A 57671-nucleotide genomic window follows, 5' to 3' on the forward strand; every position below is an offset into this window, starting at 1 on the left:
CCTACCTCTTGTCATTGGGGTGTCGCGGTTTAAGAACCTATAGGGCAAGCCGCAAAGGGGGAAAAGACCATGGCAAAAGTTGCGTTTCTGGGGTTGGGCGTCATGGGATACCCCATGGCCGGACATCTGAAAGCCGCAGGACACGAGGTCTGCGTCTATAACCGAACGGCTGCAAAGGCCGAAGCATGGGTCGAAGAACACGGCGGCACAATGGCCAGCACCCCGCGTGAGGCCGCGACAGGTGCCGACTTCGTGATGACCTGTGTCGGCAATGACGCCGACCTGCGCAGCGTCTGCACCGGCACGGACGGCGCCTTTGCCGGAATGGAAGAGGGCGCGGTGCTGGTCGATCACACGACCGTTTCCGCCAAGGTCACCCGCGAACTGGCCGCGATCGCCGCAGGGGGCGACATCGGCTATGTGGACGCGCCGATCTCGGGCGGGCAGGCGGGGGCCGAAAACGGCCAGCTGTCCGTCATGTGCGGCGGGGACGAGGCGACATACGCTAAGGCCGAGCCGATCATCGACGCCTACGCCAAGATCTGCCGCCGCATGGGCGACGTGGGCGCGGGCCAGATAACCAAGATGTGCAACCAGATCGCCATCGCCGGTCTGGTCCAAGGCCTGTCCGAGTCGCTGCACTTCGCCCAGGCCTCGGGCCTAGACGGCGAAAAGGTGGTGGAGGTAATCTCTCAGGGCGCCGCCGGATCATGGCAGATGGTGAACCGCCACAAGACCATGCTGGAAGATCATTACGACCACGGTTTTGCCGTCGACTGGATGCGCAAGGATCTGGGGATTTGTCTGGATACTGCGGATGAAATCGGCGCGTCGCTTCCCGTCACCGCGCTGGTCGATCAGTTCTACAAGGACGTCCAGAAGATGGGCGGCGGGCGTTGGGATACGTCATCGTTGCTCAAGCGTCTGACCAAGCCTGATTAAGCCACCAAAAAAGCCCTCGGTCTTGCGACCAAGAGCTTATTTTGGCTCCGGCGGTAGGGATCGAACCTACGACCAATTGATTAACAGTCAACTGCTCTACCGCTGAGCTACGCCGGAACACGAGGGGCCGTATAGCAATGTCGATTCCGCCCGTCCAGAGGGTTTTCGACATAAAATGGTTATTTTCGCGCGCCGCCCCTCAGACCAGCTGGAAGGTGGTGGAAAATGTCAGGTCTCCGTCATGCGCCACCACGTTTTTCGACGTCAGATCAATAAGATGCGCAAAGACGTTGCGGGCGGCGGCGGGCAGAAGCTGTGGTTGGATATCCGTATAGACCCGGTCGGCAAGGCCGCGGGCGTCGGCGGGGCCGACCTTCAGCGCGGTCAGGATGCCTGCCTCGCGCTCTTTCCGGTGCGCGACGAGCCAGCGCAGACGGGCGTGCGGATCCTCCAGCGGGGCGCCGTGGCCGGGATAGTAGGTGCGGGCAGGGCGGGACAGAAGAACATCGCAGCTTTGCATGAACTGGGTCAGGTCTCCTTCGGGCGGGGAAACGATCGAGGTTGACCAGCCCATGACATGATCCGCGCAGAAGACGGTGCCGAAATCGTCGCCGTCAAACGCCAGATCAAACGACATGTGGTTGCACAGGTGCCCCGGCGTCCAGACGGCCTGCATGCGCCATCCGTCGCCCTCGACCACCTCCAGATCGCTTAGCGTCACATCGGGCTGAAATTCAGGGTCCGCCCCTTCACCGCCGCCCATGCCGCCCTGCGCGGCCAGCGCCTGCATCACCGGCGATTGTCCGGCGGTTACCGGTCCATAGGCCAGAATCGGCGCGCCGGTGGCTTTTGCCAGATCGGAGGCCAGCGGCGAATGATCGGCGTGGGCGTGGGTGACAAAGATATGGCTGATCGCCTCTCCGGGTTTCAGCGCATCCAGAATCGCCTGCAGATGGGCGGGGTCGTGCGGGCCGGGATCGATCACCGCGATACCCGCGCCACGGCCCACCAGATAGGTATTCGTGCCGCGATAGGTGAAGGCGGATGGATTGTTGCACAGGATACGCCTGACTCCGGGGGCAAGTTCCTCGGCCAGTCCGGGGGTCGGGTTGAAATCGTCGGGCTGGTGCATGGGGTCATCCTGTGGTTGTCTTCTCCGAAAGGAGCAGGGGCACCCTAACGCATGAATTTCGACTGGCTCAAACGATATGTGCCGCGGGGGATCTATGGGCGCGCCGCGCTGATCCTGATCCTGCCCGTCGTGGTCGTGCAGCTTGTGGTGTCGGTCGTCTTTATCCAGCGCCATTTCGAAGGCGTGACGACCCAGATGACCCAATCGATGAGCGATGAGCTGATCCTGATCGCCGAAACCGACCCGGCAGATCGTCGGCAACTGGCCCGCGCCCTGAACATCGCCGTCGACACGGCCCAGCCCAAGGACAATAGCCGCGATGTCCGGCGGTGGTACGACCTGTCCGGACTGGCGGTCATTTCGACGCTGCGCGGCACGGTACCTGGGGTAGCGCGGGTGGAACTGCCTAACGATTACCTTGTGCGCGTCTATATGCAGGCGCCTGATGGCGTGCTGAGGTTAAGCTTTCCGCGATCCCGCGTCTCGGCCTCGAACCCGCACCAATTGCTTGTGAACATGGTGTTTTTCGGTGCCTTGATGACGCTGGTGGCCTATATCTACCTGCGCAATCAGTTGCGGCCCATCACGCGTCTCGCCACCGCGGCCGAAGCATTCGGCAAGGGGCAGGTAGTGCCCTACCGCCCCGGCGGCGCGACCGAGGTGCGGGCGGCGGGCGCGGCCTTTTTGGCCATGCGGAACCGGATCGAACGGCAGATCGAACAGCGCACGCTGATGCTGTCTGGGGTCAGCCATGACCTGCGGACGCCTTTGACCCGGTTAAAACTCGGCCTGTCGATGCTGGAAGACGACGACCGCGAACCGATGGAGCGGGACGTCGAAGAAATGCAGCGCATGATCGACGAATTTCTGGATTTCGCCCGGGGCGCGTCGGCAGAACAGGTCGAAAAACTGGACCCGATCGTCTTTGTCACCGACATCGTGAATGACGCCGCGCGGGGCGGGCAGGCGGTGACGCTGACATTGGCCGAAGGCGACGGATTGGTGCGGTTGCGGCCCGGTGCGATGAAACGAGCCATCGGCAACCTGATTTCAAACGCCGTAAGATACGGGTCGCGGGCCGAGGTGTCGGTCCTGCTGACCGAAAAATCTTTGCGGATCCGGGTCGAAGACGACGGGCCCGGCATCCCCGAAGACCGCCGGGAAGAAGCCATGCGCCCCTTCGCCCGGTTGGAACCCGCGCGCAATCAGAACCGCGTGTCTGGCGTCGGGCTGGGGCTGGCCATCGCGACGGATATCGCGCGGACCCATGGCGGTGTGCTGCGGCTGGGTCAGTCGGAACGGCTGGGCGGGTTGCAGGCGGATATCGTGATCGCGCGTTAGATGTCGTCCGGCAGGAGCTCTAACAGGGCCGACAGGTGATCGGCCTCTTCCGCCGGTTTGTCCGTGCGGATGCGCGAAATCCGGGGAAACCGCATGGCCACGCCGGATTTGTGCCGCTTGGACCTGTTGAGGCCTTCAAACGCGATCTCCAGCACCAGCCCGGGGGCCACGGCCCGGACCGGGCCAAAGCGGTCGGTTGTGTTCTGCCGGACAAATCGGTCAAGGTCCTTCAGCTCGGCATCCGTGAACCCGAAATACGCTTTGCCCACGGGCACAAGGCCATCATCTGACCACACGCCAAACCCGAAGTCCGAGTAATAGCCGGACCGTTTCCCATGCCCGCGCTGCGCCGTCATCAGCACCGCATCGATGATCATCGGGTCGCGTTTCCACTTGTACCAATGCCCGCGCACGCGACCGGGGACATAGACGCTGTCCTTGCGCTTGATCATCACGCCTTCGATCACATCGTCCGGCGGATCGGCCCTGAGCGCGGCCAGATCATCCCATGTCTCAAAAGGCAAAGAGGGCGAGATGTCGAACCTTTCGGGCGGAAGTGTGTCAACCAAGCTTTCCAACCGAATTGTTCGATTAGTATAATTTTGATCGCGAATATCCTGACCTTGATCAATCAGAATATCGTATATACGCAGGGCCGCAGGATGTGACTTCAGCAGGGTCTTGGGCGCAGTCTTTCGGTTCAGCCGTTTCTGAAGATCCCCGAAGGGCGCAACCTGATCCCCGCGGCGCACCAGCAACTCGCCATCCAGCGCGCCGTCGAACTCCATCGCGTCGATCAGGTCGGGAAAGGCGGCAGAGATGTCTTCCCCCGTGCGGGAATACAGCCGACGAACACCGCCATCCGACACGGCCTGCACGCGGATGCCATCCCATTTCCATTCGGCCACGTAGTCATCAGGCGGCAGCGCCTTTAGCCCCTCAAGGTCGATCGGAGTCGAGAGCATGACAGGCCGAAACGGCGCGCGCGCGGCATTGACGGGCTTTTCGCCGCCCTCGGCCCATTCGAAAAGCGCCGTGTAAGGTGCGGACAAGCCGTGCCACAGTTCTTCGATCTCGCTTAGGGGGATGTCACCGAATTCGGCCAGCGCCGTGCGGGCCAATCGGGCGGACACACCGACGCGCAGACCACCGGTGGCGAGCTTGAGATAGGCGTAGCGTTCATTGCCATCCATCTGGTCCAGCCGCCCGGTGATCACGCCGGGCAGGGCGGCGCGGCCCGTGGTCTGCAATTCCTCCACCAACTCGGGCAGGGGCGGCGACACCGGGTCGGCCGGATCGGGCCAGATCAGCGCGATGGTTTCCGCCAGATCCCCGACAAAGTCATACGACTGCGCGAACAGCACCTCGTCCACGCGTTCCGTCACCAGCGACCTGAGCAGCGAGGGTGTGACCTTTTTCAAATCCAGATCGCCCGTGATCGCCGCCAATGCCAGCCCGCGTTCCGGATCAGGGCGCGCGGCGAAATAGTCTCGCAATAACCGCAGCTTGTCATTCCGGCCCGGCGTCATGGCCAGACGCAGCAGAAGATCGGCAAAGGGCGTCATTCTTCGACCTCGTCTTCGTAGCCGACCAGCCGCAGGGGTCGTCCGACCCTCTGGTTCAGCTCGCACCAGCGCATCAGCGCGTCTTCGCGGCCATGGGTGATCCAGGTCTCATCGGGGTTCAGCTCTTGCACCGTGCGGGTCAGATCGGGCCAATCCACGTGGTCCGAGATGATCAGCGGCAGTTCAACACCCCGCGCCTTGGCCCGGTTCCGCACCTGCATCCAGCCCGAGGCGAAGCCGATCACCGGTTCGGGAAACCGCCGCACCCAAGGGCCGTTGAACGCCCCCGGCGGGCCGACGATGATTTCGCCCGCATAGTCAGATTTCTTGCCCTTTTCAGCAGTCGCCGGCCGCAACTCTCCCAGATCGATGCCCTGCGCCTGATGATAGTCGCAAAGCTTCTCCAACGCCCCGTGGATATAGATCGGGCGATCCCATCCTGCCTGCCGGATCAGCGCGATCACCCGCTGCGCCTTGCCCAAAGCGTAAGCCCCGACCAGATGCGCGCGCTCTGGGAAACTCTCCAGAGAGGCCATGAGCTTGGCCATTTCGTCCACCGGATCGGGGTGACGAAAGACGGGCAGGGCAAAGGTCGCTTCGGTCACGAAGACATCGCAGGGCAGCGGCTCGTACGGCGCACAGGCGGGGTTGGGACGGCGGCAATAGTCACCCGACACGGTGATGCGCATCCCCTTATAGTCCAGCCCGATCTGCGCCGATCCCAGAACATGCCCGGCGGGGCGGAAGGTCACGCCGACGCCCGCAACTTCAACCCGGTCGTCGCCCGCAGGCTGACGGCTGCCGGTGAAATCCTCGCCATAGCGGATCGCCATGATGTCCAGCGTCTGCTGCGTTGCCATCACTGCGCCATGGCCCGACCGCGCGTGGTCTGCGTGGCCATGTGTGATCAGTGCCCGTGGCACCGGCGCGACAGGGTCGATGTAGAAATCGCCCGGCGGGCAATACAGGCCCTTGGGCGTCGGGTGCAGCATGTCGTCGTAACGCATCTGCGAGACATAGGCGGAATAGAAGGGATTGGTAGGCCCGGCAGGATTTGAACCCGCAACCAAAGCGTTATGAGCGCTCTGCTCTAACCGTTGAGCTACAGGCCCGCCTGCATGCTTGATAGCGGATGAGAGGACGGGGTCAAGCGGGCCGCGTTATTCATGCGCTGTCATTCCAGCGTGACGTAGTGATATCGCGGCGTGCCGTTGTCGTAATTCATACTGCTTTCCTTGCTGTTGTACCGCGACTTGGCGCTATATTTCGGATTTTCGATACCGAAGGTGATGTCGATGTCGTTGGTCGAGCAGCCCGGAAACTTGCCGTAGACATAGGTTTTCATCTTGTCGATCAACCCATAGGCCCGCTCTTTCGCCGCGCCCTGCAAGCTGGGGGCCACGTAATCGCGGGCATATTTGCCGTTGTTGTACGAAATTAACACGGGCCCTGTGTCATAGACGGTCTGGCAATCGTTGTATCCCACGACCGGGAACTTGGCTCCGTTTCGAAAAGATTCGTAAGCGAAGGTGGTCGGCGCCTTGTTCTGCGGCAAACGGCATTGAAAGCCCAAGTAAAAGCGGCACTGGATCGCGGGGCCGGTCGTGAGACTTGGCATCGGGGCCGCGTACAGCACCTCTAACGGCGCTTCGGTGCGGTCATTGCAGACCCACGCGGTATTGCCACAGGCCGCGCCGTCGTTGCGTTTCCGACATTCTTCCGCAGCGCGCGTTTCGACCATGGCCGTTGTCGGACCAATCGCCCAGCCATAGGCCGTGGCGGACCCGCCCGCCGAATGATGCGCCATGCAGCCTTTACCCAGGCCGACCATTTTGACGGCGCAATCCGCACCACCGCGGGATTTGCATTCATTCAAGGCGCGGTCGCGGGCGCCATCTTCGGTCGGGTAATCATGCGCAAAGCCCATGCCGCCATCTGACGTTGACACCGCCAGCGCGGCGTATTGCGCGGGCTCGGACGAAGACGCGGGGGCCGCCGCGGCCCCGGCCGTGTCGGAGGCGGGCTGTTGGGCCACAACCTCGCGCGCCTCTGCAATCACCTCTCGCCGTTGCTGGACCGTGGCCGGGTTCAAACCGATCTCTTCCGCCCGCTCCAGGTACCGCTGCGCCCGATCCGGGTCACGGGGCAGGTATTTCCCGTCCGAAAAATGCCGCGCCAGAAAGCCGCCGGCCTCCGCATAGCCCGCGTCGAGGGCGTTCTCCATCATCGTGATGCCCAAGGTCTGATCCTGCGCCACACCATCGTCGCCCTTGATCAGACGGCTGCCATAGTTCGACACGGCAATCGGATACCCGGCCAGCGCGGCCTTTTGCTGATAAGCGCCGACCTCTTCCTTGGTCATGGACTTGAACGCATCGCAATTGGCGCGGAACCAGCCGGTGTTGTTCATCTGGATGGGATCACCCTGCCGGATCAGGTCCCTGACCTCTTGGATGGCCGCCTGATCCCCGGCACAGGCTTTATCGCCCAGGGCATTGGCCGCCACGCGCCGCGATTGCCACGGTTCCGGCAAAGGTTGCGAGACCGCCTCGATCGGCAGTATGGCCAGCAATCCGACAACGAACAGACGTTTCATCAGGCTAAGAGGCTTGGTCATTGGCGATGTCCCGATTGTGCCCCTTCAGACTAAAAGCAGCCCGCCGCGCCATGCAAGTCTACAGGGGCTTTACCCCATAGCGCGACAGCAGTGCGGCCCAGCCACGAAGACCGGAAGATGTAAAATGGATATATTTCAATTGACCTTGTCAGCCCGCCCCCCGACACTTCGATCACTTTGGATCACACCAACAGAGACTTGGGGACACATGACATTTGGAAAAACACTTTGCGCGGCGGCCGTGGTGCTATCGCTTGGCGCGACGACCGTTTCGGCAACCACGGCACCTGCACCGGCACCGTCCAGCAGCAACAACAACGCCCGCGACGTGGTCATCGGTGCAGCCGTGATCGGTCTGGTGATCTGGGCTTTGGGTGGGTTCGGGCCCAGCTCTAGCGTGGCAGGCTCCGTATCCTCGCAAGGCGGCACCTCAGGCGGGACGTCCGGGCCGGCCAAGGGCAAGGTTTTGGGGCGCTACTAAGCCTTACGACTTGCCGGGAACCAGCTGCCGCCAGACGCGCACCAGCGGGTCCCAGAGCATAATGCCCAGACGGTGGGTCGAGAGGGCACGCTCCTCGACCCCGTCAAGCCCGATCAGGATGCTGTCGTCGGGGTTTTCATGCGCGGCGATATAAAGCGTTCCGAACATCAAATCCCAGACCGCCAGCGTCTGGCCGAAATTCCTGTCGAAATGCGCCGGGTTGCGGCTGTGATGAACCTGATGCTGCGCAGGAGAGATCAAAAGACGCTCTAGCCACGGCCAATAGGTGACGCGGATATGGCTGTGGTGAAAGTTCGCCATGGCCAGGTTCGCAACCAAAGCAAAAGCATTGATCCCTGCGACCCCGATCACTGTGCTTTCCAGCGTCAGGGTGCCCAACACCAACCCCTGAATTCCCCCCGCAAAAACCGACACGGCCAAGGCCGACACGATCAGCGCGCCGGGATGCTGGCGGTAATAGGTAAAGGGCGTCATCACCTCGGCCGAGTGGTGGACAGCATGCAGCGGCCAGATCAGCCCGATCCGGTGAAACGCGCGGTGCACCCAATAGGCGGCAAAGTCATACGACAGGAACAAAAGCAGAGTCACAGCCACGCCGGGCAGCACCATCGCGGGGGGTGTTTCGCTAGCGATCAGACGGCCCACCCACAGCGCGATCACCGTCGTCAGTGTGACCCGTCCGATCATCCCGGTCAGCGTCATCAGACGTCCCAGAACGAACAGTTGCAGATCCACGCGGTGCGATTTGTGCGTCCATATTTCACGCGGCGCCAGCCAGCGCCAGAACCCCGGACGATCCTTACCCAACAGGTAGATCACCCAGGCGGTGGCCAGGCTGAACAGCAGGTATTCCGGCGCAACCAGAACGTCGCTGCCGAAAAAGCCTGCGTAAATGTTGAAAAGTTGGTCCCACATATCCCGATTTCCCGGCGTATTTGGTCCAGATCCGGCCCGTCCCGAGTTGCCATTCACTATACCTTGGTCTATCGCAACGGCAACCTAAGCGAGGGCCGACATGAGCGATAAGAAGAACGGGATCACCTATGCCGACGCGGGCGTGGATATCGACGCGGGCAACGATCTGGTCGAACGGATCAAACCGGCTGCGAAACGCACGCAACGCCCCGGAACGATGTCCGGCCTTGGCGGCTTTGGCGCGCTTTTCGACCTGAAGGCGGCAGGCTACGACGATCCCATTCTGGTCGCGGCAACTGACGGTGTCGGCACCAAGCTGCGCATCGCCATCGACACCGGCCTGGTGGACGGCGTCGGCATCGATCTGGTCGCCATGTGCGTCAACGATCTGGTGTGTCAGGGGGCAGAGCCTTTGTTCTTCCTCGATTATTTCGCCACTGGCAAGCTTTCGGTCGATCACGGCGCGCGTGTCGTCGAAGGCATCGCCGAGGGCTGCGTTCAATCCGGTTGCGCCCTGATCGGTGGGGAAACGGCTGAAATGCCCGGTATGTACCCCGAAGGCGATTTCGACCTTGCTGGCTTTGCCGTGGGCGCGATGAACCGTGGCGCGGACCTTCCGCGTGGGGTCAAGAAGGGTGATGTCCTGCTTGGCGTTGCGTCGAACGGCGTGCATTCCAACGGCTATTCGCTGGTGCGCAAGCTGGTCGAACACTCTGGCCTTGGCTGGGACAGCGAATGCCCTTGGGCCGACGGCACTCTGGGTCAGGCGCTGCTGGCGCCCACGACGCTTTATGTCAAAGGTGCCATCGCTGCGGTGAAGGACGATTGCGTCAACGCGCTGGCCCACATCACTGGCGGCGGCCTGACGGAAAACCTGCCGCGCGTGCTGCCCGACGATCTGGGTGCAGACATCGATCTGGACACGTGGGAGCTGCTGCCGATCTTCAAATGGCTGGCGGAACAAGGCGGCATGGATCAGGCCGAGATGCTAAAAACCTTCAACTGCGGCATCGGCATGATCGCCGTCGTGCCCGCGGACAAGGTCGAGGTTGCCACGCACCACTTCGCCGCCGCAGGTCACGACGTGACCCCCATCGGCAAGATCACAGAAGGGCAGGGCGTCCGCTATCGGGGCAGCCTTCTTTGACCTCTACGCCGCACAAGCGTGTCGCCATCCTGATTTCCGGCGGCGGGTCGAACATGGTCAAGCTGGTGGACAGCATGACCGGCGACCACCCTGCGCGACCGGTTCTGGTGCTGTCGAATAACGCTGACGCTGGCGGGCTGAAACACGCCGCTGACCGGGGCGTGCCCACGGCTGTCGTCGATCACCGCCCCTATAAGGGCGACCGCCCCGCGTTTGAGGCTGAGTTGATCCAGACCATCGACGCCGCGCAACCGGACATCATCTGCCTTGCGGGCTTTATGCGCATTTTGACCGACGGGTTCACCAGCCATTACGCGGGCCGGATGATCAACATCCATCCGTCGCTGCTGCCCAAGTACCGCGGTTTGCACACCCACGCTCGCGCGATCGAAGCCGGAGAGACAGAGGCTGGCTGCACCGTGCACGAAGTCACCGCCGAACTGGACGATGGCCCCATCCTAGGGCAGGCGCGCGTCCCGATCTTGGCCGATGATAGCCCCGACACTCTTGCCGCACGCGTTCTTGTGCAGGAACATCGCCTTTACCCGCACGCCCTGCGCCGCTTTGCGTCAGGCGACCGAAGCCGCGTGGATCTGACCGACGCCTAGGCCCGTGCGCCCGCCAACCCCTGGGACACTTCCCAACCGGAAAGGGATGTCCTATACGACAAAAATTCCGCGCGGGTGGCCGCGCCCTTTTTCAGGACGACCCTGACCCTATGAAAACGATTACGACGACCCAAGATCTTGCCGAATTCTGCGAAGAAGCTGCCAAGTACGATTATGTCACCGTCGACACCGAGTTCCTGAGGGAACGCACCTATTATTCCCAACTATGCCTGATCCAGCTGGCCATGCCCGGCGAAACGGACGACACCGCTGTTCTGGTGGATCCGCTGTCCGATGGTCTGTCGCTGGAACCACTGTACGAACTCTTCCGCGACACCAGCGTCGTCAAAGTCTTTCATGCCGCGCGGCAGGACCTTGAGATTTTTTATGTCGATGCAGGCGTGATCCCAAAGCCGCTGTTCGACACGCAGATCGCCGCAATGGTCTGCGGATTCGGTGAACAGGTCGGCTATGAAACGCTGGTCAAACGCATCGCGAAAGAGCAGTTGGACAAATCCAGCCGCTTTACCGACTGGTCGCGCCGCCCGCTGACCGATGCGCAAAAGAACTACGCGCTGGCCGATGTGACCCATCTGCGCAAGATCTACGAATACCTTGCCGACAAGCTGCGCAAACAAAAGCGCGAGGCTTGGGTCGAAGAGGAACTGGGCATCCTGACCTCTCCCGAGACCTACATCACCCGCCCTGAAGATGCCTGGCAGCGGATCCGCACCCGCACGTCATCGCCGAAATTTCTGGCCATCGTGCAAAAGCTGGCCGAATTCCGCGAACGCTATGCGCAAACCAACAACGTGCCCCGCAACCGTGTCTTCAAAGACGACGCGGTTAGCGAGCTGGCCTCGACCAAGCCCAAGGACATCAAAGACCTTGGCCGGTCGCGCCTGCTGCTACGCGAAGCCCGTAAGGGCGAAATTGCCGATGGTATTCTGGCAGCCGTCAAAGCCGGGCTGGAGATGAAGCCCGAAGATATGCCTCAGCCGGACCGTACCAACGACAAGCTGCAGGTAGACCCGGCGCTGGCCGATCTGCTGCGTGTGCTGCTGAAGGCCAAGGCCGACGGGGCAGGGGTTGCCCCCCGCCTGATCGCCGCCACGTCCGAACTGGACGCGCTGTCGGCAGGCAAGCGTGACATGCAGGCTCTGACCGGCTGGCGACGCGAAGTCTTTGGCAACGACGCCCTGCGACTATGTGACGGGCAGGTCGGTCTGGCCGCGCGCAAGGGCCGCGTCGAAATCGTTGAGCTATAACGAAAAAAACCCGGCGCTCTGACGCCGGGCTTTTCTTAATGTCAGTTGATCCGGCTGCAATTAGCGGCGCGTGACCATGGCGTTGTTGGCACCGACCACCTCGATCCGGCGTACCAGCAGCAGGTCCTGATCCGTCAACCGCGTCGCCGCCGTCACCGTACGCGATGCCTGCGTGCCCTGAGGGCCGCGCGGCTGTACGCCGACAAAGGCATAGCGCGCCATATCGTCCGGGATGTCATCGCCTTCGATCCGGCGCAGCGCGATGGAATGGGCACCCTGCATATCCGCAACAGCCGTCGCCCGAACGATCGCACCGTTGGGCAGACGCTCCACGCTCAGGCCAGTGATCGTGCCGATTGCGCCACGGTTATCGACCGGAGCGGCAGCAGCAAGAGCAGAGCGGCGGGGAATCAACGGGTTGCGATCACCGGCGTTCAAAGCACGGGATTCAGCGCGGCCAAACCAGTTGAACGGGTTCAAACGCGTGTCGGCAAGGCGTCCACAACTGGCCAGAACCATCGCCGCCATCAGCACCAGGGGGAGTGTTTTGCGCATGGACATCCTCTTTATCTTTCAAGTTGGGTACCCCATCCCGACGCGCTTGAAAAGCCGTTCCCGCATCTGGACATGGACACGGATGCCCCTTACCTCAGCCTCATCACGTCAGGAGAGACCATGGCCCAGCCTGCATTCGAAGAGATCGTCGAGGATTTTGAGTTTCTAGAGGATTGGGAAGACCGTTATCGCCATGTCATCGAATTGGGCAAGGCGATGGATCCGCTGGACCCCGCGCTTCAGGTGCCGGCCAACAAGGTCGACGGCTGCGCATCGCAGGTCTGGCTGTATCCGACCCTGTCCGATGGCGTGTTCCGCTTTGACGGGGAAAGCGACGCAATGATCGTGCGCGGCCTGATCGCGGTTCTGCGGGCGCTGTATAACGATCTGCCGGTAGGAGACGTCGGCAAGGTCGATGCGCAGGCGGAACTGGGGCGGCTGGGCTTGCAGGACCACCTATCGGCCCAACGGTCCAATGGTGTGCGCGCGATGATCGAGCGCATCCGTGAGGTTGCGGCGTAATCTTTTCGCCGAGCAAATCCGGTTTTTTAACTTGAGAAGGGCAGCGTCGTCCCGAGGGTGGCGCAATAGCGCCGCCCATGGGGGCGGGTCGGCGCTGCCCGGCGTGCAGCCGGGCGGTCGTTTTGAGATAGCACCGCAAAGGGGACGCGTTACCGCTCCACGTACTTCCGCAGGCTTGGCAGGAACACGTCGATCTCACCTTCGCGCGGCGATCCGGGAAAGAACCGCACCGCGTCGAAATCCAGCGCATCCGGCAGAAGCCAGCTAATCATCTCGGCCACGCGGTCGGCGTCGTCCTTGTCCATCAGGAACCTTTCCTGCGCCGTGACTAGGATGGCCAGCCGGTCCTGAATGGCGCGCATACCGCGAAACGCTTCCATCATCGGGACGGTCAGCGCCTTGTCGTCCCGCCAGCTTTGCCCGGCAAACAGCTCTTGCGTGACCCGCTGGCCCGCACCGCCACAGGAATAGATCGTGCACCCTGAAAACCCTTCGACGCGCAGCCAGCGATGGATTTTGCACTGGTGGCCCGAAAGGTTGGGGCAGGGCACGCCTGCCGGCTTGTCGATGGCGAAATGCGGGCCCTTGTCGATGGACAGGGCCAGACAACACAGCGCGGCACATTGGCCACAATCTTCTTTGAGCGAGGGCAGTTGCGTCATACCGCGGCTTCTAACGCGGTTGCCAGCTCTCCGTAACCCGTGAAGCGGCGCTCGAACGCCAGCCCCAGTTTTTCGGCGGCGGCCCGCGCCTTTTCGGTCAATGCCTCATCCTCGGTCTGCGCAAGGTACACAAGGCTTTGGTAGTGGCCGAAATACATATCCCGCAGCTCTGGATGGCGGTCCATCTTAAGGCCCTTCCAGATCAGCGTGTCGAACTGCCGGGTCAGAAAATCAGTGAGGTAAAAGGAAAACACCTCTTGTCGCGCAAGGAAATCATCGACCCCTTCGAAGAAGGCATAGCAATGCGGGCCACGGATCATCTGAACGCCCAGATCGGCGCAGACCTTTTCCAGATCGCCCCCAGTGCCACAATCGGCATAGGCTACGAAGACCTGATCATAATCGCCGCGCCGCTTGGTCACCGCGTCACGCACCGCCGCCGGGATCCGGTCGGGATGGTTGTGCAGGATGGCAGGCAGGCAATGCAGGTCCACATGGTCCCAACCATTGGCGCGGATCAGCGCAAGGATTTCCCGCGCCAATGCCCCACAGGCCAAAACCAAAAGGCGGCCACGTCCCGTAGCCGCCAATCCGTTTTCCGTCAGTTCCAGATCACTGGGCAGGTGCATCACAGCCCCCCGCGATGTGGGGGCTTAGCCGCCCACGCCCTGATTGTGTTTGCGCGCGACCATGGTTTTCGCGGTTTCAACCGCCACGGCCGCATCCCGGCAGTAAGCGTCCGCACCAATGGCCCGACCGAATTCTTCGTTCAGGGGCGCGCCGCCCACCAGCACGATGTAATCGTCGCGGATGCCTTTTTCGGCCATCGTGTCGATGACGACCTTCATATAGGGCATCGTCGTGGTCAGCAGGGCAGACATGCCAAGGATGTCGGGCGATTCCGTTTCCAGCGCTTCCAGATAAGCCTCAACCGCGTTGTTGATGCCCAGATCGATGACCTCGAAACCAGCGCCTTCCATCATCATCGCGACAAGGTTTTTGCCGATGTCGTGGATGTCACCTTTGACCGTGCCGATGACCATCTTGCCCATACGGGGCGCGCCGGTTTCGATCAGCAGCGGCTTCAGAATGGCCATGCCACCCTTCATCGCGTTCGCGGCCAAAAGCACCTCTGGCACGAACAGAATGCCATCGCGGAAGTCGTGGCCGACGATCGTCATGCCTCCGACCAGTGCCTTGGTGAGGATGTCATAAGGTGTCCATCCGCGTTCCAGCAGAATTCTAACACCTTCTTCGATCTCTTCCTTCATTCCATCGTAAAGATCGTCGAACATCTGATCGACAAGCTCTTCGTCATTAAGGTCTGAAAGGATGATGTCTTCTTCGTCCGACATGGGCCTACCTGAGTCTTGGGGCAGAAATATGTGTTAGCCTTGAAGCATTTGCCGACAGGCCGTGGGTCAATTTGCGACACAGGATCGCGATGTTCCGACCATAACCCGATATTCGCCGGACCTATATGCGAAAAATCCTCATCTAGATCATGGGGCAAACAGATGAACAGATCGTGAGCACTTGCCGATGTTCCGCCTTTGTTCTAATTCTGGCGCATGGTTTCGAAACGCGCGCTGACAGACGGACACAGTATCGATCCCGCCGCACGCCGCGGCCGGGGCGCGGCAAGCAATCAGGTCAGCCGTTTTGACAGTCAGGACCGGGTTCTGGAAAACGACGGCTGGGACATCGCCGAAGAGATTACCCAGATCAGGACCGAGGTGCGGCAGGAACAGGCCCGCAGCCTGATCACCTATAATACCAGCCCCGATCTGCCCTTTGATCGGTCCATTAACGTCTACCGGGGCTGCGAACATGGCTGCGTCTATTGCTTTGCGCGGCCCACCCATGCGTATCTGGGCCTGTCCCCGGGGCTGGATTTCGAAACCCGCCTGACCGCGCGTGTGAACGCGGCCCAAGTGCTGGAAAAAGAACTGCGCAATCCCCGCTACAAGGTCGCCCCCATCGCGATGGGCACCAACACCGACCCCTATCAGCCAGTGGAACATCAGGCCGAACTGACGCGCAACTGTCTGAAAGTGCTGGCCGACTACAACCATCCCGTCGCGATCGTCACCAAGGGCACCGGCATTCTGCGCGATCTGGATATCCTTGCGCCCATGGCCGCGCAGGGCCTCGCCTCGGTCGGCATCTCGGTCACAACGCTGAACCCGGAAATTTCCCGCAAGATGGAGCCGCGTGTGCCGTCCCCCGCCAAACGGCTCGACGTGATCCGCCGCCTCAGCGATGCGGGCGTGCCGGTGCGGGTCATGGTCTCTCCGGTCGTGCCCGGCCTGACCGACCCGGAGGTCGAGGCGATTCTGCATGCTGCCCATGACGCCGGCGCCACCTCGGCCAGCTGGATTATGCTGCGCCTGCCGCTAGAGGTCGCGCCGCTGGTCGAGGCTTGGGCCAAAGAGCATTTCCCCGACCGCGCCGACAAGATCCTGAACCGCCTGCGCGAAATGCACGGCGGCCAGCTTTATTCCGCGCAATGGGGCAAACGGATGAGAGGAGAGGGCGTCTATGCTCAGATGGTCGCCGCGCGTTTCGACAACACCGCCCGCCGCCTTGGCCTGAACCATCCCACACCGGCGCTGCGAACAGACCTGTTCCGCCACCCGCCGCGCCCGGGTGACCAGCTTAGCCTGTTCGGCTGATCTTCATCTTTCCAAAAATACTACCGCCGGAGGCATCCCGAACGGGCCGTCCCACCAACGGCAGGACAAAATTACACCGACAACCGCGTGCCTTGCGTCCCACGCTCCCGGTAGGGCGTCGTCTGATATTGCGCGCGGTAGCATTTGGAAAAATGCGACGGCGACGAAAATCCACAGGCCAGCGCCACGTTAATAACGCTCATATTGGTCTGCATCAGCAGGTTGCGCGCCTTTTGCAACCGCAGCTCCATGTAATACCGTTTGGGCGACCGGTTCAGATACCGCCGGAACAGACGTTCCAGCTGACGGGTCGACATGCCCACATCCTGCGCCAGAACCGCGGGGGAAATCGGCTCTTCGATGTTCTGCTCCATCATCTGGATGACCTGGCTCAGCTTGGGGTGCCGCACGCCGATCCGCGTCGGCACCGACAGGCGCTGCGTGTCCTGATCCGTGCGGATGGAGGAATAGATAAGCTGATCCGCCACCGAATTGGCCAGATCCTCTCCGTGTCGGTCGGCAATTAGCTTTAGCATCAGGTCAATGGATGACGTGCCGCCCGCCGTGGTCATGCGCAGACCATCGACGACAAAGACCGACTTGGTCAGGTTAACCTCTTCATATTCCTCGGCGAAACTGTCGTGGTTTTCCCAGTGAATCGTGGCGCGTTTGCCGTCCAGCAACCCGGCCTCAGCCAGCACGTAGGCAGCGGTGCAAAGCCCGCCGATCCGCAGACCTTTGCGCGCCTCGCGACGCAGCCAGTTCAACAGCGGCTTGGTCGTGGCCTTCTGCACGTCCAGCCCCGCACAGACCAGCACGGTGTCTTCGCGCGACAGCTCGCCCAGTTTTTCATCAGACGCAAAGACCGAGCCCGCCGAACAGGACACGTTGTCCCCTTGTTCCGACTGCACTTCCCACGTGTACAGCTGCTTTCCCGCCATGCGGTTGGCAATTCGCAGGCATTCCAAAGCGGATGAGAAGGACAAAAGCGAAAAATTGTCCAACAAAACAAAGACAAAATGCGACGGCTTTTCAGTCATGGTAATCCCTAAGACCCGACACTGCGATGTCGCAAACGGGCGATGGCAAAAACCCTGTCAGAACGGAATGTCGCACACAAGAGCGTTTCGCGCCAAATAGGCAACAGGATCGGATTGGCGGTAGCCCCTTGAAGAATCCCTGTTTATAACCCCCGGACCGAACCATCCGGCGGAGGAAACGATATGGCAGGCTGGAACAAAAACGACTGGCGCAACAAGCCTCGGGTGCAGATGCCCGATTATCCCGATCAGGACGCCCTGCATCAGGTCGAGGCGAAATTGTCGAAATATCCGCCTCTCGTCTTTGCGGGCGAAGCGCGCCGGCTGAAACAGGCGCTTGGCAAGGCCGGGCGGGGTGAGTCGTTCGTCCTGCAGGGCGGTGACTGTGCCGAAGCCTTTGACCAGTTCAGCGCAGACAGCATCCGCGACACCTTCAAGGTGATGCTGCAGATGGCGATGGTTCTGACCTTCGGCGCCAAGGTGCCCGTGGTCAAAATCGGCCGTATGGCAGGCCAGTTTGCGAAACCCCGGTCCGCCCCGACCGAGGTGGTGGATGGCGTCGAACTGCCCAGCTACCGTGGCGATATCATCAACGATCTGGACTTCACGCCCGAAGCGCGGATCCCCGATCCGACCAAGATGCTGCAGGCCTACACGCAGGCGGCGGCCACGCTAAACCTGCTGCGCGCCTTTTCGACCGGCGGCTATGCCGACGTGAACGAAGTGCACCGCTGGACCCTTGGCTTTACCGAGTCGGACGAGGCCGAGCGGTTCCGCGATATGGCCAACCGCATCACCGACACGCTGGACTTTATCCAAGCGGCAGGCGTCAGCTCTGACCGCCAGCACGCGCTGCGTCAGGTGGATTTCTACACCAGCCACGAAGCGCTGCTACTGGAGTACGAAGAGGCGCTCTGCCGTGTCGACTCGACCTCTGGTCAGTATCTGGCGGGGTCCGGCCACATGATCTGGATCGGCGACCGCACCCGTCAGCCCGACGGCGCGCATGTCGAATTCTGCCGCGGTGTGCAGAACCCGATTGGCCTGAAGTGTGGCCCGTCCATGACCTCGGACGATCTGAAGGTTCTGATGAAAAAGCTGAACCCGGAAAACGAGATGGGTCGTCTGACCCTGATCGCGCGCTTCGGGGCAGGGAAGGTCAACGACAACCTGCCGCGCCTGATCGAAACGGTAAAAGCCGAAGGGGCCAATGTGGTCTGGGTCTGCGATCCGATGCATGGCAACACGATCAAATCGGACACCGGCTATAAAACCCGGCCCTTCGATTCCGTTCTGCAAGAGGTGAAGGAATTCTTTGCCGCCCATCAGGCCGCAGGCACCATCCCCGGCGGCGTGCATTTCGAAATGACCGGACAGGACGTCACCGAATGCGTTGGCGGTTTGAAAGAAGTCACCGACGAAGACCTCAAGGACCGCTACCACACCGCCTGCGATCCGCGTCTGAACGCGTCGCAATCGCTGGAACTGGCCTTCCTTGTGGCTGAAGAACTGACCTCGATGCGGTCTGATCGTCTGGCCGAAGCCGGGTAATCAAAACCATCCGTTCTGAATAAACAAAGCGGCGCAACCCTCTGGTGCGCCACTTTTTCTTTGGACAGGACTATTTCAGAACGATTAGTTGCTATCGTCGGAATGCACCAACCGAAGGTAGGGACGCGGCGCGGCTTCGAACGGATCGGCGGCTTCTGCCATGCCGGTGGCGACGGGCGTTTCCTTGACCTCGTCCGGCAGGAAGGCATCGCCCAGCAGGCGGTTGATCTTGACCTCTGAAATCTCGAACCGGCGAGGGGCGCGACCGATATCGCCCTTGGTCACCACGCAGCCGAGCACGCGGGAAATGTCACCCAGATCGCTTTTCAGTGGCAGCAGTATCATCCGCGCCTCTAGCGGGGGTTTGCCGATGCCACGTTCGCCCACCAAAGAGATTTCGGCCGTAGCAGGGGCGTTGAACACCTCTTCCAGCGTGTCGCTGATACGGTTGCGGGAATCGGTAGCAAAGAAGGCAGTCAGCGGCATGCCGCGCACTTCCATCCCCAGAAGTTCTGTCAGATGCGACCCCGCGATCCGCAGGCGCCCCAGACCGGGCGCGATGCGTTCTGCGACAAAAGCAAATTCCAACGCGCGTTCGATTCCGCGCGGATCGATGTCCGACCGGCGTGGCACCAGACGGCCAGCGCGGATCGCCTGCCAGTAGGCTTCTACCTCTCGCAGAGGCTGAAACCGGCTAGAGCTGGCGAATTGTGTCATATTGACGACCGTGCGGTCTGAATTGTGATCCGTAGGCATTAGGGCAGTCCTGTTCTGTCTTTCCGGCGGTTATGCCTTCCCGTCCTGCCCCCGCAGACGTGTGGTGGAAGTGGCATCCCGCCCCGCTGAGAGAAGAATGCCATGATCCCGCCTTAATTGGTCAAAATTCTGAACGAATAGTTAACGGCGCGCGCTTTAGGCGAAATTTGCCTGCTCTGACGCGGCGTCACCGGCTGGAAATCGGGCCTTGGGCACGATAGATCCTGCCAAAACCGAAAGAAGGGGCCGGGCAAATGCATCATTCCATGACAGGGTTCGCGTCATCGCAGGGCCAGCACGGACCCCACACCTGGACGTGGGATATCCGGTCGGTGAACGCCAAGGGACTGGACATCAAAGTTCGAACGCCTGACTGGATTCCCAATCTGGAACAGGCGCTGAAGGCGCAGTTGGCCAAACGCGTCGCCCGCGGCAACGTGACCGTGAACCTGCGCATCCAGCGGAGCGAGGCATCGGGCGGTCTGGCCCTGAACGAAGCGGCGACCGAACAGGCGCTGCTGGCGCTGGCCCAGATCGAAGACCGCGCGATGTTCCATGGCATCACGCTTGCGCCCTCCAAAGCTGCCGACCTGCTGTCGATCCGGGGCGTACTGGAAGCCGACGTGCAGCAGGACGACACCGAGGCGCTGTCGAACCATCTGGCGCAGGATTTCACCGCCGTGGCCGAGGCCTTTGTTCAGATGCGCCAGACCGAAGGGCAGGCGCTGATCGGTATCCTAAGCGATCATTTCGATCAGATCGAAGCGCTGGTGGATCAAGCCGCCACGCAGCTAGAGGCCCGCACCGACGCGGTGAAAGAGGCGTTGAACCAGCAGCTGGCCCGCGTATTGGACGCCGATCTGGCCATTGACCCTCAGCGCGTCGCGCAGGAATTGGCGCTGATCGCGGTCAAAGGCGACGTGACCGAAGAAATCGACCGGCTGCGCGCGCACATCAAGGCCGCCCGCGACCTTATCGCCAGTGACGCGCCCGCAGGCCGCAAGCTGGATTTCTTGGCGCAGGAATTCAACCGCGAGGCCAACACCCTGTGTTCCAAGTCCCAGAACGTAGAGCTGACGGCGACGGGGCTGGAACTGAAGGCGGTGATCGAACAGATGCGCGAACAGGTGCAGAATCTGGAGTGATTTATCTACGCCGATCGTAGGTCCCGCCCGGCGGAAACGCCGGGCAGCGCCCGACCCGCCCCCATGGGCGGGCGCTTTTGCGCCCACCCTCGGGTCAGGCGCTGCCCTCTGCGAAGACCTTTCACCAAAAGCCTACAGACCAACCCCGCGCTTGCAGCCTCTGGCGTTATTTGCCAATCAGTCCGCAACCAGCGGAGACAAGAGGGATCCCATGCCAGCCAAAACAGCCGATCGTCGGGGTCTACTGATCATTCTGTCATCGCCATCAGGTGCCGGAAAATCCACCTTAGCCAAGCGGTTACGCGAATGGGACAGCTCGATCCGTTTTTCCGTATCGGCCACGACGCGCGAACCTCGCCCCGGTGAGGTTGACGGCAAGGATTACCACTTCCTGACCGAAGAGGCGTTCAAATCCAGCGTGGAAGAAGGCGAAATGCTGGAACACGCGCGGGTGTTTGGCAATTACTACGGCTCTCCTCGGGCCGCCGTTCAGGATGCGATCGATGCAGGCCAAGACGTGCTGTTCGACATCGACTGGCAGGGCGCGCAGCAGATCAGCAACTCTCCTCTGAACCAGCACACGCTGTCGATTTTCCTGCTGCCGCCCTCGATCACAGAATTGCACCGCCGCCTGCAGGATCGCGGGCAGGACGGGGCCGATGTGATCGCCGACCGGATGCGCAAAAGCTGGGACGAGATAAGCCATTGGGACGCTTATGATTTCGTCCTTGTGAACGACAATCTGGACGACACCGAACAAAAGCTGCGCGCCATCCTGACCGCCGCACGACTGCGCCGTACGCAGCAACCCAGCATCACCAGCCACGTCCGCCAACTGCAAACAGAATTCGAGGCCACACAATGATTTACGCATTAGACGGCATTACCCCGACACTCCCCGAAGACGACGATTTCTGGATCGCGCCCGACGCCAACGTGATCGGCAAAGTGGTACTGGAAAGCGGCGCGTCGATCTGGTTCGGCGCCACCCTGCGCGGCGATAACGAGGTCATCCACATTGGCCGCGGATCGAACGTGCAGGAAAACACCGTCATGCACACCGATATGGGCTGTCCGCTGACCGTGGGCGAAAACTGCACCATCGGGCACAAGGCCATGCTGCACGGCTGTACCATCGGCGACAATTCCCTGATCGGGATGGGAGCGACGATCCTGAACAACGCGGTCATCGGCAAGAACTGCCTGATCGGGGCAGGGGCTTTGGTGACCGAAGGCAAGGTGATCCCTGATAATTCCATGGTGCTGGGCAGCCCCGCCAAGGTGGTGAAGGAACTGGGCGAGGATTGGGTCGCCAAGCTGAAAACCTCTGCCCAGTTCTACCAGCAGAACATGCGCCGGTTCCGCAGCGGGTTGAAACCCGTCTGATCCATAAGGCAATAGCCCATGACCGAAGCCTTCCTGACCCAGCTTTTGCAGGCGATCCCGCTGGCCTCGGTCCTGATTGGGCGGGGCGAACGGATACTTGCCGCCAACAACGACGCAAAGGCGCTGTTTGATCAGGCCATCGTGGGCCGCCACTTCATCACAGCAATCCGTCAGCCCAATGTATTGGACGCAGTGGACGCGTGCCTGTCGGACCATCAGACCCGCCGCACCCGCTATCTGACCAGCGAGGCGGGAAAAGACCTGACCTATGCCGTCACCGCGTCCTACGTCGATCTGGGCGCAGGAGAGGGCGTGCTGGTCTGCTTTGACGACGTGACCCATGTTGAACAGGCAGGCCAGATCCGCCGAGATTTCGTGGCCAACGTCAGTCACGAACTGCGCACGCCTTTGACCGCGCTGATCGGCTTTATCGAAACGCTGCAGGGCCCGGCCAAAGACGACCCCGCCGCGCGGGATCGGTTCCTGTCGATCATGCAGCGGGAATCGCACCGGATGGAGCGTCTGGTCCGCGATCTGCTGTCCCTGAGCCGGGTCGAGGGCGAAGAACGTATGCGCCCCACCGCGCGCGTCGATGTCGCGACGCTGATCGGGTCGATCCTGCGCACCCTAGCGCCTTTGGCCGAAGAGGCGGGCGTTCGGTTCGATCAGCACGGTCCTGCGGATAATGTTTTCGTGCCCGGGGACGAAGACCAGCTGCGCCAGATTTTCACCAACCTCATTGAGAACGCGATCAAATACGGCGGGCAGGGCGGTCTGGTCGAGGTGATCGTGACGGTCGCCGACGACATCCCGGCACTGCGCGGCCGGGGCGTGTCGATCACGGTCAAGGATTCGGGGCCGGGCATCGCGGATGTGCATATCCCGCGACTCACCGAGAGATTCTATCGCGTCGATTCGCACCGATCGCGCGAAATGGGCGGCACGGGCCTTGGATTGGCCATCGTGAAGCATATCGTGAACCGCCATCGCGGAAGATTGCGGATCGAAAGCACTTTGGGCGAAGGCAGCCGATTTACCGTGTCACTTCCGGCGGAATGACCCCGGCCAAAATTGTAAACGTCATGTAAACAAGGGCTTGTCTGGTCCTTTTTTCATGTGGTTTGGCCAGATGTGCCTGTGGACAAATGCTGATGGTTGTCTAGCTGACGTGGCGACAGTCCAGCGTGTCATGAAACTGTTACACAACGTTCACAAAAGGATTAAACGCGGCCCGTAGGAGGTCGGCCAAGGTCACCGGAACTGGTGGCCATGAGACATAACCAGGAGCTGACATGTCCTTCATGAAACTGACCGCCTCTGCCATGGCGATCGCTGCCGTTTCCGCAACCGCCGCAACTGCCCGTGACCAGGTGCAGGTTGCCGGGTCTTCCACCGTTCTTCCCTATGCTTCGATCGTGGCCGAAGCCTTCGGCGAAAACTTCGACTTCCCGACCCCGGTCGTTGAATCCGGCGGCTCCTCGGCTGGCCTCAAGCGGTTCTGCGAAGGTGTTGGCGAAAACACCATCGACGTGGCCAACGCATCGCGCGCCATCCGTGAAAAAGAAGTCAAAGCCTGTGCCGAAAACGGCGTGACCGACATCATCGAAGTCCGCATCGGCTATGACGGCATCGTCTTTGCATCGCAGCTGGACGGCCCGGCCTACGACGCGTTCGAGCCCGCAGACATCTACAACGCACTGGCCCCGAAGGTCGTGGTTGACGGCGAACTGGTCGACAACCCGCACACCATGTGGTCCGACTTCAACGCTGACCTGCCTGCCGAAGAAATTCTGGCCTTCATCCCCGGCACCAAGCACGGCACCCGTGAAGTGTTCGAAGAAAAAGTTCTGGCCGCTGGCTGTGAAGCAACCGGCGCGCATCAGGCCATGCTGGACGCAGGCATGTCCGAAGATGACGCAGAAGACGCCTGTATCGCAGTGCGCACCGACGGTCGTTCGGTCGACATCGACGGCGACTACACCGAAACGCTGGCCTCCATCGACAGCAATGCGAACGGCATCGGCATCTTCGGTCTGGCCTTCTACGAGAACAACACCGACAAGCTGAAAGTCGCGACCATGTCCGGCGTTGAGCCCTCGACCGAGACGATCTCGACCGGCGAATACCCCGTGTCCCGTCCGCTGTTCTTCTACGTCAAAAAAGCCCACATCGGCGTCATCCCGGGCCTGAAAGAATACGCAGAGTTCTTCGTGTCCGACGACATGGCAGGCCCCGACGGCCCGCTGTCCGAATACGGCCTGGTCTCCGACCCTGCGCTGTCGGAAACCCAGTCGGCTGTTGCTGACGAACAGACCATGGGCTCGAACATGTAATTCGGCCTTGGGACGGTCCTTCGGGGCCGTCCCCCCCCTTTATCCTTACCGCCCCTGTGGCGGTTCATTTGTTCCAGAATATCAGGACTCTATCCCATGCCGGCAATCTGGATTTTGTGCATCGTATTGGGCGTTGCCGTTGTTGGATACGGTCTTGGGCGCAGCCGCGCCATGGCCTCGGCCGGGGGTGACGCACGTCACCTTCATTCTCTACCCGCCTACTATGGCTATAATGCCGCGCTGAGCGTGCTGGTGCCCGCCCTTGGCCTTCTGGTCGTCTGGCTGATCCTTCAGCCGATGGTGATCCAGAACGCGGTGTCCGGCGCCATCCCAAGCACCGAATACGCCGATACCGGCGCGCTGAACCTAATCATGTCGGACGTGCGCCGCGTGGCAGAAGGCCTCGACATGGCCGTCGCCCAAGGCGCGATGAGCGCAGAGCAGGCCGCGTCGCTGGATGGGGCAGGCGATCTGCGTGACACCCTGGCGGGCGTCGGTGTGGCGCTTGGGTCAGAGGTCGAAGGCTACGTTCTGAACGCCGCGCAGGATTACCGCAGCCTGAACGCGACCGGGACGCTGATCCGCACGGTTCTGGTGATCCTTCTGGCCATCGCGGGCCTTGGCTTTGCCGTGATGCGCACCAACAAGGATTTCCGCGCCCGGAACGTGGTGGAGAAGGTGGTTCTTGCGCTGCTGATCTTTGCGGCCTCGATCGCGATCCTGACCACCATCGGCATCGTGCTGAGCCTTGTGTTCAACACGTTAGAATTCTTCAAGCTCTATCCCTGGACCGATTTCTTCTTTGGTCTGACATGGGCCCCATCCTTCGGCGGCGGGTCGGAACTGGGGATCATCCCGCTGTTCTGGGGCACCTTCTACATCTCGATCATCGCGCTGGCCGTGGCTGTGCCGATTGGCCTCTTTGCCGCGATCTACCTGTCGGAATACGCCTCCGCGCCCGTACGGTCCTTTGCCAAGCCGATGCTCGAAGTGCTGGCCGGGATCCCGACCATCGTCTACGGCCTCTTTGCCCTGCTGACGGTCGGCCCGGCGCTGGTGTCTGTCTTTGGCCCCGACGGAACAGGCTGGATGGGCGGCAGCCGCGCCGTGATGACCGCCGGTCTGGTGATGGGCATCATGCTGATCCCCTTTGTGTCGTCGCTGTCCGATGACATCATCAACTCGGTCCCTCAGGCGATGCGCGACGGGTCTTTGGGGCTGGGCGCGACGAAATCCGAAACCATCAAGCAGGTGGTTTTGCCAGCCGCCCTTCCGGGCATCGTCGGCGCCATCCTTCTGGCCGCCAGCCGCGCCATCGGCGAAACCATGATCGTGGTGCTGGGGGCAGGGGCCGCGGCCCGCTTGTCGATGAACCCCTTTGAGGCGATGACCACCGTCACCGCCAAGATCGTCAGCCAGCTGACAGGTGATGCGGACTTTGCCTCGCCCGAGGCGCTGGTGGCCTTTGCCTTGGGCATGACGCTGTTCGTCATCACTCTTGGCCTGAACGTCTTTGCACTGTGGATCGTGCGCAAATACCGGGAGCAATACGAATGACCGACGCGACCTCCAACACCCCCGGTGCCGCCTCTGGGTCTGCGCCCAAAAGCAGCCTGTTGACGCTGGACAAACGTGTCCGCCGCCGCAATGCCGCCGAAGCCCGTTTCCGCGCCTATGGCATCGCCGCCGTGACCATCGGTCTGGTCTTTCTGGTGCTGCTGCTGGTGGCGATCTTCCGCAACGGGCTGCCGGCCTTTACCCAGACGTTCATCAACGTTTCGGTCGAGCTGCGCGAAGACAAGCTGGACAAGAACGGCAACCGCGACATCGAAGAGATCAAGAAGGTGTCGACCTTTGGCTACAAACCGCTGGTCATCGAGGCCATGGCCGCGACGCTGGCCAACAACGGAATAGAGAACCCGCTGGCCAAGGAAAAAGACCTAGAAAAGATGATCTCGGCCTCGGCGCTTGCCGAAATCCGCGACTTCGTCATCGCCAACCCCGACCGCATCGGGGACACGGTTGAATTCCGCCTGCTGACCTCGTCCCGCGTGGACGGCTACATGAAGGGCCGCGTGGTCCGCGAAGATCTGGCGCGCGACAAGAACCTTGATGCCGAACACCTCGACATCACCGATGCCTTGGCCAGCGCCGGCCTGTTGCAGCGGGAATTCAACTGGGACTTCATCCTTGGCGCCGACGCCTCGGAAAGCCGCCCGGAACAGGCGGGGATCGGTGTGGCGATGCTGGGGTCGTTCTTCATGATGCTGGTGGTGCTGGGTCTGGCCCTGCCGATTGGTGTCGCGGCGTCGATCTATCTGGAAGAATTCGCGCCCAAGAACCGCTGGACCGACCTGATCGAGGTGAACATCTCGAACCTCGCGGCTGTGCCCTCGATTGTCTTCGGTATCCTCGGTCTGGCCGTCTTCATCCAGTTCGCGCATCTGCCGCAGTCGGCCCCGCTGGTCGGTGGTCTGGTGCTGACGCTGATGACGCTGCCGACGATCATCATCTCGACCCGCGCGTCGCTGAAGGCGGTGCCGCCGTCGATCCGTGACGCGGCGCTTGGGGTAGGGGCCTCGAAAATGCAGTCGGTGTTCCACCACGTGCTGCCTCTGGCCATGCCCGGCATCCTGACCGGCACGATCATTGGCCTTGCACAGGCGCTTGGTGAAACCGCGCCTCTGCTGCTGATCGGCATGGTGGGCTACATCGCGTCGAACTATCCCGATGGCGTGGCCAGCGGGTTCATTGACCCGAATTCGGCCATGCCGGCGCAAATCTACGAATGGGCCAAGCGTGCGGACCCGGCCTATTACGAACGGGCATGGGGCGGTATCATCATCCTGCTGGCCTTCCTCATGACCATGAACATCATTGCGATTATTCTGCGTCGACGCTTTGAGCGCCGGTGGTAATAAGGAAATGAACATGTACGACGCCCCCGTATCGGAGCAGAAATTGACCCAGAAAGACATCAAGATCGCCGCGCGCAACGTGCAGGTCTACTATGGCCCGAACCATGCGATCAAAGACGTGAACGTGGAAATCGAAGACAAAACCGTGACGGCTTTCATCGGCCCGTCGGGCTGTGGCAAATCCACCTTCCTGCGGTGCCTGAACCGGATGAACGACACCATCGACATCTGCCGCGTCGAAGGTGACATCCTGCTGGATCAGGAAAACATCTATGATCCCAAGGTCGACCCGGTTCAGCTGCGCGCCAAGGTGGGCATGGTGTTCCAGAAACCCAACCCGTTCCCCAAGTCGATCTACGACAACATCGCCTATGGCCCCCGTATCCATGGTCTGGCCAAGAACAAGGCCGATCTGGATGAAATCGTTGAAAAATCCCTGCGCCGTGGCGCCATCTGGGACGAGGTCAAAGATCGCCTGCACGCGCCCGGCACTGGTCTTTCCGGCGGTCAGCAGCAGCGCCTGTGCATCGCCCGTGCGGTGGCCACGGAACCCGAAGTTCTGTTGATGGACGAACCCTGTTCGGCGCTTGACCCCATCGCGACGGGGCAGGTGGAAGAACTGATCGATGAGCTGCGCAAGAACTACAGCGTGGTCATTGTGACCCACTCCATGCAGCAGGCGGCGCGTGTGTCCCAAAAGACCGCGTTCTTCCACCTCGGCAACTTGGTCGAATATGGCGAAACCAGCCAGATTTTCACCAACCCCGTCGACAGCCGCACCGAAAGCTACATCACTGGCCGTATCGGCTAAGCCTCTGGAGAGGATAGAAAATGCCCGTAGAAGAACAGCATATAGCATCCGCCTTCGACCGTGACCTGGAATCGATCCAGGCCAAGATCCTGAAGATGGGTGGGCTGGTCGAAACCGCGATCCTCGAGGCCGCGCAATCGCTGGAAACCCGCGATGAAGAACTGGCCGAAAAGGTCCGCCGTGGCGACAAGGCCATTGATGAGCTGGAGCAGCTGATCAACGAAGAATGCGCCCGCGTCATTGCCATGCGCGCGCCCATCGCCAGCGATCTGCGGATCGTGCTGACGGTGATGAAGATCAGCTCGAACCTCGAACGTATTGGCGACTATGCGAAAAACATGGCCAAGCGAACCTCGATCCTGGCGCAGATGAGCCCGATCAACGGCTCGCAAGCCGCGCTGCGTCGCATGGCCCGCGAAGTGAACGAGATGCTGAAAGACGCGCTCGACAGCTTTATCCAGCGTGACCCGGCCAAAGCGCAGGACGTCATCAACCGCGACGCTGACGTCGATCAGATGTACAACGCGCTGTTCCGCGAATTCCTGACCTTCATGATGGAAGACCCGCGCAACATCACCGCGTGCATGCACCTGCACTTCATGGCGAAGAACACCGAACGGATGGGGGACCACGTGACCTCGATCGCGGAACAGGTGGTCTATCTGGTCACCGGCGAAACCCCGGACGAGCCGCGCCAGAAGGGCGATAAGACCTCGACCGATCCGTCCATTTCGCCCCAGATCTAAGAGACACGCCCATGCCCGATCAGCCCACAGTTCTGGTGGTCGAAGACGAACCCGCACAACGCGAAGTTCTGTCCTACAACCTTGAAGCCGAAGGATTTCAGGTCACACGCGCCGAAAATGGCGAAGAGGCCCTGATGCTGGTCAACGAGGCCGCGCCGGACATCATCGTGTTGGACTGGATGCTGCCCAACGTCTCGGGGATCGAAGTGTGTCGTCAGCTGAAAATGCGCTCGGACACGCGCGGTGTGCCGATCATCATGCTGTCGGCTCGGTCGGAAGAGGTAGACCGCGTCAGGGGGCTGGAAACGGGCGCTGACGACTACGTGGTCAAACCTTATTCGGTGATCGAACTGATGGCCCGTGTGCGCGCCCAACTGCGCCGCACGCGTCCGTCGTCGGTAGGCGAACGGCTGGAATACGAAGACATTGTGCTGGACAGCGAAACCCACCGCGTGACGCGCGGCGGCGACGTGCTGAAGCTTGGCCCGACCGAATTCCGGCTGCTGAGCACCTTCATGGAAAAACCCGGCCGTGTCTGGAGCCGTGAGCAGCTTTTGGACCGCGTCTGGGGCCGCGACATCTATGTCGATACCCGGACGGTCGATGTGCATATCGGACGGCTTCGCAAGGCGCTGTGCCAGCATGGTGGCGACGATCCGCTGCGCACGGTTCGCGGGGCAGGCTACGCTCTGGGGTGATCCCGGACCGGGTCGGTGAACTTAGAACCGCACCTGACAACGTAAGCCTGCGAGTGTTTCCAGATCAGGGTTTGGCACGGTGATCCGCACACCGATGGTCCCGCTGCGCGCGTCGATCACCCGGTCGATCACATCCACCACACCATCGACCTGTCCGCCCGTGGGTTCCTGAGGCAGCACGGTGACCTGATCGCCGATCTCGATGGTTCCCATCATCTCAAGCGGCAAAAAGGCCGAGACGTGCAGCGGATCAATCTCCGCAATCGTCACTACGACCGAGGATTCACTGACAAACTCGCCCGGAGAGAGCGGCGTTTCCACAACCACACCATCCAGTGGGCTGCGGATCGTACGCTGATCAAAGACCGCCTTGCTGCGTTCGTAATCCAATTGCGCCTGCGTTTTTTCCCGCTGCGCCGCTTCGACCTGCAGCCGCGCGATTTGCAGCGACGCACGGGCAGTTTCCAAATCCTGAAGCGACGCGACATTGCGGTCGTGTAGCGTTTCGACCCGCTGCGTGTTCAGCTTTTCGAAATCCAACCGTGCTTCGGCCAGCGCGATATCCGCGTCGTTCTTGGCACGCTCTTCCGATATCCGGACCGAGGCCGCCTCGATATCGCTATTCAGAACGGCCAGAACCTGACCCTTGGTGACGGTCATACCGCGATCCGCCTGAACCTCTTGCAGGATACCAGTAGAGCGAGAGCCGACATTGACGATTGCCTTCGGCTCAATCAGGCATTCATAGGTCCGCCCGTCCTGCGCCATCGCGGGCAGGCCGGTCAGAACGGCCAGCAAAGCGATCAGCTTACTCGGGCGCAGTGGACATGAACGATACGGCATTCCGGCATTCCTCGTCGAATTTCTGAATTTTGTCTCGCAAAGCGGCTTCATCTGCGGTCACGGCCAACAGGCGGCGTCGGGCGAGCCAGTGACCGGGGCGGGACCACCGGGCCAGCAGGCGGGCAATCCCATCCGGCACCTGCGTTCGTTTGGGGCGCGGGACATAGGCGATACGCCGGCAATCCCACGCCGCGGGCAGGGGCGGCCAATAGCCAAAGTGACGCGAGAAATAAGCAAGCGCTGTGCCGTCGCACAAGTGGTCCCGCAACATCGGCATGGGATCCCCAGCCGGGAACCACAGCAGCGGGCCGATCCTTTGCGGGCCATCCGGCGGCGTCGCCAACCGGTCGGCCACATCGGGCCGTTCCAAGGCGGCGGCAAGGGCTTTTGCTTCGGCGTCCGTCCCGCCGGTTAGGATGGGCAGCCACAGGCCATCGGCACGCGCGGGCAAGACGTCGACCACATGATCCGGCGCGAAAAGAAGGGCGTCAGAGCGGCGGACAGGTACGGCGTCGGTCCGCAAACCATAGACGGCCTTCATCTCGGACGCGTAGCGCCCGGCGTCATGAGCAAAACCCGCGTGCCGCGGATAGGTCGCGGCCATGCCCCGCAGCGTAATTCGTTCCACCGTGCGGCGCGCCCCGGCCTCAACCGCGCCCGCGCGAAGGGCAATCGCCCGCAGCGGATCAAGCGCGCCACCATCGCCGGTTCCCGGACCAAGCGGCTTTAGCGGGACCACGCCATGCTCCTCATCCAACCTGAAGTGCATGTCACGCTCCCACAGGTGAATGGCTTTCAGGGCCAAGGTCACGGTCAGTTCGCTGCGCGCCGCGTTGGACCATTCCGGCCCCATGCTGGAACACATGACAGCCAGCCTTTGACGGCCTTCGCGGGTCAGCGTGATGTCGTCTTCGCCCATGATCCAATCCCGCCGCCCCAGACGGATCGCAACACCAAAGGCGTCGAACAAAAAGCGGTCTTCCGGGGTGCTGGGCGCTTCTTCCGAAATCACCATCGAGGTCATCGCCCGTTCGCACAGGGTGTCATGGGCATCCAGCACCACCAGCATATCGGCCTGCCGCCGAAACAGCGGCTGCTGGTCCGACGCATCCAGCGCCAGCTTGGCAAACATGGCCCGTGGCCCGGTCCGACGAAAGGTCGCCATCCCCCGTGCGCGCAGATGATCCAGCGCCAGCTCTGACGCGCGGACAAAGACCACAGGGGAGCGATAGTTCAACGCCCTGCGGCGCATCCCGTCATCGGGCGTAATAGCGGCCCAGCCGACCTGCGCGGCTTCTAGCACCGGGGCCAGCGCCAGCGCGATCTGCGGGGCGTGGTCGTCAAAGCTGGTCACATGGCATTGCGCACCGCCCGCCGTGGCATCGATCAACAGCAGGGCCAGAACGATGTGCAGGTCCGTGGCGTCTTCCGGCGTCTCGACCGCACCGCCAGCGGCCAGTCGCCGGGCCATTCGGTGATGCCGTTCTTCTGGCGCGACGCCGATGCCGGCCTTCACCGCCTCGACCGCTTTGGCCGGATCGACGCGGCGGGACGTGCGCGGCACGCCCGGGGCAACGACCGGACGGCTGTGGGGCAGCGGCGGAACAGAGGCGGTGGCGAGCTCAGACATTGAACTGCCTCAGGAACAATTGCCGGAAGCGTCGGTAGACCTGAAAACCAACCGGTTCCGGGTCGTGCACGAACTTCACATGCACCTTCTGTCCGACGTCAAAGGCCACGGTGTCATCGTTCGGTTCCAGCTCGAAATGAAACAGGTCCTGCACGGCGCGGGGCATTCCGTCTTCGCCCGTGGTGACGGGGATTTCACCGCCACCCGCGGTCGACAGGGACATCGACGGCAACTCATCCGTCGCCGCCGGAACAGTGCGGACCAGCTGCGCGCCAATCTCACCCCCTTCGGGCGACACCGAATGCAGGCGGATGTCGCGCAGGGAATCCCGGACCAGACCGATATCCTGCTGACTGACGGCCACACGAACCGTCGGCAGGCCCGGCGGAATGACAAAGCCCAGACGATCCCCGCGACGCACGAAGCGGTCTTTCAGATCCTCGGCCACAGCCAAGGCAAAGCGCCCCTCGGAACTGGCCCGGATCGTCAGCTCATCAATATCCTCTTCGACGGCGGCCAACTGTTCGCGCAATTGCGTCAGCTCGACCGAGGTCAGGCGCAGCGCGACGCGGTCCGTGACGAAGTCCGAGCGGTATTGCGCGTCCATCGCGCGGATCCGCGCCTCAAGCCGGGCTTTCTGCGCCATAAGCGCGTCGTTATGTGATTGGATCAATGGGTCACCGACACGGACCAACTGCCCCTCAGCTGGCAGGACGGTGTCCACGAAACCGTCGGTATCGGCGATAATCTCCCCGTCTTCCGGGACCCAGACCACGCCAAAGGTCGCCGTGGTGCGCGGGGCAGGGACCAGAAGGATCAGCCCGACAATCACCCCAACCGCCAACCCGGCGCGAAGGACCACGCCGGTGCGCGATTTCTGCACCCGTGGCGATAGGAACAGGAACTTCAGCCCGCCAATCACCGGCAACAAAAGGAACTGCGCCACGGCCCAAAGGGCAAGCAGGATCCCGATAAAGAACAACTGATGCGCCACAGCCAGCGCGATAGCGGTGATGATGACGAACCGGTACATCACGGCGGCAATGGTGTAGAAAAACAGCCAGCGCTTTTCCGATGGCTCCGTCTCGGGCGAGGAGGCATCGTCGAGCCAAAGGATATACCTCTGGATCAGGTACTGCGTGTACCGCGTGCCCCGCGTGCCAAGGTTCGGGATCGAGATCAGGTCAGACAGGATGTAATACCCATCGAACCGCAGCAGCGGGTTAAGGTTGAACAACAGGGTCGAGACCGAGCCGATCAGCGCCGCATTGTACAGCGTGGCGCGCACGATGCCCGGTTCAACCTGCACCCAAAGCAGAAGGGCTATAGCGGCGATGAACGCCTCGACATACATACCACCCGCAGACACGGCGATGCGGCGCAGACGGGTCGGGAATTCATTGGCCGCGGTCGCATCGACATACGGAATGGGGATCATGACAAGGAACATGACACCCATTTCATGCACCTCACCGCCCCATCTTTTGACGGCCAGCCCGTGGCCGAATTCATGGCACAGCTTCATGACCGCAAAAACCACGGTCATCAGGATCAGGTTTTCCGTCGACAGGACCCGATCCATGAAGTTCGCAGTGAGCGGTTCGAAATTCAGGACGGCGGTCCATCCGGCCCAGATCACGATGCCGAACCAGATCAGGAACCCAAGGCGGGAATAGATCATCCGGGCCAGTGGCAGCATCCGCTGCAACACGCGCTCCGGATCGAAAAAGGGCAGGCGGATCGCAAGGGGGGAGCGCATCTGTTGCAGGATCCGGCGACGCCGCAGCGCCTCGGACGTGGCAAACAGGCGGTCGGTGTCCGCACCGTCCCCGACAAGCTGCACCAACCCCGCGCCATGCAACTGCGCCATCAATCGCAGAACCGCGCTTTGTCCCGGCGCATCATCCTCCAGATGCTCGGTCGCGGCCTCCATCGCCTGTTCGACGGTATGGTTACCGTCCAGCAGCCCGACGAAATACCATGCCTCGGGCGTCAGGCGCACCTGCCGACCGGACAGAGAGTCACGCAGGACGAACCACAGGTTGCCGCGCACCTCTTGCCGATCCACGCGGGCCTGATCCGACAGGCGCGGCGTGGAGCGTGCCAGCTGATGCCAATAGGGGTTCTGGAATTCGTCAGGCCCGCCACTCATGGCAACCATTTCCACAACTGAACCCGCGCCCAGTTGGTGGCACGACGCGTCCAGATCCAGATCAGCAGATGTTCGCCGCTTCCAATCCGCGCCGCACCTTCCATGCCGGGGCGTAATTCGGGCGTTTCCCCGGTCAGCGTCGCTTCGACCCGGAAGGCGTTCTTGCCTTCCTCGGGCAACGTCACAGCGGTGATCTTGGTCACTTCGACCGGGAAGGGACGATCGGGAAAAGCCGAAACCAAAACCTCGCCCGTCTGCCCCACGGCGATATGCGAGATGTCTTCTTCGCTGATCAGCAGGATCACACGGTACCGATCCAAAGGCGCGATCTGGAACAGCGGATCGCCCAGCCGCACACCGCGCCCAAGCCCCTGACTAAGATCACCGGACAGGATCACGCCATCAAACGGCGCGCGCAGGGTCGCCAGTTCAATCTGACGCTCGACCAGCGCAATCTGCACATCGGCTTCTTCGGACTGAGCCTCGAAAATCTTGGCCTGCGCGATGTCACGGTCCGCAAGGGCGCGCTGCCGCTCGGCCTCGTGCTGGACACGGCGATTGCGCCAGGCCGAAAGCTCTAGCTGCAGTTCGCGATCATCCAGCGCGGCCAGCACATCACCTTGTTGCACAAGATCGCCGGGACGCGCGGCTTCTGTGGCGATATAGCCATCGAAGGGGGCCGCAACGACCCGCTGCACCTCGCCTTCCAACGACGCTTGGGCAGGGACGTCGAAATCACTGTGGTAGGTGGCAAAGAAGATCGTCAGGGCGATCAGCGTTAGAACCGCCAGCTTGCGCCCCAGATAACCGCGCCCCAGCAATCGCCCCAGATGAGCCCAGACGACTTCGCCGCTTTTGGTGATCAGCCAACGCTCTTCCCGCCGCCGCAGATCAAGGATCTGTGCCGACACCGCGCTGGTCGCCTCCAACGCGTCGATATCGGCATCGCTGACCACCTTGTCGGGCGGGAATTCAGCCGTGACCGCGCCGATGATCCGCTTGTTGTCGTGCAGCGGGACAGAAACCACCGGGCCGGACGCGCCGAGTTTCTGCGACAATTCCCGATGGCAGGCGGTGACCGCATTGTCGTCATCGGCAGCCGGAAAGACGACTATACGCCGCTGATCAATCGCCTCGTCCATCGCATTGCCGATACCCCGGACAAGGTTCTGACGGCGGGAAATTTGTGCGCTGTGACTGACCGACAGCACCTTTGAACGATAGCGTTTCCTCTGGCCAAGCGATACGCGCGTGGCCCCCAGCCGGGTTGCCGCTTCGGTCGTGAAAGCCAGTGCTGCCGCGCCCGCGCTGTCGTGTTCCAGTGAGACGCCGACAAGGTCCAGAACCGTGGCAAGACGTCCGGCGGTATCCTTGACGGTCTCACGCTCTTGATGGGCGAAACGCCCTTCCAGCCAGCTAGAGCCCCATTGAACCCGCCGTAACGCCGCCTGAAGGTCCGCCTCAGACGCATTCTGAACTGTGAAAGCCCCGACAGCGACGACCTCGTCCCCGGACTTCACGGGATAGGCAAAGGCATTTGTCCGCCCGTCCGCCTCCTGCGCACGCCGGACGACGCCACTGGCTTTTTTCAAGGCGGATTGGGCGGCTTTGATCGCCTCCGCCCCGGGAGGTGCCCCCTTGGGCCAGAAGGCGACGGGACGCAGGCGCCCGTCTTCGGCAAGCACCACAAGAACCGCATTCACGGCCCCCGGAAGTTGCCGGGCTTGCAGCGCCAGCCAGCTATCGAAAAAGACTTCGTCGTCCTCGTCTTCGGTCAGAAGACGACGCCAGAGCGCTGAATCCAGCTCGACCACTTGGTCGGCACGAGAGCTATGGGTCTTTTCCGTCATGACGGTCCGTGACCGCGTTCAGGTCAGCTTGCTTTCTGTTTGGATATCGCCTCGGCCGCGGCGGCGAGGTCGATGTTCACAACACCAAACCGGTTTTCATATTCCTTCATCACCGCCGCCAGCAGCGTCAGCAGGCGCTTGGCTGCGTGGGGGTTCAGGATCACCCGGTCCGAGAGTTGAACGCGCAGTTCACTGTCCTGTGCATTCCACGTCTGGTTGGTGCCAAAAAACAGCGTGAATTCTTCCCGGCTAGAGATGGCATTAACCACGTTTGCGTAGCTGGTCGACATCTGGCTGTCGTCCCAGGTCACGCTCGGACTGGACTTTTTCGCCGTGGCTTTCGCGTCTGACTTGCCTTCATCGGCCATGGGGTCTTCCTCCTTAAATTACGTGTATTTTTGAATGTTAGACCATCAGTCTAAGCAAAGCTATGCGGATGTTTTTGTGTCGATTTCCGGATAATTCAGGGGCCGGGCAACTTACCGGCCCCCTAAGCTGGGTCATTCAGCGGCATAGTCGTAGGGATCGGTGGTGACACCGTCCAGATTGTCCAACTCATAAAGGTAATCGGGACGATTGCCCTTCTTGCCGGACTTGCCATTGGTCGGTTCAGGATCAGCGACCCAGTCGATGTCACCATCGGTTTCAATCGCAACGTCTTCTCCGGTTTCATCGGCAAAACCTGCATCCGCGGTGGTAAAGCTTAGCCGCTCACCTTCCGACAGGGTCGGGTCCATCACGGTACCATCGGCGGCGCCGGTGTGGTCCTCACCCAGCGCGTGGCCGATTTCGTGGATCAGGGCCGACAAAAGATCAATCCCGTCAGGACCAGTGCCGTCTTCGAACTCGACGTCATCACCGGGGGTTTCATCGATGAACCATCCATGGCCGGCCGCGTCCGCATCGACATAGATCGTGCCATTGTCTTCCTGCGCCAGCGTGGCACCGTCGAAGTCGGCGATGACAAAGTCTTCGACCGAAATCCCAAGGTCTTCGACCGCGACGCCCAGCTCATCCGCCCACATCTGCAAGGCGACCGCTGCCATTTCGGCCAGCTGTTCCGCATCCAGTGCGTCTTGGGCTGCGATACCCTCGCTGATGCTGTCTGCGACCAGCGCTTCGGCCTCCGGCTCACCACCATACGCGGGATCGTCGCCGCGCACGGTGACCGTCTCGAAGCTGGCAGCGCCATCCAGCGCCATCACCCCGACACCACCGTCGTTCAGGATCGCGCCATAGGCGTGACCGACAACGGACGTGCCATCTAGCGAAACACTGACGCCAGAGCCCAGCATCCGCACGACCAGCGTATGATCGCCCGACCCGGAAAGGTCCACATCGGCGCTGACGTCGATATTGACGCCGCGATCCGTCACATGGCCGATGACCACCTGACCCAGCGCGCTGTCCAGGGCGGCGAACTTGAAGTTGGTGTCCGAGTAGTAGTCGAAGACCACGCCAGCGGTATCGTCGGTCTCAAAGACGCTTTCCACTTCGACCATCGAATACAGCGCCACGTCGATCGGCGTCGCCGCCAGCGCAAAGCCATCGCTGACAGCAGCATCAAGGCGGCCGCCCGATACGGACCACAGCCCGGATTGCGCCGAAAGATCGCCCATGTCGGCATCAAAGCCATAGGTGTTTTCGAAGGTGATGACCGGCGGCAGTTTCTGCACCTGCCAGTTGTCAAAGGACGCGCGGGCCCCGTTGGTCGCCAGACCGATATAGCCGTCATTCAGCGGATCGCCAAAGTTGTGGCTGGTCGCGTTCTGACCGTTCACATAGATCGTCGCCAGCGTGCCGTTCAGCGCCACGGTCAGGTTGTAGTTCGTCCCATCCCGCATCTGCATGTTGGACTGGGTCAGAACGTTCCAACCATCAATGGTCCGTTCCCCGATCTGGATCTTGTCGGTGGCCGCATCAACACCCGCGAACTTAAACGTGTTCTCGTCTTGGTAGTCAAAGATCACAAAGCCGTTCGATCCCCAGCCCTGCTTGTCCTTCTCCATGTTCACGGTCGCCAGCAGTTCCATGTACTCGGGCTGCTGTTCGCCCAGATGGAACAGCGACACCGCTTCTTCACCAAGGATCACAGGGTCGGCGTCAAAGCTGCCGGATTGAACCTGCCAGGTTCCCGCGGTTGCGGCGAAGCCTTGGGCATTGCCGTTGCCGCCGCCGTTGCCACCGTTTCCACCGCCGCCACCTTGCAGCGGCTCATCCGAGAAGAGGGCGCGGCGCATGATTTCACGCTTGCCCTGGATGTTGCCAGCCTGCGGGTCTGCCGGTGCGCCGGTCTGGTCGCCCCAGTCAAAGTCCTGCTGACGGACCATGCCAAGCTCACCGAAGGGCTCAAGGTTGCGGTCGGCGTCCGGATCATAGGTCTTAACGTCCTCGGACTTGTGTTCGAGGTAGAGCCCCAGATCGGGTCCGGTGCGATCCGCACCATCGGCTTCGGAGAGGTCCAGCAGATATTCGGCCAACTGCGGCTGGAGAGAGCGGGAGATGTGGAAGGCGCCGAACGGGCTGAAGGGCACGATGTAAGAGTTGAACTCGCCCACCCAGTCGATTGACCGGTCCGCACCGGTGTTCAGGATCAGAACATCCCGACCCGCACCGCCATAGGCAATGTCGCCATAGGCCTGATAAGCATCCGGATCGTCGTTGAGCATCCCATTTGTGTTATGCTCGTCATCCATGTTCAGCAGGTCGTTGCCACGCCCGCCGTACATGTTGTCACGGCCCGTGCCGCCCACGATCCAGTCATTGCCGAGATCGCCAAAGATGCGGTCATCCCCGTCATTCCACAGCGTGACACCATCGACTGGGAAGCCAAGGTATTGAGAGTCACCTGCGGCGATGTCCGCTTCGGTCTGACCTTCGCCTTCGGTTTCGAAGTTCAGGATGAACTCGATGACACCGTCAGGCAGGACGCCTGTTTCAGGATCGAAGTTGTAGGCGGCGATCAGCACCTCGATCGGAACCGACAGGCCCGTTTCGGTGTCGACAAACACACGGTCACGCGGGTTGTAGCTGTCGTAGGCGGCGAATTCCGCTTCGAAGTTACCGAAGTTCTGATGCACGTCGTCGCCGGTCATCTTGCCTTCGTGGCGCAGAATTTCACCGGGGTTGTACAGGGCAAACGCCGACCAGAAGGGCAGGGGCTGCGCCGGGTTCTCGGCGTCAAACAAGCTGGAGCCGTTCTGCATCGACGCAAGCAGCGTGTTGATGGTGGTGAAGTCAGAGCCAGCAGCCGAGTAATAGAAGGGCAGGGCCTCAGCGCCCGAGACCGCGTCATCACCTTCACCGCCGTGGATCCAATCGGACTGCCAGCCACCAAAGATGATGTCGTTGAACTGCTGATCACCCGCGTCCGTTCCGGTGCGGAAGGCCAGCAGATCGGCTTCGACATATAGCGCACCCTCGATGTTGATGATCGAGCGTTGCAGATTGCCGGGGGTCGAGATCTCCTCGTTGACCTGAAGCGTGTGGTTGATCCCCCAGAGCGTTTCGACCATCAGCTCTTCGCCGTTGCCGTTCGCTTCGAGCGGGATGCGCGCCTTACGTAGCAGGCCGTCATCGCCAAGGATACCGTCCTGACCGGTGCCACCGTAGAGGATGTCGTTGCCGCGTTCGCCATGCAGCGCATCGTCGCCCGCATTGCCGAACATCACGTCATCGCCGGTCTGACCATGCATGAAGTCGTCGCCAGCCTCACCATACATCAGATCGCCCGCGCCATAGCCCGTGGTATCCAGCGAAGACACCATGGTGAAACGCGACATAAACTCGGCGCTAGCGTCAAAGTTCGCGTCGTAGCCGTAGTCCAGCAGCGTAACCGCCCGCGGGATGATCAGGTCCGTGGTAGAATCGTCGTAATCGAAAGACTCGTAGGACAGATCAGCGGCGATGATGCGGTAGATATTGCCGTTGTCGCCCAGCATCGTGTCTGAATCGAAGCCATGGTCGTGATCGTCAGTGGCACCGCGTGCCAGACGTTCCGCCACACCGGCGGCACCGTACATCAGGTCGGCCCCGTCCGGGCGCAGCTCATCCGGGCCCGTCATCAGACCATCGGTCGCCAGACCGAACAGCGACGAGGACCCGCCGATCATATCATCGGACCCAAGGTTGCCGTACATCCGGTCGTTACCGGCGCCGCCTTCCATGTAGTCGTCGCCATCGTCCGTGGACTCGGCCACGCGGAAGTTCAGACCATAGGCAGTGACTTCATCGACGTTCAGCGCGACGTAATCGTAGGGTTCAGAGGTGTCTCCACCCTCATCATCCAGATCAGAGGGGATAAAGAACGACGGATCCGCGCCCTGCGTCGGATCAAAGTTGCCAGCCTGATCCAGCGGCGCCACGACCAGTTCGATCGCGCCGTCACCCTGCATGATGTCGTCGCCCAGCTGGCCCCACATCTCATCATCGCCAGCGGCACCGGCCATGATATCATTCCCGAAGGCATGCGCATCACCGGGGGCACCTGCCGCACCGTTCTGAATGTCAATGTCGTGATCCAGAATGGTCACGTCCCGACCAGCAATAAAGCCGTTGGCCACGTGATCCGGGTTGTTCTGGTCCACCCCGGCAATATTGGCCGTGATCGCCTCGTCAATCGAGATCGTTTCAGCCGCGTACCCATCCACGTCATAGGTCGAGATGGAGTACATCGCGCCGCCCGGACCAACCAGCTGCATCCGCGGCGAGGTATTTTCGATCTGGCGTACGATAGCGGCGTTGTCACCCGCCATGACGTCGGCACCGGTGCCGCCGTCCATGACGTCGTTGGTGTTGTCCATATCCAGCGGGGTCATCCCGGCCAGACCGTCCGCCAGCAGATCGTAATCATCGCCGGTCAGATCGCCGTCCTGTTCATCGATGCCATCTTCGACATTATGGCCACCGATCATGTCATCGTTGCCGGTGCCACCGAACATCACGTCGTCACCTTGCTGGCCCATCATGACATCATCGGCTCCGTTGCCGAACATCATGTCACCTTCGCCGCCATCAGCGGCCGTGATGAACTGAGACAGCACAAAGTCGTTCCAGGTGACGGACGTTCCAGCCGCCGCAGCCCGCGCCACGTCGTCATACAGAACGCCGTGGTCGCCCAGCATCAGGTCCGCGCCGTCAGGGTCACTTTCGCTAGCACCGCCGCCCAACAGACCGCCGTCGCCGCTGTCACCCCACATCAGGTCGGCAAAGGTGCCGCCCATCAGCGCGTCGTCGCCGCCGTTGCCGAACATGGTGTCGTTGCCACCGTCGTTCTGGTCGGTGGTGATGATGCGGTCACGGGTGCTCAGGTCGATGTCCAATTGGACCGACGCGCCGCTTGCACCGGATTCAATGCTATCCAGCGCATAGTTGATCTCGGCATTGTCGCCCATCAGGATGTCGTTGCCTGAACGGCCAGCAGTCAGCCAAAGAAGGGCGGCGCTTTGCTCACCATACAGGTTGTCGCCAAAGGCCCCGCCGATGACGATATCGTCGGCATCGTCGCCCGCCACGGTGTCAGACCCGCCCAGCGATGGATCGGTCGTCTGGATGGTGTCGACATAGCTGGTGGACGTATCTTCCACACCCCCGAACGTGTCGTGATCGTTGTAAGTGATCAGACCGTAGTCACCCAGCAGGATATCGTCGTTGCCGCCCGCCCAGGTGTTGTTCATCGCCAGCGCATTACCAGCGTAGTAGATGTCGCCGTAGATCTGGTCGCCCGCCGTTCCACCAAGGGCAACGTCATTGCCCTGATTGCCGAAGATCAGGTCCGACGCGCCAAGCTCGGCAAAGCCAGAGCCCGGATTGGTCAGATTTGTGGCGATGGTTTCACGTTCACGGTCAAACGGGTTCGTGGTGTCATATGTCACCTCGCCTTCGTCACCCAGAATGATGTCGTCGAACGTACCGCCAAGGCCGACAAGGGCAGGGGCGTCTGCCTCACCATGCAGCAGGTCGCCCAGCACACCGCCGATGATGACGTCAGACCCGTCGTTGCCTTCGATCGTGTCGGCACCACCGTCCGCATCGGACAGATCGGTCGAACGGATCTGGTCCAGCACAGCGACGCTGAGCGTCGGCAGATTGAAGGTCCGGTTCAGAACCTCGCCCTGGTCACCGATCAGCAGATCGTCGCCTGCGCCAGCGATCAGCTCTCCATCAAGATTGTCGCCATAGATTTCATCGGCCGCGGTGCCGCCCATCGCGGTATCGTCACCCTTGTTGCCAAAGATGAAGTCGCCCGCACCCAAGCCAAACTGGGTTGTACGGATTTCGTCGATGGTGCTGCTGTCGTTGGTCAGACCATAGCGCGCCTCTTCCTCGCGGTAGCGCACCTCGCCCTCATCCCCCAGGATCACGTCACCAAAGCTACCGGTGCCGCCCATATGAAGGCTGTTATCCGCCTCGCCATACAGATGATCGCTCAGCACACCGCCGATGATGATGTCACCGCCGTCACCGCCTTCGATCGTGTCCGCGCCGCCATCGGCGTCAGCGGTATCCGTGGACCGGACATAGTCAATTTCTGACGTGTCGGTGCCAGAGACGTTGAAATACTCGATCTCACCCTGGTCACCGATCAACAGGTCGCTTCCGGGCAGGACGTCGGCGTCTTGATTATCACCAAAGATGGAGTCCGCCCCGGTGCCACCGATCCCGATGTCCGACCCTTGGTTGCCTTCGATAATATCCGCGCCGCCCAACGCAAACTGCGTGGTGTAGATACGGTCGCGTACGTTGATCCCATCATCGAAGGTAAAGAGCACGACGCCCTCGTCCCCAAGGATCATATCGTCATCCAAGCCACCCGTCAGACTGTCGGTGCCGCCATTGCTGACACCGCCGATGATCACGTCATTGCCCGCGTTGCCGCGCACCGTGTCACCGCCGCCCTGCACGTTGCTGGTGGCGTTGGAGGCCACCGCCCGGATTAGGGCTTCGGTCAGGGCGACGAAGCCCTGATCGCCGATGACAACATCAATGCCATCGTCGTCGGTCGATGCATTGTTGCCCGCGATATCCGCATCGCCATAGACGACATCCGCGCCACCACCGGCCAGAATGATATCCGCATGTGCGCCGCCCGAAATCAGGTCGGCATCGCCAGCCGCGACATTGGTCAGCGTTTCGACCAGATCCAGCGTCAGCTCAAGCGGACCGCTATCAAGATCGATGGTCAGATGCTGGTCATCGCCGACCAGATCGCTGTCACCCCAGAACAGCGTATCAGCCCCTTCGGCCACGTATGTCAGGTATCCATCGTCACCGACGATGATGTCACGCTGCGTGATCTCTTCGTTGACGCTGGTCGCATTGACCTCGCTCAGCCCGCCATCCAGCGTATCCATGCCGAGGCCGCCAAACATGATGTCGGCCGCGCCGCCACCGGTGATCGTGTCATCGCCGTATTCGGTCGCCAGCACCGTGGCGCCCAGATTGACGATGCGAACATCGTTCAGGTCGGTCGAAATTTCGGACAAGAAGCCCTTTTTCAGGCGCAGCGACAGCAGACGCTCCATCTGGCCAAAGTCACCCAGCAGCACGTCAGGTGACTGAGGATCATCCGCGCCTTCTGCATCGCCCGAAATCTGGTCGCTTCCGGTACCGCCAAAGACGGTATCTTCACCCAGACCACCAAAGATGATGTCGCCATCTCCGTTACCAGTGTCCGTGGTAAAGGCGTAGGTCATCAGCGAAATGCCGATGTCGCTGTCATAGGTAAAGTCGGCCTGACCGTGATCGCCAAAAATCAGGTCACGTCCACCCTGACCGTCGATCGTGTCTTCGCCGTCGGTCGCAACATCATTGGTGCCGCCAAAGATCACGTCATCGTCGATACCGCCGATCAGGTCATCAGCACCGCCAATGGTCGGATCGATAGTGCTAAGCTGATAGGCGTCGAAGGTCGTCGCCATATAGCTCGATGCGACGCCCTCATCAAACACGCGGTTCGTGTCACCGTTCTCAAAGACGATGATCTCACCATTGTCCCCGAACAGCACGTCACGCCCGGCAGAGCCGCGCAGGCTGTCGTGACCGTCGTTGCCCAGCAGGAAGTCCGTGCCCGAGCCGCCAAAGCCCCAGTCGTCGCCCCCGTTGCCGAAGATCACATCGGCGCCTTTTTCGCCGATCATGACGTCATTGCCAGAACCGCTCAGCGCGCGTCCGGCGCGGTCGGTGGTCTGACCCGCAACAAAGCGGTCCGTCATCACGTTCAGGTCGTCGAACTGATCGCCGCGCAGAACGTCATTGCCATCTTCGCCCAGCAACGTGTCATCCCCGGCACCGCCTGAAATCACGTCAGCCCCACCGCGGCCCGGTGCCACGATGGATTTCTGCGTCAGCCCGTCACCTGCATCCAGATCCACAACGGTCTGACCGGTTTCTAGATCAACGTAGGTATTGCTGGCACCCGCAGTGACGACCGAACGGTTCGCCCCTTCACGGATATCGCTGTCACCCCAGACAAAGTCATTGCCGCCATCGCCCGAAATCCAGTCATTGTCCGCACCGCCACCGATAACGTCATTGCCGTCTGTGCCCACGGGGGCCTGAAGCAGGGGCAGGGAGTCGCCGTCCGTTTCAAGGAAGCAATCGGCATTCAGCACCAGATCAAGGTCACCCCAGATCATGTCATCGCCAAGCGACCCGGACAGCGTGTCGTTGCCGCCGCCACCGGCGATGATATCGTTGCCTTCGCGCGCCCAGACGACGTCGTCATCATCGCCACCGCCGATCACGTCGTTGCCAACGTCACCATCGATCAGGTCCGCACCGGCACCACCCAGCAGGGTGTCGTTGCCGTCTTCGCCAAGGATCGTATCGTTGCCGCCATCGCCCTTGGCCCGGTCATTGCCCGTACCGGCAATCAGCACATCCGGCGCCGCACCACCGACCAGCAGGTCATCGCCCTCGTCGCCAAGGATCGTGTCGGACATCGCGCCGCCGACCAGCGTGTCATTCCCGACGTCACCCTTCAGATCGCCGGCAATCATCACCGCACCCTGAGAGGGCCCGGTGCCGCCGACATAATCCGCATAGGTCGTGCCATCCATGAAGATGGCATCGCTTTCCAGACCGGCACGGCCCAGAACAAGGCTGTATTGACTGGAGTTGCCATAGCTTTGCTGGCCAACGTGCTGACCATCGATGATCGCATCGACCAGGACTTCGTTACCGCTTTGGTAGACAAAGAAGATTTCGTCTACGTCATTCAGGGTAACACTCGGCTCACCTTCGTACTTACGCTCATAAGCGTAGTCGCCCATGTTCAGGCGCAGGATATCGCCCTCGCCAGAGGCAAGGATCGGATCCGGGCGGCAGATAATGTCTTCGTCGATCAGCGGCAGTTCGGGACCAAAGTACCAACGCTTCTCGAACAGGCCGAACAGCGCTTCGACATAGACGAACAGCTTGGCCTCAAGGAACACGCGATAGTCGAAGATACACAGGATGTTACCGTCGTTCGCTGCAATGTTGTCCGCAATCTCGCTAAAGCGGACCTTCAAGTCACCGTTCGGGTCGTTCCAGTCCACCGTGAAGGTGCCGAACAGACCACCGCCGACGCCCGCCTCGGCCACACCGATATTAAGGGCGAGCGCGGCTGTGATTTCGCCATACAGTGTAATCTCGGGGCTATCGACGCCCGGGTTTTCAAAGCTGTCATCCAGGAAATAGAACCCGTCAAAGACCGCGCCGAAGTTCTTGAAATCACTCTCGGCAAACTTGCGGATCCCGTAGGTATCAAAGGCGACGTCAAAGTCGAACGTGGCCGAGAAGGCACCGCCAAGGGTCACGCCAATCGGGCCCCAAATCGAGAAGAACTGACTGTATTCAAAGCCAAAGACCAGCGGCGGCAAGTCCAACCCGATCAGCGTCGCATCACGACCAAAGAGCAGGCCAAGGATCTGCGTCGGATCCTCAAGGAACGGGAAGACAAGCCCCGCGCCACCCGAGGTCGAGCTGTTGCTGTTGAGCAGGCCAGTCCCGCCAGAGGTTCCGCCGGATAGAGTGTTCAGGCCCGACTGCAACGACCCTTCGGTCAGAAGCCCGTCAAAGACATCCAAGCCCGGGATGGCACCGATGATGCTGCTGAACGCCTGCGTCGGATCCGTAAAGCTGGTAAGGCTTGCAGGATTGGTCAGATCAACACGCTCGTCGCCGACACCTTCACTTTCACCGCCCAGTGAGAAGCTGTCGATGCCGAACACGCTGTGCCCACCAACAAGCCAGATGACCAGCGCGCCTTCGTCAACGTCCAGCGCAGCCAGATCGTTCAGGATGCCGACGATCAATTCAATCGCATCGACAAGCCCTTGGTCCACAACGCCAAACTGTGCCGCGATATCCAACAGCGACACTTCACCATTCAGGTCAGAAATGACCGGGATCGGATCCGTCAGCAGGTTGATCAGCGGCAGAATCGGTTCGATATACGTGTTCACAAAGGACACGACCGGCTGCAACGTGTTGGTCAGGAATTCACCGACATCCAGCCCGACATCGTTGAACGTCACCTCCGGCAGCCCCGGCAGGCCGGGATCCGTCATCCCGATCCAATTGCCAAAGCCAACCTGCAGTCCGAGATCTGCGATGATCGAGGGGAAGTTGCTGGCGGCACCGTCCGGGATGAAACCGCCAACGCCCAGACGCGCATCAAAGTTGATATCGACACCAACGCCATATCCGACATCGAAGGATGCGGTCGGAATATCGGCGATCCCAAGCGTCCCGCCGTCGGCGATGATGTCAAAGGCGAAATAGCCGAATAGATCGTTGTTCTCCAGCGTCTCCCAATCAATCTCGATGGATTCGCCGGTCGCGTTTCCGTCTTGCACGGTCCCGTTGCGTTCATTGTCCAGTTTGGCCGACAGGAACCCGAGCGATATCGTCGTCTCATCCGGCAGGTTCAGCGCCGCTTTCAGCTCGATTTCGGCCTCATCGCCGTCGGCCAGGCCGACATACAGGCCTTCGTCAAGGTTCAAACCGATGGTGAAGAAGATGTCCCACATGAAGCCAAGGGTGACATTGTCTTCGATCTCAAGCCCAAGGCCGGGCAAGCCGAAGCTGACATCGGGCAGATCAACTTCGTAGGTGTCGCCAAAGTTGAACACGACTTCGAAACCATGCGCCTGCTGGATCAGGTCCAGAAGGTCGGTGAAGGTTCCTCCGACCTCGTTGATATCAAACGAAGATGTGGCCGTCTGGATCAGGTCCGCCAGCGTATCGCCCGCGTCGTTCACAAACCGCAGCGCAAGCCCAAAGGCTTCATCGGTGAACTGCGACAGCGTATCGTTCAGGATCGCCAGAATATCCTCGAAAACGCCCGCAAGGATTTCGGGCGACTGGTCAATCAGGTCGGAAATCGGCGCGATCAGGTTGTTACGAATGTCATCAAAGAACTGGCCCGCATCTTCGAACGCATCGCCGACCAGCGGGATGTCCCCGATGCCATCAAGGCCCAGAAGTTCGCCAGTGAACAGATCGCCAAGCGAGCCAAACACAAGGTCCAGACCTTCGACAAACAGCTGGATCGTGTCGAGAAGGCCAAGGTTGTCTAGGAAATCATCGCCGAACAGGGTGCCCAGCAGATCGAAATCGGGAAGCTGCAGGTTGGTGAAGACCTCTTCCAGCGTACCGAAATCGAAATCACCCGGATCAATGAAGAAATCGAGGTCTTCGAAACTGTCGACGATCGCGTCAAACGACAGGTTGCCGATAAAGGTCGAGGCGCCGCCAAACTGAACGAAGACAGGCAAGACCGCATCGAAATTGAAATCGATGTCCAGCACGTCCGCGGTGTTAAAGATGTCGTCAAACACGCTGGCAAAGTTGTTCGCGCTGTCTGGGTCCAGCACCTCCAGCAGATCAAGCCGGTTGTTCGGAACACCCAATGCGGCCATGTCGAGAGAGAAGATCTCGTTCGTGATGCTGTCGCCGCCCAGACGCAGCGACCCGCCATCGATCAGGGCCGCCAGCGGACCAAGAGCCCCAATAAAGCTGACCTCGGAGGCCTCGGCCTCACCCGTGATCGAAATGCCGGTGTTCGCGGTATCGATGAACAGCGCGTTCAGCGGATTTGTGATGTCGACACCGAAGGCTAGGTTTACATCGGCCCCGAAATTCGCCGCAAGGTTGGCGGCGCCCGACAGGTCGGCAATCCGGTCAATTCCCGGCAGTTCGAAAGCATCCCCGATCAGGTCGGCCAGAGAGAAGTTGATGGGCAAGGTGCCGCCAAAGTCGCGGTCAAAGCCAAGGTTAAAGACCAGCGCACCGGGCGAATTCACTTGGAATTCAATCAGGTCACTGATGCTGCCCGGGTCGACGCCAACCGCTTCAAGCGCCGCATAGACCGCGTCGGTCAGATCCTGAACCGTGTCCACCTCGAATTCGAGAACGGAGTCGATGACCCCTTCGATCCCCGAGACAAAGCCAAGAGCTTCGGACAGGTCCAGACCGACGAAGGGCAGGGCGGTGCCAAGGAACTCAAGGTCCATCACCCCTTCAAGGAAATCCCCGGCCTGCTGGAATGCGTTCTGAACATCGCCAAAGTCGAAGGCAAAGAAGGCCGCAAGGTTTTCATCCAAAGACCCAAGGCCGGGCAGGATAATATCCGACGGGTCAAAGGCGACGATATCGTCCACCGACAGCGTAAACTCTCGCTCGGTCGCATTGGCAATCGCGCCGATATAGGCGGCGATATCATCCAGAACGCCGCCAGACCCGGAGACATTCACGCCGCTGAACGTCAGTTCGACATCCCCGCTGACCGCGGCCCCCAGACCACCGCTTAGGTTCGCATCCGGCGCGCTGGTCAGCCCAAGGAACTCCATCCACGTCAGGCCTGCGTCCACTGCGTCGGTGTTGGTTCCGTCGTACAGCTTGCCGCTGGCGGCATCGAAAAGGGTCTGGAACCCAATCGCATTGTCTTGGCCCAGAACAGCGCCCCCGCGCAGCGTACCACTGACGTCGGCGTTGGCGGTGCCGGACACGCCGGCGGAAATGCCAAGGAAGCCGAGGTCAACTTCGCCAAAGCCGCTGGCCACAGCGTCAATCGCAGCCGTGATCGTGATATCCGCCGCAAAAGCACCCGACACCGGCGGGGCCACGGCACTGGCGCCGTTTTCAAGGCCCAGAATACGTTCTTCATTGTCCGCGCCGTTGTCGTCCAGTTGACTGATCCGGATCGACGCCACATCGGAACTGATGGCCGCGAAGGTCAGGCGGCTGCCTACGGTCCCGGCCGCAACAAAGCCGTCAATCGCCGATCCGGCGATATCAGCGTTCATGTCGGCAATGATATCCGCGATAGAGCCGTTACCCGCATCAGAGATATTGATCTCGTGCGACAAAAGCGTGCCGTCGGTCTGTGTGACCTCTAGCAGGAAGACCAGATCGGTCCGGTCGACACCGCTGACCTCGAACTGGCCCGAAGAGGCCAGACCGGTGGTCAGAACGCCCTCGATATTGCCAAGGATACCAAGGTTGTCGGAAATGCTGATTGCATCCACATTCTCAAAGAACGACCGGACGATCAGCTGTTCGTCGTCATTGTCGAGCTCAAAATATTCGCCAAGCGTCACGCCATCCGACACTTCGACCGCCTGCAGCGCGTCGCGAATATCGGCCAGAAGATCGCTTGGGCTTTCGTTATCACGCTCGTCCGCTTGACCTTCGATCATGCCATAGGTGGCCGAGGCCGGGACGATCACATCGTAAGTTGTTTCCACCCCTTCGATGGTCAGCGTCACGTCGATCTCAAGATCGTTGGCAAGGATGCCATCCGCGGGCAGCCCGTCGACGGCAATACCAGAGAAGGAGATTTCGCGATCCCCGATCAACTGCACACGAGAGCTTAGGTCCGTATTCCGCAGGCCAAGTTCAGTAACGGCCACTGCGTTGGCGCCGCTCAGCTCCATCGACGTGACGGAGTCGTCCAGAAGAACCAGCTTGAACGCCCCATCGCCTGTCAGGGGCGCGCGCACATCAACACGGCCTGCACCGATGGCGACGTTGCCAGAATCCTCGGCCGCGGCAATGGCGGCTTCCAGATCGGCCAGCAGGTCATCGATATCGCCATTCCCGGAATCGGTCGCAAGCGACACGGTATAAGTGGTGCCGTCCAGAACCAGATCGAACTCGGCCGTGCCGCTCAGCACGCCGTTGTCGGGCAGGGGAGAGACATTCGCCGTCTGACCATTATTAAACCCGAGCGCGCTAAAGTCGTTCGGGTCCGTATCGTCGATCTCAACAATTTTCAGGAAGGTATTGCCGGGCGCCCGGATCGAAATCCTGTCACCGTCGATGTTGTCGACGACAATCGTTGGACGTTCGCCCGGATCGAATGTCGTGTTGATCGCGTCCGTGATCGCCGTTTGCAGCGCTGTCGCCAGCGCATCAAGCGAGGCATAGCCGCCCCCTTCGGCGGGCACCGATACATCGAACGCGGGCAGGCCGTTGACCTGCAGCTTGAACCGCGCGGGGTTCGAGAAATTCAGATTGACCCGCGACCCGCTGCCATCATGCAGGCTGATCAGGCCCAGCCCGACCTCGCTGGACGCAATCGACACTTCGGTCGCGCCGCCCAGGTCGATGCCCATCAAGAAGCTTAGCGTCAACGCGCCGTTGATATCGATGTCGCCATCGAAGTCGAAGTTCTCAAGCGGACCGAAGTTGAAGTTAAAATCCAGATCCTGGTCCAACAGCTGGGTGCTGTTGCCGAATTCCAAGTTGAACTCCAGAACGCCAAGGTCGTCGTTGAACGACAGGCCAACGAGCGGCGTATTAAAGGCCGTTTCGACCAGCGACTGAAGGCTGTCGAACTCTGGCAGCAGTGCGCTAGCGGCGTTGCCCGTGCCTTCGGTGTAAAGCCCGTCGATCAGCGCCTGAACCGGGCTGGCCCAATCAAGCAGATCATAGGGCAGGGCGTCCGCAGGCGCATCATCAGGCAGCGATGCCTGCCCCAGCAGCGACACGTCATCGATGAACGGAATATCGAACCCAAACAGGTCAGGCGCGTTCTGGAACTGCAGCAGGAAGGACCGGAACTGCGCAATATAAGTCAGCAGTTCATCGGCGTTCAGGTTGGTGAACGGCTCAAACCACGCGTCAAAGTCCGTGCCGCCCAGGGTCACCTTGGGTGCGGTTCGCGGATCGACGCTGCCATCTTCGCTGCCGAACAGGGCACCAGAGGCAAAGATATCCGCAACGGTGACGTCAATTTCGAAGGAACGGCCCGCGAATTCGGTCGCAAGGGTGCTAAGCTCGCCCGAGCCGCCAAGCGCCGCGCTGGCGGTAAAGGACGCGGAGAGCGAGCCAGCCACATCGATATCCGCGTCATTCAAGGACAGACCGGACAAAGAGAACAGGCTTAGAAAGCCGGCGTTGGAGTAGGAGGCAAAAGCCTCCATCCCGAAATCACCTTCAACGTCGATCTCAAGAAACCCAAGCTGGGCATCGAAGGCCAGCCCGGTGACATCCGCTTCGGCCCCGAAACGCGCGTCCACGCCCGTTAGGCCAAGAGCGCCATTATTGTAGGTGATCGTCGTTTCGTCATCCGAGGTATCGCCCGGTGTCCCACCATCATCGAACGAAATCGAGACAAAGAAGGTGGCATCGGCCGAGAAGCTCATGCCAGAGGTCACGCTGATGTCCGGCATCCCGGCATCGCCGCTTTCATCCGCGCCGTAAATCAGGCTGAGAAGATCGGCATTGCGTCCAAAGTCCAGACTGAAGGTATCAGTCCGCTCCACTTCCAGTTCCAGCCCAAAGCTTAAAACGATGTTCCCAAAACCATCATCTTGGGTTGTCACACCAGTGGCATTTACGTCCAGCAGGTAGCTGGTCGTCGGTGTGCCAACCAGATTGTCATCCGGCATGTCGATGGCAACGCTGGACAAGCCATTGATATAATTAACAAACGAATCGAATGATATCCCAGCAAAGAAATCACCGGCTTGATCGATCAGCTGACTGCCAAATGCGTTACGGATCGCATCTGAGTGGCTTATTTCGCCGTCACCTTGATAGAAATCGTGCCAGTCATTCGCCGCGATATCGATACTGCTGGGTCCGACCAGATCGAAATCGCCGTCTTCCGCGATTTTTTCGGCAATCTGCATCAGCTCATCCAGCTCGACCGTCTGATGCGCGATGCCGCCGTCTTCGCGGTCCAGCAGGGCAGGTAGGTCGATATCCAAGGACCCAAGCGTGGCAGGGGTGGCTTCGATCAGATCGAGCGTGTTGAAGATCTCGATGAAGAGATCATCGAAATCCATCGACATGCCCGAAATGGCGTGCGGGTTGGCTAGAAAGGCGGCCTCGTAATCGCCGGCAAACGTATCAGCAGCCAGCAGCAAACGGGGCTCGAACTGCTCAACCGCGTATCGGTCCTGACCTTTTCGGGCACCGCCCAAAAGTCTTTGGGCTTTCAGACGATCGCGATGATGGCGATTGGCGAAATAGCGCGCTCGGATAAGCGACTCGTTGCGGAAATGTTTGCCCATGTCGAAACCCCTGACGGTTCAACTCATCTGTCACTGTGCGACTGGCAAAAAATCCAATTTGAAAAACGGAATTTGAACATCATGGCTGCCAAAACGCGCTTGGACGCCAGTCAACTTGCACACACGGAATTGTGTTTAGCCTACACAGCGGGTGGGGTCGGCCAAAGGTTTTTATTTTCGGAAATTGCCGAAGGCGGCCAAGAATGCGTCATATTAATAAGCATTCCCAAGGGGAATCGCGCGGTGCATTTTGGCGTCACTTTCGGATAACTGCTTAACCCTCAGTCGGTTAACGCTACGTAAAGACATGCGGCAATTTTAGGGCCGCTCGCAGGATGGAACCGGCAAAAATTTGCCCAATCGCAAGGCGTCTGCGGGTTAGGAACCGCCGATGGGGCTTTGATCAGCAGAATTTCGACCGTTTCAAAGCGTTTTTGGGACAATCGATTCCCTAGCGGAAGTGCAGGTGATCTTGGACGGGCCAGACGCATGGAAATGCCGCCTCGGAGTGATCAACCCGGTAAGGTGCGAAGGCCCAGATGGGTAGGAAGACAAGGTCGGCGTCGCCATGGTGGCCGATCCTGCATCAGGACGATCTTGGGGCGTGGAGGAGCGCTGCGCTCAAAATACTTCGACACCGGGTAAGCAGTCAGAGACCAAACAGGGGCAAGACGAAAGTCGGCAGCGCACCGACGGACAGGCGCGGTCGTGTTCTGATACGCCTTAGATCGACAGACGTGTTCATCGACAGTCGAACGTCTCAGAAAAGGCCTGCGTCGAAAACGGTTTGATCGCGCGCAGCGCAAGCGCAACTTGAGACGAGGCCAAATCTGGTATCCAGTTCATGGCGGGGGGCTGATCATCACCAGGTTCAAAAGCAGCATCATTAGTCCGTATAATCTGTATTATGTAAATATAAGAGTTGCGTATCTCCATATTTATAAGGGATTTCCCAATCCCTTAGAGTTTACGCATTTGACGCCCGGACCACTCTGGTATCTGGTCCTAGTTACAGAAAATCACCGGACACCACATGGCAGACAAGCTGATCCAAGGCCCAGATGGCAAACATCGTTGCTTCTGGGTGCAACAAACATCGGATTTCATCCCGTATCACGACGATGAATGGGGTTGGCCCATCACGGATGACCGCCATCTGTTCGAAAAGCTCTGCCTTGAAAGCTTTCAGTCCGGCCTAAGCTGGCGCACCATTCTGGCAAAGCGTGACAACTTCCGATCTGCGTTTAAAAACTTTGACTTAGACGCCGTAGCTAAATTCGATGACGCCGATAAAACCCGCCTTCTGAACGACGCGGGCATCATCCGCCACAAGGGCAAGATCGACGCCGTCATCAACAACGCCGCCCGTGCGCAGGATCTGGTGGCAGAACACGGCTCTCTGGCGGCCTACGTATGGGCATGGGAGCCGTCAGAGAATGAGCTGGGCGAACCACAAAGCATGACCACCTGCCCATCGGCCATCGCCATGTCCAAAGACATGAAAAAGCGCGGCTGGAAGTTCCTAGGCCCAACGACCGTCTTTGCCTTCATGCAGTCCATGGGGCTGGTAAACGACCACGCTTTGGGCTGCCACATGCGCGATGCGGTGTCGCAAACACGCGCGACACTGACGCGTCCCAAATGAAAAAGGCCGGGGAAATCCCCGGCCTTTTCTTATCAAATGACGCTAAGGCTTAGCCCTGAGCGGCCTTTGCAACTTCAGCAGCGAAGTCTTCGACTTCTTTCTCGATGCCTTCGCCAACTTCCAGACGGACGTAGCCAAGGATCTCAACACCGGCTTCTTTGGCTGCGGCACCAACGGTCAGGTCGGGGTTCACAACAAAGGCTTGGTTGACCAGAGTGATTTCGGACAGGAACTTCTTCATCCGGCCTTCGATCATCTTCTCGATCACCTGCTCCGGCTTGCCGGATTCACGCGCGATGTCGATCTGAACCTGACGTTCCTTTTCGATCACGGAGGCGTCGACTTCGGCTTCGGTCAGCGCTTGGGGGCGCGGATCGGCAGCAGCGACGTGCATCGCAACCTGTTTACCAAAGGCTTCGTTGTCGCCTTTCAGTGCAACCAGAACACCGATCTTGCCCATGCCGTCGGCCACAGCGTTGTGCACATAGGTCACAACCTGATCGCCTTCGATGGAGTCCATCCGGCGCAGGGTCATGTTCTCACCGATGGTCGCGATCTTGTTGTTGATCGTTTCTTCAACGGTCTTGCCGCCCAGATCGGCAGTTTTCAGGGCGTCAACGTCCGACACGGTCAGCGCGGCGTCGGCGATGCTCTTCACCATCGACTGGAATTCGGCGTTCTTACCAACAAAGTCGGTTTCCGAGTTCACTTCGACAGCAACACCTTTGCCACCGTCAACGGCCACGGCCACCAGACCTTCGGCTGCGGTACGGCCCGCTTTCTTGGCGGCTTTCGCCAGACCTTTGGTGCGCAGCCAATCGATTGCGGCATCCATGTCGCCATCGGTTTCGGTCAGCGCTTTTTTCGCATCCATCATGCCCGCGCCGGTCATTTCGCGCAGTTCTTTAACCTGTGCTGCAGTGATCGCCATATCGGCTCTCCTCATGTCTTGAAAAAGGGTCTGGCCGCGGGTTTAGCCGCGACCCATGACAATTTTGTAGCGTCCCGGCCTGATGCGGCCGGGACAGAAGGATCACGCCTCTGCGGTTTCCTCAACAGCTTCTTCTGCCGGCGCTTCTTCCATCTCGCCCACGTCAACACCTGCGGCACCCAGCTGAGCGGTCATGCCGTCCAGCGCAGCGCGCGATGCCAGATCGCAGTAGAGAGAGATCGCGCGGGCCGCGTCGTCGTTGCCCGGGATGATGTAGTCGATGCCATCGGGCGAGCAGTTGGTGTCAACCACGGCCACAACCGGGATACCCAGCTTGTTGGCTTCGGCGATGGCCAGCTGTTCTTTTTTCACGTCGATGACGAACAGCAAATCGGGAACGCCGCCCATCTGACGGATGCCGCCAAGGGATGCGGTCAGCTTCTCCTGATCACGCTCCATGCCCAGACGCTCTTTCTTGGTCAGGCCTTCGGCGCCAGCGCCCAGCTTCTCGTCAATCTCGTTCAGACGGTTGATCGACTGGGACACGGTTTTCCAGTTGGTCAGCGTGCCGCCCAGCCAGCGGTGGTTCATGTAGTACTGTGCGCATTTCTCAGCGGCTTCGGCGATCGGCGCTGCGGCCTGACGCTTGGTACCGACGAACAGAACGCGGCCGTTCTTTGCAACGGTTTCGCGGATGACGTTCAGCGCCGCGTCCAGCATGGGAACGGTCTGCGTCAGGTCCATGATGTGGATGCCGTTGCGCGCGCCATAGATGAACTCGCCCATACGGGGGTTCCAACGCTGCGTCTGGTGGCCAAAGTGAACGCCAGCTTCCAGCAGCTGACGCATGGTGAACTCAGGAAGAGCCATGTCTTTATCCTTTCCGGTTTACGCCTCGGCGGGGGTGAGAAGCGGAATGCTTCAACCGGTGGACCATTGGGGATGTCTGTCCAAGGGCCCGACCCCACCTGCGGGATTGAGTGGCGGTGCCTTACACCGCCCCCTGCCCCTTGGCAAGGCCGGAAACCCGGATCATGGCTTTATTATACGGGCTTTTACAAAAACGTCCGCTCAACCGCCCAGTAAAGCCCAATGCAGGCGATCACGGCCGAGGCCGGGATGGCAATCCCCGGACGATACCAGGTTTTATGCCGGAACCACGCGCCCACGGCCAAAAACGCCAGCGCAATCACCGTAAGCTGCCCCAGTTCAACACCCACGTTGAACCCGATCAGCGCCGGAATGAACTGATCCTGCGGCAACCCGAACTCCTGCAGCACGCTGGCGAATCCAAGCCCGTGCAGCAAGCCAAACCCAAAGACGACAAAGGGTCGCCATCTAGTCAGGCCGGTCGCAAAGATATTCTCGATCGCGATAAAGGCGATGGATGCGGCGATCAGCGGCTCAACAATGCTGCCGGGTACATTGACCACGCCAAGCGCGCCAAGCGCCAAGGTCACCGTATGCGCCAGCGTGAAGGCCGAGATCTGCCACAACAGCGGACGCAGCGTCGGTGACAGGAAGAACAGGCCCAGCACGAACAGGATATGATCCAGCCCCTTGGGCAGAATATGATCGAAGCCGATGGGGATATACTGAACGAAGGCCTGCAGCCCCGTGGCTGCCTGCCCGCCCTGCAGCGTGATCGGCTCGCTCGTCTCTCCACCATCCAGATACCCGGCGTAACCGTCTTCGACCCCGGTGTGACGCAGGGCCAGCGTGCCGTGACCGTCAGGCCATGTCAGGGTCAGCGCTTTGGTGCTATCGGGCATCTCTCCGGTCAGAATGACACGCGACGGACGGGCCAGATCGACATTGCCGACCTCGCTCACCTCTATATCGCGCAAGCTCAGCGGAATGTCGGTGCCATCGGCGGACAGGATCATACCTTGGGAAATCTCGGGCCAGCTGTTGCGAATGCGGTCGGCCATCTCATCAGACGGCAAAGCGCGCAGGTCGTCGTAGATGTCGGACCGATCCGAGGTGTTGGTATCCTTCAGCCCGTCCAGATCGATGCCCGCGACGAAGGCTTCGGCGTTCATGCGCATTTCCAGCCGGACGTCCTGGCCTTCGGTCGACAGCTGGATGATGGTCGGAAGAACCTCGTGCGCCCGGCCCTGCCCCGCGACACCCGCCATCACAACCGCGACACCCAATGCGACCGCCCTTGACAGGCCGCGCCCAAACCGCAGCTTGGTGCGCATGACATTCAAAACTTTCATCATCTCTTCCCTGTTCGCGGCCGTGGCTACGCCGACCCTCTCCCATGAGTTTTGG

General features: G+C 60.7%; 42 protein-coding genes and 2 tRNA genes (1 of these 44 cut by a window edge). 22 read left to right on the top strand and 22 right to left on the bottom strand.

Annotated features, from left to right (window positions below):
• The first annotated feature begins 69 nt into the window (after window positions 1–69).
• Window positions 70–942 carry an NAD(P)-dependent oxidoreductase gene (locus ACI3GR_RS07065; RefSeq protein WP_407493374.1) on the top strand — a complete coding sequence of 291 codons (873 nt, stop codon included), beginning with the start codon at window positions 70–72 and terminating at the stop codon, window positions 940–942.
• Between the two features lie 42 nt (window positions 943–984).
• Here ACI3GR_RS07065 and ACI3GR_RS07070 read toward each other — a convergent pair.
• A tRNA-Asn gene (locus ACI3GR_RS07070) sits at window positions 985–1059 on the bottom strand.
• 82 nt (window positions 1060–1141) lie between these two features.
• The gene (locus ACI3GR_RS07075; protein ID WP_407493375.1) at window positions 1142–2074 is read right to left on the bottom strand and encodes an MBL fold metallo-hydrolase; all 933 of its coding nucleotides are present in this window, start codon (window positions 2072–2074) and stop codon (window positions 1142–1144) included.
• A gap of 51 nt (window positions 2075–2125) precedes the next feature.
• Here ACI3GR_RS07075 and ACI3GR_RS07080 point away from each other — a divergent pair, with 51 nt between their 5' ends.
• Window positions 2126–3415, top strand: coding sequence for an ATP-binding protein (locus ACI3GR_RS07080; RefSeq protein WP_407493376.1), 1290 nt, complete (start codon window positions 2126–2128; stop codon window positions 3413–3415).
• On the opposite strand, the gene ACI3GR_RS07085 is transcribed toward ACI3GR_RS07080, so the two are convergent.
• The 4 genes from ACI3GR_RS07085 to ACI3GR_RS07100 form a co-directional block, all read right to left on the bottom strand.
• A complete protein-coding gene (locus ACI3GR_RS07085) occupies window positions 3412–4980 on the bottom strand; it encodes a cisplatin damage response ATP-dependent DNA ligase (protein WP_407493377.1) in 1569 nt (522 codons plus the stop codon). The two genes, ACI3GR_RS07080 and ACI3GR_RS07085, sit on opposite strands and share 4 nt — an antisense overlap.
• Complete coding sequence (locus ACI3GR_RS07090) at window positions 4977–5987, bottom strand: ligase-associated DNA damage response exonuclease (RefSeq protein WP_407493378.1); 1011 nt, start codon at window positions 5985–5987, stop codon at window positions 4977–4979. Before ACI3GR_RS07090 ends, ACI3GR_RS07085 begins: the two co-directional genes overlap by 4 nt.
• A gap of 29 nt (window positions 5988–6016) precedes the next feature.
• Window positions 6017–6092 (bottom strand) — tRNA-Ile (locus ACI3GR_RS07095).
• 62 nt (window positions 6093–6154) lie between these two features.
• Window positions 6155–7597 (bottom strand): DUF4189 domain-containing protein, encoded by a 1443-nt coding sequence (locus tag ACI3GR_RS07100; protein ID WP_407493379.1) that lies wholly within the window; start codon window positions 7595–7597, stop codon window positions 6155–6157.
• 208 nt (window positions 7598–7805) lie between these two features.
• On the opposite strand from ACI3GR_RS07100, the gene ACI3GR_RS07105 reads away from it, so the two are divergent.
• On the top strand, window positions 7806–8078 hold the full coding sequence (locus ACI3GR_RS07105) for a hypothetical protein (RefSeq protein ID WP_407493381.1): 273 nt from the start codon (window positions 7806–7808) through the stop codon (window positions 8076–8078).
• A 3-nt stretch (window positions 8079–8081) separates the two neighbouring features.
• Here the strand turns inward: ACI3GR_RS07105 and ACI3GR_RS07110 are convergent, their stop codons facing one another.
• Window positions 8082–9014 carry a sterol desaturase family protein gene (locus tag ACI3GR_RS07110; RefSeq protein WP_407493382.1) on the bottom strand — a complete coding sequence of 311 codons (933 nt, stop codon included), beginning with the start codon at window positions 9012–9014 and terminating at the stop codon, window positions 8082–8084.
• Window positions 9015–9114: 100 nt separating this feature from the next.
• On the opposite strand from ACI3GR_RS07110, the gene purM reads away from it, so the two are divergent.
• From purM to rnd, 3 genes are all read left to right on the top strand, one after another.
• Window positions 9115–10161 (top strand): phosphoribosylformylglycinamidine cyclo-ligase, encoded by a 1047-nt coding sequence (gene purM, locus ACI3GR_RS07115; protein WP_407493383.1) that lies wholly within the window; start codon window positions 9115–9117, stop codon window positions 10159–10161.
• A complete protein-coding gene (gene purN, locus ACI3GR_RS07120) occupies window positions 10158–10769 on the top strand; it encodes a phosphoribosylglycinamide formyltransferase (RefSeq protein ID WP_407493384.1) in 612 nt (203 codons plus the stop codon). Before purM ends, purN begins: the two co-directional genes overlap by 4 nt.
• 110 nt (window positions 10770–10879) lie before the next feature.
• Complete coding sequence (gene rnd / locus ACI3GR_RS07125) at window positions 10880–12037, top strand: ribonuclease D (RefSeq protein WP_407493386.1); 1158 nt, start codon at window positions 10880–10882, stop codon at window positions 12035–12037.
• Between the two features lie 60 nt (window positions 12038–12097).
• On the opposite strand, the gene ACI3GR_RS07130 is transcribed toward rnd, so the two are convergent.
• Window positions 12098–12592 (bottom strand): hypothetical protein, encoded by a 495-nt coding sequence (locus ACI3GR_RS07130; protein ID WP_407493387.1) that lies wholly within the window; start codon window positions 12590–12592, stop codon window positions 12098–12100.
• A 120-nt stretch (window positions 12593–12712) separates the two neighbouring features.
• Between ACI3GR_RS07130 and ACI3GR_RS07135 the strand changes: the two genes are divergently transcribed.
• A complete protein-coding gene (locus ACI3GR_RS07135) occupies window positions 12713–13114 on the top strand; it encodes a SufE family protein (RefSeq protein WP_407493388.1) in 402 nt (133 codons plus the stop codon).
• Between the two features lie 149 nt (window positions 13115–13263).
• Here ACI3GR_RS07135 and ACI3GR_RS07140 read toward each other — a convergent pair whose 3' ends face one another.
• Genes ACI3GR_RS07140 through ACI3GR_RS07150 form a run of 3 tightly spaced genes read right to left on the bottom strand, consistent with a single transcriptional unit; the run spans window position 13264 to window position 15131 of the window.
• On the bottom strand, window positions 13264–13776 hold the full coding sequence (locus ACI3GR_RS07140; protein WP_407493389.1) for a hypothetical protein: 513 nt from the start codon (window positions 13774–13776) through the stop codon (window positions 13264–13266).
• Window positions 13773–14405, bottom strand: a complete 633-nt coding sequence (locus ACI3GR_RS07145; RefSeq protein WP_407493390.1) for a DUF1638 domain-containing protein — start codon at window positions 14403–14405, stop codon at window positions 13773–13775. The genes ACI3GR_RS07140 and ACI3GR_RS07145 overlap by 4 nt, the downstream gene beginning before the upstream one ends.
• Before the next feature lie 24 nt (window positions 14406–14429).
• Entirely contained in the window at window positions 14430–15131 is a 702-nt protein-coding gene (locus tag ACI3GR_RS07150; protein WP_407493391.1) for a corrinoid protein, read from the bottom strand.
• Window positions 15132–15347: 216 nt separating this feature from the next.
• On the opposite strand from ACI3GR_RS07150, the gene ACI3GR_RS07155 reads away from it, so the two are divergent.
• Complete coding sequence (locus ACI3GR_RS07155; RefSeq protein WP_407493392.1) at window positions 15348–16451, top strand: PA0069 family radical SAM protein; 1104 nt, start codon at window positions 15348–15350, stop codon at window positions 16449–16451.
• Between the two features lie 71 nt (window positions 16452–16522).
• Here the strand turns inward: ACI3GR_RS07155 and ACI3GR_RS07160 are convergent, their stop codons facing one another.
• Window positions 16523–17491, bottom strand: coding sequence for a GlxA family transcriptional regulator (locus tag ACI3GR_RS07160; RefSeq protein WP_407493393.1), 969 nt, complete (start codon window positions 17489–17491; stop codon window positions 16523–16525).
• Window positions 17492–17674: 183 nt separating this feature from the next.
• Between ACI3GR_RS07160 and ACI3GR_RS07165 the strand changes: the two genes are divergently transcribed.
• A complete protein-coding gene (locus ACI3GR_RS07165) occupies window positions 17675–19042 on the top strand; it encodes a class II 3-deoxy-7-phosphoheptulonate synthase (protein WP_407493394.1) in 1368 nt (455 codons plus the stop codon).
• Between the two features lie 84 nt (window positions 19043–19126).
• Here ACI3GR_RS07165 and ACI3GR_RS07170 read toward each other — a convergent pair whose 3' ends face one another.
• On the bottom strand, window positions 19127–19759 hold the full coding sequence (locus ACI3GR_RS07170; protein WP_407493395.1) for a PAS domain-containing protein: 633 nt from the start codon (window positions 19757–19759) through the stop codon (window positions 19127–19129).
• Between the two features lie 293 nt (window positions 19760–20052).
• Here ACI3GR_RS07170 and ACI3GR_RS07175 point away from each other — a divergent pair, with 293 nt between their 5' ends.
• The 10 genes from ACI3GR_RS07175 (at window position 20053) to phoB (ending at window position 29835) form a co-directional block, all read left to right on the top strand.
• Entirely contained in the window at window positions 20053–20943 is an 891-nt protein-coding gene (locus ACI3GR_RS07175) for a YicC/YloC family endoribonuclease (protein WP_407493396.1), read from the top strand.
• A 211-nt stretch (window positions 20944–21154) separates the two neighbouring features.
• Complete coding sequence (gmk, locus tag ACI3GR_RS07180; RefSeq protein WP_407493397.1) at window positions 21155–21808, top strand: guanylate kinase; 654 nt, start codon at window positions 21155–21157, stop codon at window positions 21806–21808.
• Entirely contained in the window at window positions 21805–22329 is a 525-nt protein-coding gene (locus ACI3GR_RS07185; protein WP_407493398.1) for a gamma carbonic anhydrase family protein, read from the top strand. Before gmk ends, ACI3GR_RS07185 begins: the two co-directional genes overlap by 4 nt.
• Before the next feature lie 18 nt (window positions 22330–22347).
• Window positions 22348–23388, top strand: a complete 1041-nt coding sequence (locus tag ACI3GR_RS07190; RefSeq protein WP_407493400.1) for a sensor histidine kinase — start codon at window positions 22348–22350, stop codon at window positions 23386–23388.
• Window positions 23389–23621: 233 nt separating this feature from the next.
• Window positions 23622–24662, top strand: a complete 1041-nt coding sequence (locus ACI3GR_RS07195) for a substrate-binding domain-containing protein (RefSeq protein ID WP_407493401.1) — start codon at window positions 23622–23624, stop codon at window positions 24660–24662.
• Between the two features lie 96 nt (window positions 24663–24758).
• A complete protein-coding gene (gene pstC, locus ACI3GR_RS07200) occupies window positions 24759–26219 on the top strand; it encodes a phosphate ABC transporter permease subunit PstC (protein WP_407493402.1) in 1461 nt (486 codons plus the stop codon).
• Window positions 26216–27580 carry a phosphate ABC transporter permease PstA gene (gene pstA / locus ACI3GR_RS07205; protein WP_407493404.1) on the top strand — a complete coding sequence of 455 codons (1365 nt, stop codon included), beginning with the start codon at window positions 26216–26218 and terminating at the stop codon, window positions 27578–27580. Before pstC ends, pstA begins: the two co-directional genes overlap by 4 nt.
• Window positions 27581–27593: 13 nt before the next feature.
• Window positions 27594–28391 (top strand): phosphate ABC transporter ATP-binding protein PstB, encoded by a 798-nt coding sequence (gene pstB / locus ACI3GR_RS07210; RefSeq protein ID WP_407493405.1) that lies wholly within the window; start codon window positions 27594–27596, stop codon window positions 28389–28391.
• A gap of 20 nt (window positions 28392–28411) precedes the next feature.
• Complete coding sequence (gene phoU, locus ACI3GR_RS07215; RefSeq protein ID WP_407493407.1) at window positions 28412–29137, top strand: phosphate signaling complex protein PhoU; 726 nt, start codon at window positions 28412–28414, stop codon at window positions 29135–29137.
• An 11-nt stretch (window positions 29138–29148) separates the two neighbouring features.
• Window positions 29149–29835, top strand: coding sequence for a phosphate regulon transcriptional regulator PhoB (gene phoB / locus ACI3GR_RS07220; RefSeq protein WP_407493408.1), 687 nt, complete (start codon window positions 29149–29151; stop codon window positions 29833–29835).
• A gap of 21 nt (window positions 29836–29856) precedes the next feature.
• On the opposite strand, the gene ACI3GR_RS07225 is transcribed toward phoB, so the two are convergent.
• The 6 genes from ACI3GR_RS07225 to ACI3GR_RS07250 form a co-directional block, all read right to left on the bottom strand.
• Window positions 29857–30678, bottom strand: coding sequence for an efflux RND transporter periplasmic adaptor subunit (locus tag ACI3GR_RS07225; RefSeq protein ID WP_407493409.1), 822 nt, complete (start codon window positions 30676–30678; stop codon window positions 29857–29859).
• A complete protein-coding gene (locus tag ACI3GR_RS07230) occupies window positions 30644–32308 on the bottom strand; it encodes a preprotein translocase subunit SecA (RefSeq protein ID WP_407493410.1) in 1665 nt (554 codons plus the stop codon). Before ACI3GR_RS07230 ends, ACI3GR_RS07225 begins: the two co-directional genes overlap by 35 nt.
• Window positions 32301–34460, bottom strand: a complete 2160-nt coding sequence (locus ACI3GR_RS07235) for a peptidase M50 (RefSeq protein ID WP_407493411.1) — start codon at window positions 34458–34460, stop codon at window positions 32301–32303. Before ACI3GR_RS07235 ends, ACI3GR_RS07230 begins: the two co-directional genes overlap by 8 nt.
• Window positions 34457–36310, bottom strand: coding sequence for a GAF domain-containing protein (locus ACI3GR_RS07240; RefSeq protein WP_407493412.1), 1854 nt, complete (start codon window positions 36308–36310; stop codon window positions 34457–34459). Before ACI3GR_RS07240 ends, ACI3GR_RS07235 begins: the two co-directional genes overlap by 4 nt.
• 23 nt (window positions 36311–36333) lie before the next feature.
• The gene (locus ACI3GR_RS07245) at window positions 36334–36678 is read right to left on the bottom strand and encodes a DUF3467 domain-containing protein (protein WP_407493413.1); all 345 of its coding nucleotides are present in this window, start codon (window positions 36676–36678) and stop codon (window positions 36334–36336) included.
• 132 nt (window positions 36679–36810) lie between these two features.
• Window positions 36811–52671: a hypothetical protein gene (locus tag ACI3GR_RS07250; RefSeq protein WP_407493414.1), complete on the bottom strand. Its 15861-nt coding sequence runs from the start codon at window positions 52669–52671 to the stop codon at window positions 36811–36813.
• Window positions 52672–52755: 84 nt separating this feature from the next.
• Here ACI3GR_RS07250 and ACI3GR_RS07255 point away from each other — a divergent pair, with 84 nt between their 5' ends.
• Window positions 52756–53088 (top strand): hypothetical protein, encoded by a 333-nt coding sequence (locus tag ACI3GR_RS07255; protein ID WP_407493415.1) that lies wholly within the window; start codon window positions 52756–52758, stop codon window positions 53086–53088.
• A gap of 763 nt (window positions 53089–53851) precedes the next feature.
• The gene (locus ACI3GR_RS07260; protein ID WP_407493416.1) at window positions 53852–54463 is read left to right on the top strand and encodes a DNA-3-methyladenine glycosylase I; all 612 of its coding nucleotides are present in this window, start codon (window positions 53852–53854) and stop codon (window positions 54461–54463) included.
• Window positions 54464–54512: 49 nt separating this feature from the next.
• Here ACI3GR_RS07260 and tsf read toward each other — a convergent pair whose 3' ends face one another.
• The 3 genes from tsf to ACI3GR_RS07275 form a co-directional block, all read right to left on the bottom strand.
• Window positions 54513–55394, bottom strand: coding sequence for a translation elongation factor Ts (tsf, locus tag ACI3GR_RS07265; RefSeq protein ID WP_407493417.1), 882 nt, complete (start codon window positions 55392–55394; stop codon window positions 54513–54515).
• 102 nt (window positions 55395–55496) lie between these two features.
• Window positions 55497–56264 (bottom strand): 30S ribosomal protein S2, encoded by a 768-nt coding sequence (rpsB, locus tag ACI3GR_RS07270; protein WP_407493418.1) that lies wholly within the window; start codon window positions 56262–56264, stop codon window positions 55497–55499.
• A gap of 185 nt (window positions 56265–56449) precedes the next feature.
• Window positions 56450–57616 (bottom strand): HupE/UreJ family protein, encoded by a 1167-nt coding sequence (locus ACI3GR_RS07275; RefSeq protein ID WP_407493419.1) that lies wholly within the window; start codon window positions 57614–57616, stop codon window positions 56450–56452.
• On the opposite strand from ACI3GR_RS07275, the gene ACI3GR_RS07280 reads away from it, so the two are divergent.
• Window positions 57597–57671, top strand: partial view of a DUF4198 domain-containing protein gene (locus tag ACI3GR_RS07280; RefSeq protein ID WP_407493420.1) — the start only. 729 nt of this gene lie beyond the right edge of the window; the window shows 75 of its 804 coding nt (coding positions 1–75); its start codon is at window positions 57597–57599; the stop codon falls past the right edge of the window. The two genes, ACI3GR_RS07275 and ACI3GR_RS07280, sit on opposite strands and share 20 nt — an antisense overlap.

The organism is Pseudooceanicola aestuariicola (assembly GCF_045763785.1).
Lineage (GTDB): Bacteria > Pseudomonadota > Alphaproteobacteria > Rhodobacterales > Rhodobacteraceae > Pseudooceanicola.

Bases quoted from the DNA above. Each gene is read 5' to 3' on its own strand.
- ACI3GR_RS07255 (WP_407493415.1), top strand. From the start codon at position 52,756: ATGATGGCGATTGGCGAAATAGCGCGCTCGGATAAGCGACTCGTTGCG.
- ACI3GR_RS07110 (WP_407493382.1), bottom strand. From the start codon at position 9,014: ATGTGGGACCAACTTTTCAACATTTACGCAGGCTTTTTCGGCAGCGAC.
- ACI3GR_RS07100 (WP_407493379.1), bottom strand. From the start codon at position 7,597: ATGACCAAGCCTCTTAGCCTGATGAAACGTCTGTTCGTTGTCGGATTG.
- ACI3GR_RS07245 (WP_407493413.1), bottom strand. From the start codon at position 36,678: ATGGCCGATGAAGGCAAGTCAGACGCGAAAGCCACGGCGAAAAAGTCC.
- ACI3GR_RS07155 (WP_407493392.1), top strand. From the start codon at position 15,348: ATGGTTTCGAAACGCGCGCTGACAGACGGACACAGTATCGATCCCGCC.
- phoB (WP_407493408.1), top strand. From the start codon at position 29,149: ATGCCCGATCAGCCCACAGTTCTGGTGGTCGAAGACGAACCCGCACAA.
- pstC (WP_407493402.1), top strand. From the start codon at position 24,759: ATGCCGGCAATCTGGATTTTGTGCATCGTATTGGGCGTTGCCGTTGTT.
- ACI3GR_RS07090 (WP_407493378.1), bottom strand. From the start codon at position 5,987: ATGCGTTACGACGACATGCTGCACCCGACGCCCAAGGGCCTGTATTGC.
- rpsB (WP_407493418.1), bottom strand. From the start codon at position 56,264: ATGGCTCTTCCTGAGTTCACCATGCGTCAGCTGCTGGAAGCTGGCGTT.
- ACI3GR_RS07225 (WP_407493409.1), bottom strand. From the start codon at position 30,678: ATGCCGTATCGTTCATGTCCACTGCGCCCGAGTAAGCTGATCGCTTTG.
- ACI3GR_RS07140 (WP_407493389.1), bottom strand. From the start codon at position 13,776: ATGACGCAACTGCCCTCGCTCAAAGAAGATTGTGGCCAATGTGCCGCG.
- ACI3GR_RS07145 (WP_407493390.1), bottom strand. From the start codon at position 14,405: ATGCACCTGCCCAGTGATCTGGAACTGACGGAAAACGGATTGGCGGCT.
- ACI3GR_RS07065 (WP_407493374.1), top strand. From the start codon at position 70: ATGGCAAAAGTTGCGTTTCTGGGGTTGGGCGTCATGGGATACCCCATG.
- ACI3GR_RS07080 (WP_407493376.1), top strand. From the start codon at position 2,126: ATGAATTTCGACTGGCTCAAACGATATGTGCCGCGGGGGATCTATGGG.
- ACI3GR_RS07230 (WP_407493410.1), bottom strand. From the start codon at position 32,308: ATGTCTGAGCTCGCCACCGCCTCTGTTCCGCCGCTGCCCCACAGCCGT.
- ACI3GR_RS07195 (WP_407493401.1), top strand. From the start codon at position 23,622: ATGTCCTTCATGAAACTGACCGCCTCTGCCATGGCGATCGCTGCCGTT.
- rnd (WP_407493386.1), top strand. From the start codon at position 10,880: ATGAAAACGATTACGACGACCCAAGATCTTGCCGAATTCTGCGAAGAA.
- pstA (WP_407493404.1), top strand. From the start codon at position 26,216: ATGACCGACGCGACCTCCAACACCCCCGGTGCCGCCTCTGGGTCTGCG.
- ACI3GR_RS07175 (WP_407493396.1), top strand. From the start codon at position 20,053: ATGCATCATTCCATGACAGGGTTCGCGTCATCGCAGGGCCAGCACGGA.
- ACI3GR_RS07105 (WP_407493381.1), top strand. From the start codon at position 7,806: ATGACATTTGGAAAAACACTTTGCGCGGCGGCCGTGGTGCTATCGCTT.
- gmk (WP_407493397.1), top strand. From the start codon at position 21,155: ATGCCAGCCAAAACAGCCGATCGTCGGGGTCTACTGATCATTCTGTCA.
- phoU (WP_407493407.1), top strand. From the start codon at position 28,412: ATGCCCGTAGAAGAACAGCATATAGCATCCGCCTTCGACCGTGACCTG.
- ACI3GR_RS07260 (WP_407493416.1), top strand. From the start codon at position 53,852: ATGGCAGACAAGCTGATCCAAGGCCCAGATGGCAAACATCGTTGCTTC.
- ACI3GR_RS07240 (WP_407493412.1), bottom strand. From the start codon at position 36,310: ATGACGGAAAAGACCCATAGCTCTCGTGCCGACCAAGTGGTCGAGCTG.
- pstB (WP_407493405.1), top strand. From the start codon at position 27,594: ATGTACGACGCCCCCGTATCGGAGCAGAAATTGACCCAGAAAGACATC.
- ACI3GR_RS07135 (WP_407493388.1), top strand. From the start codon at position 12,713: ATGGCCCAGCCTGCATTCGAAGAGATCGTCGAGGATTTTGAGTTTCTA.
- ACI3GR_RS07160 (WP_407493393.1), bottom strand. From the start codon at position 17,491: ATGACTGAAAAGCCGTCGCATTTTGTCTTTGTTTTGTTGGACAATTTT.
- ACI3GR_RS07170 (WP_407493395.1), bottom strand. From the start codon at position 19,759: ATGACACAATTCGCCAGCTCTAGCCGGTTTCAGCCTCTGCGAGAGGTA.
- ACI3GR_RS07190 (WP_407493400.1), top strand. From the start codon at position 22,348: ATGACCGAAGCCTTCCTGACCCAGCTTTTGCAGGCGATCCCGCTGGCC.
- ACI3GR_RS07185 (WP_407493398.1), top strand. From the start codon at position 21,805: ATGATTTACGCATTAGACGGCATTACCCCGACACTCCCCGAAGACGAC.
- ACI3GR_RS07165 (WP_407493394.1), top strand. From the start codon at position 17,675: ATGGCAGGCTGGAACAAAAACGACTGGCGCAACAAGCCTCGGGTGCAG.
- ACI3GR_RS07150 (WP_407493391.1), bottom strand. From the start codon at position 15,131: ATGTCGGACGAAGAAGACATCATCCTTTCAGACCTTAATGACGAAGAG.
- ACI3GR_RS07130 (WP_407493387.1), bottom strand. From the start codon at position 12,592: ATGCGCAAAACACTCCCCCTGGTGCTGATGGCGGCGATGGTTCTGGCC.
- purM (WP_407493383.1), top strand. From the start codon at position 9,115: ATGAGCGATAAGAAGAACGGGATCACCTATGCCGACGCGGGCGTGGAT.
- ACI3GR_RS07235 (WP_407493411.1), bottom strand. From the start codon at position 34,460: ATGAGTGGCGGGCCTGACGAATTCCAGAACCCCTATTGGCATCAGCTG.
- tsf (WP_407493417.1), bottom strand. From the start codon at position 55,394: ATGGCGATCACTGCAGCACAGGTTAAAGAACTGCGCGAAATGACCGGC.
- ACI3GR_RS07085 (WP_407493377.1), bottom strand. From the start codon at position 4,980: ATGACGCCCTTTGCCGATCTTCTGCTGCGTCTGGCCATGACGCCGGGC.
- ACI3GR_RS07275 (WP_407493419.1), bottom strand. From the start codon at position 57,616: ATGAAAGTTTTGAATGTCATGCGCACCAAGCTGCGGTTTGGGCGCGGC.
- ACI3GR_RS07075 (WP_407493375.1), bottom strand. From the start codon at position 2,074: ATGCACCAGCCCGACGATTTCAACCCGACCCCCGGACTGGCCGAGGAA.